The organism is Mesorhizobium muleiense, from assembly GCF_900099905.1.
Lineage (GTDB): Bacteria > Pseudomonadota > Alphaproteobacteria > Rhizobiales > Rhizobiaceae > Mesorhizobium > Mesorhizobium muleiense.
This window is the reverse complement of sequence record NZ_FNEE01000002.1, coordinates 225853-281735: the sequence shown is the minus strand read 5'-3', so window position 1 is coordinate 281735 and position 55883 is coordinate 225853. Positions and strand designations below refer to the sequence as shown.

Genomic DNA, 55883 nt, shown 5'->3' with positions numbered 1-55883 from the left:
GAAGGCAAGGCGATCCAGCTTCACCCGCTGGTCTGCACGGCCTTCAACGCCGACTTCGACGGCGACCAGATGGCGGTTCACGTGCCGCTGTCGCTGGAAGCACAGCTTGAAGCCCGCGTGCTGATGATGTCGACCAACAACATCCTGCACCCGGCTTCCGGCGCGCCGATCATCGTGCCGTCGCAGGACATGGTCCTGGGTCTCTACTATCTCTCGATCGTCAACCAGAACGAGCCGGGCGAGGGCATGGTGTTTGCCGACATGGGCGAACTCCAGCACGCGCTCGAGACCAAGGCGGTGACGCTGCACTCCAAGATCAAGGGCCGCTTCCGCTCGGTCGATGCGGACGGCAAGGTCGTGTCGAAGATCTACGACACCACGCCCGGCCGCATGATCATCGGCGAGCTTCTGCCGAAGAACGTCAATGTGCCGTACGAGACCGCCAACCAGGAGATGACCAAGAAGAACATCTCCAAGATGATCGACACCGTCTACCGCCATTGCGGTCAGAAGGAGACGGTCATTTTCTGCGATCGCATCATGGCCCTCGGCTTCAGCCACGCCTGCCGCGCCGGCATTTCGTTCGGCAAGGACGACATGCTGATCCCGGATGCCAAGATCAAGCTGGTTTCCGACACCGAGGCCTTGGCCAAGGAATACGAGCAGCAGTACAATGACGGCCTGATCACCCAGGGCGAGAAGTACAACAAGGTCGTCGACGCCTGGGCCAAGTGCTCGGAAAAGGTCGCCGACGAGATGATGGCCCGCATCAAGGCGGTCGAATTCGAGGACAATGGCCGTCAAAAGCCGATGAACTCGATCTACATGATGTCGCACTCCGGTGCGCGCGGCTCGCCCACCCAGATGCGCCAGCTTGCCGGTATGCGCGGCCTGATGGCCAAGCCTAGCGGTGAAATCATCGAGACGCCGATCATCTCCAACTTCAAGGAAGGCCTGACCGTGCTCGAGTATTTCAACTCGACCCACGGCGCCCGCAAGGGTCTGGCCGACACCGCCTTGAAGACGGCGAACTCGGGTTATCTCACCCGTCGTCTGGTCGACGTGGCGCAGGACTGCATCGTCAACTCCGTCGACTGCGGCACCGACAAGGGCCTCACCATGCAGCCGATCGTCGATGCCGGCCAGGTCGTCGCTTCCGTCGGCCAGCGGGTTCTCGGCCGCACCGCGCTCGACGACATCACGCATCCGGTCACCGGTGAGGTTCTGGTCAAGGCCGGAACCCTGATGGACGAACGCGACGTCGAGCAGATCGAAAAGGCCGGCGTCCAGTCGGTCCGCATCCGCTCGGCGCTGACCTGCGACGTCAGGGTCGGTGTCTGCGCGGTCTGCTACGGACGCGATCTGGCCCGCGGCACCCCGGTCAACCAGGGCGAGGCTGTCGGCGTCATCGCGGCGCAGTCGATCGGCGAGCCGGGCACCCAGCTCACCATGCGTACCTTCCACATGGGCGGCACGGCGCAGGTGGTGGACTCGTCGTTCCTTGAAGCCTCGTATGAGGGCAAGGTCGAGATCCGCAACCGCAACGTGGTGCGCAACTCCGACGGCCAGCAGATGGTCATGGGCCGCAACATGGCGGTGCTGATCCTCGACGAGGCCGGCAAGGAGCGCGCCACGCACCGCCTCACCTATGGTTCGCGCATCTTCGTGGACGATGGCGACAAGGTGAAGCGCGGCCAGCGCATCGCCGAGTGGGATCCCTATACCCGCCCGGTCCTCACCGAAATCGAGGGCAAGGTGGCGTTCGAGGATCTGGTCGACGGCATTTCCGTCCAGGAAACGGCCGACGAATCGACCGGCATCACCAAGCGCGAGGTCATCGACTGGCGTTCGACGCCGCGCGGCAACGACCTCAAGCCGGCGATCGTAGTCCAGGACGCCAAGGGCAAGGTCGGCAAACTGTCGAAGGGCGGCGACGCTCGCTTCCTGCTCTCGGTCGAGGCCATTCTTTCGGTCGAGCCGGGTGCACAGGTTCGCCCCGGCGACGTGCTGGCGCGTATCCCGATGGAAAGCGCCAAGACCAAGGACATCACCGGCGGTCTGCCGCGTGTTGCCGAACTGTTCGAGGCACGCCGTCCGAAGGATCACGCCATCATCGCCGAGATCGATGGCACGATCCGCTTCGGCCGCGACTACAAGAACAAGCGTCGCATCATCATCGAGCCACATGACTCGACGCTTGAGCCGGTCGAATACCTGATCCCGAAGGGCAAGCCGTTCCATCTCCAGGACGGCGACGTCATCGAGAAGGGCGACTACATCCTCGACGGCAATCCGGCGCCGCACGACATCCTGGCGATCAAGGGCGTGGAGGCGCTTGCGTCCTACCTCGTCAACGAGATCCAGGAGGTCTACCGTCTGCAGGGCGTGTCGATCAACGACAAGCACATCGAGGTGATCGTTCGCCAGATGCTGCAGAAGGTCGAGATCACTGCGCAGGGCGACTCGACCTACATTCCGGGCGACCACGTCGACGTGATCGAGCTGGAAGAGGTCAACGAGCGCCTGGTCGAAGACGGCAAGAAGCCGGCCGAAGGCCAGCCGGTGCTGTTGGGCATCACCAAGGCCTCGCTGCAGACGCCGTCCTTCATCTCGGCCGCCTCCTTCCAGGAGACGACCCGGGTGCTGACCGAAGCGGCGGTTGCCGGCAAGACCGACATGCTGCAGGGGCTGAAGGAAAACGTCATCGTCGGCCGTCTGATCCCGGCCGGCACCGGCGGCACGATGAGCCAGATCCGGCGCATCGCCACCTCGCGCGACGAGCTGATCATCGACGAGCGCCGCAAGGCGTCGGGCGTCGAGGTCGCCGACCCGATGCTGACCGACATGGCTTCCGCCGCGCAGTAAGCGCGGCGGGTAAGATCTCAGGCAACGAAGCCGTCGGGGCAACCCGGCGGCTTTTTTATATGGTGAAGTTGGGGGATTCTTGCGAAGAGGACCCCCACCCTAACCCTCCCCACAAGGGGGAGGGAACGCTGCCGCGCGCATTTCTCCCCTTTGGCGCCGAAGGCAGGCAAGTTGCCAAGGTCAGCGCCAGCGGAAGTCTCCCTCCCCCTTGTGGGGAGGGGTTAGGGGTGGGGGTACATCGTAGAGCGAAAGCCTCGGCTTGCGACAGCCCTGCCTTAAGGGATCCCAAGGGGAGATTGTATGGCGCTTCCGCTTTCGCCAACTACCAACGCTGGGCAGGCGGGTCGTTCATAGCCGCATTGTAAGCGTCAATCGAAAAACGCTTCCACCACATTGCGCTTGCCGAGCATAAAAGCGTCGGCGACATGCTGCAACGGAGCGAGATCGACATCGGAAACGCCGGCGCGCACGATCTCGGCGAAGCGCTTGTAGAGCATCGGATATTCGGCTTCCGGCTCGTCGTGAACGACGCGGCCGTCGACCGCGAGTTTTGCGCCGCCGCCAGAAAGCACCATCGCGCCCTTGTCCGTCTCGGCCAGGATGTCCCAGCTTTGCGGGCCGGTCTGGCGCCAGTCGAGTTCCATCGCCACCGGCAAGCCGTTCGAGGTGCGGAAGGCGATGTGCGCGGCGATCGGGGCGGCGCGGTTTTCGGGAAAATCGAGGATTGCCGAGGTGATGAACATCGCCGGCAATATGTGGGTCGCGATCGACAGCGCGTTGATGCCGGGATCGAACACGCCGAAGCCGCCTGGCGCCCAGATCCAGTCCTGGTTGGGGTGCCAGCGGCGCACGTCCTCCTTCCAGTTGATGGCAGCCGACCTGATCTGGGTCGAGCCTAAAAATGCACGTGCGGCTTCCACCGCCGGCGCATAGCGCGAATGCCAGCTGGCGAACAGCGAGACGCCATTTGCCGCCGCCAGCGCTTTCAGGTCTTCGACCTCGCTGACCGTGGCGCCGGGTGGCTTTTCCAGAAAAACATGCTTCTTCGCCGCCAGCGCCGTCCGCGCGGCGTCGTAGCGGAACTGCGGCGGCATGCAGAGCGATACGGCCTCGAGTTCCGGCACCGCGTCGAGCATCGTCTCGATATCAGGAAAATTCGCGATGCCGTCCACCTTGCCGTGCCGGCTGGCGGCGGCGGTGAGCAGGTAGTCGCGATCCTTGGCCAGGGCCGGCAGGTGCTGGTCGCGAACAATCTTTCCCACGCCGACGATGCCGAGCTTGATGGGACCGCTATTCAGGGACATGGGAACTCCGCAGGTTGATATTGCGCTTGGTTCTTAGCAGAGAACCGATGCCGGGCAAGCAGTGCCAGACCGCGACGGCCCCAAACCGCGACGGCCAGGGACATGGCTGGTCACAGCGGCACGTCGAAGGTGACGATCGACACTTCGCCTTCGAGCGCGCCCTGATAGGCCGACAAATGCGGCTCTTCGTCGGGCACGCCGTCGAGGTCGCCGATCTGGTCGAGCTCAGCCTCGGCGTAGCCTTCGGCCGCGAGTGATTCGAGCGCCCGGCGCACCGCCGAATCGTCGTCGGGCGCGACCAGCATGAGGTGGACGCCTTCCGGCTTGCCGCCCTTTCTTTTCCACGCCCGGCCGGTGATGATGGTGACCGGGCGCTCATCATTGTCGTTCACGGGCCGATTCCTCCGGGCGAGGGGATTTGCGCTGTTCATGTCGCTTTTTCGCATGAAGCGTGGCTATGCAACAGCCGACGGCCGGTCACTTTCTTCCTTGCTCTTGCAAAATGGCGAAAGAAAATTACATGCGCTTTTCGCATGGCTGCCAAGCCTCGGTTTCAGCGTAATATTTGGTGCTCCGGGGTTGACGGGCAACAGGCTTGCGAGTAGAAGCCGCCCAGTCAGAACCGATGTGAGGCTCTCCCTTCCGAAGCGACACGCTTTGGAGTTTGCCTCAAACAGGGTTCGTTTTACGAGCGAAAAGACATTTCCGGCGTGCATGAAGCGGTTTCCGCTTCCTCTGCCATTTGTTCGGGCAAGACCGCGAGGCGCGGTTTGTGGCCCGACTTTGCGTATGGAAATGACGCTTTGAGCGGCCCTGACCGGGCGAGACACGGAATTGAGAGACAAGAGGGTTTAATGCCTACCGTCAACCAGCTGATCCGCAAGCCGCGCATTGCGCCGGTGAAGCGCAACAAGGTCCCGGCCATGCAGCAGAACCCGCAGAAGCGGGGCGTCTGCACGCGCGTCTACACAACGACGCCGAAGAAGCCGAACTCGGCGCTGCGCAAGGTGGCCAAGATCCGCCTTACCAATGGTTTTGAAGTGATCGGCTACATCCCCGGCGAAGGCCACAACCTTCAGGAACACTCGGTGGTGATGATCCGCGGCGGCCGCGTCAAGGATCTTCCGGGCGTCCGCTACCATATCATCCGCGGCGTGCTCGACACGCAGGGTGTGAAGAACCGCAAGCAGCGCCGTTCGAAATACGGCGCCAAGCGTCCGAAGTGACCGAAGCGTAGCCAAGGTCATCCCGGACGGCGCCAGGCGACGATCCGGGATCCAGGCCACCACGCAGAATTGAGGCAGAGAAAAAATGTCCCGTCGTCACAGTGCAGAAAAGCGTGAGATCAACCCGGACCCGAAGTTCGGCGATCTGATCGTCACCAAATTCATGAACGCCGTCATGTATGACGGCAAGAAGTCGGTTGCCGAGACCATCGTCTACGGCGCGCTCGACCAGGTCCAGTCCAAGACCAAGCAGGAGCCGGTCACCGTCTTCCATCAGGCGCTCGACAATGTCGCGCCGCATGTGGAAGTGCGTTCGCGCCGCGTCGGCGGCGCCACCTACCAGGTTCCGGTCGACGTGCGCCCCGAGCGCCGTCAGGCGCTGGCCATCCGCTGGTTGATCGCCGCCGCCCGCAACCGCAACGAGACCACGATGGTCGACCGCCTCTCCGGCGAGCTGATGGACGCGGCCAACAACCGCGGCACCGCCGTCAAGAAGCGTGAAGACACCCACAAGATGGCAGAAGCCAACCGCGCCTTCGCGCACTACCGCTGGTAAAGCGCGAACGAGACTGAAGAGGCACCTCCCATGGCCCGTGAATATAAAATCGAAGACTACCGCAATTTCGGTATCATGGCGCATATCGACGCCGGCAAGACGACGACCACCGAGCGCGTCCTCTACTACACGGGCAAGTCGCACAAGATCGGCGAAGTCCATGACGGCGCTGCGACCATGGACTGGATGGAGCAGGAGCAGGAACGCGGCATCACCATCACGTCCGCCGCGACCACGACCTTCTGGAAGGCTCGTGACGGCAAGATGCACCGCTTCAACATCATCGACACTCCCGGCCACGTCGATTTCACCATCGAGGTCGAGCGTTCGCTGCGCGTACTCGACGGCGCCATTGCGCTGCTCGACGCCAACGCCGGTGTCGAGCCGCAGACGGAGACCGTCTGGCGCCAGGCCGACAAGTACCGCGTGCCGCGCATGATCTTCTGCAACAAGATGGACAAGATCGGCGCGGATTTCTATCGCTCGGTCGAAATGATCGGCTCGCGCCTCGGTGCGCAGGCTGTCGTCATGCAGCTGCCGATCGGCGCCGAGACCGAGTTCAAGGGTGTCGTCGATCTCGTCGAGATGAACGCGCTGGTCTGGCGCGACGAGACGCTGGGCGCCGCCTGGGACGTCGTCGAGATCCCGGACGACCTCAAGGCTCGCGCCGAAGAATATCGCGAGAAGATGATCGAGGCCGCCGTCGAAATGGACGAGACGGCGCTCGAGAATTACCTCGAAGGCAAGATGCCCAGCAATGACGAGATTCGCGCTCTGATCCGCAAGGGCACCATCGCGGTGAAGTTCTACCCGATGTTCTGCGGCTCGGCCTTCAAGAACAAGGGCGTGCAGCCGCTGCTCGACGCAGTCGTCGAATATCTGCCGTCGCCGGCCGACGTTCCGGCCATCAAGGGCGTCGATGCCAAGACCGACGCCGAGATCGAGCGTCACGCCGACGACAGCGAGCCGCTGTCGATGCTCGCCTTCAAGATCATGAACGACCCGTTCGTCGGCTCGCTCACCTTTGCCCGCATCTATTCGGGCAAGCTCACCAAGGGCATCTCGGTCGACAATACGGTGAAGGGCAAGAAGGAGCGCATCGGCCGCATGCTGCAGATGCATGCGAATTCGCGCGCTGACGTCGAAGAGGCTTTCGCCGGCGACATCGTCGCTTTGGCCGGCCTCAAGGACACGACGACTGGCGACACGCTCTGCGATCCGCTGCATCCGGTCATCCTCGAGCGCATGGAATTCCCCGATCCGGTCATCCAGATCGCGATTGAGCCGAAGACCAAGAACGACCAGGAAAAGATGGGCCTTGCGCTGCATCGCCTGGCCGCCGAGGACCCGTCCTTCCGCGTCAAGACCGACGAGGAAAGCGGCCAGACGATCATCTCCGGCATGGGCGAACTCCACCTCGACATCATCGTCGATCGCATGCGTCGCGAGTTCAAGGTCGAGGCCAATGTCGGCGCGCCGCAGGTGGCCTATCGCGAGACGATCACCCGCAGGCACGAGCAGGACTACACCCACAAGAAGCAGACCGGCGGCACCGGCCAGTTCGCCCGTGTCAAGATCCTGTTCGAGCCGAATCCGGAAAGCAGCGAATTCCTGTTCGAATCCAAGATCGTCGGCGGCGCTGTGCCGAAGGAATACATCCCCGGTGTCGAAAAGGGCATCAACAGCGTCATGACCTCCGGCCCGTTCGCCGGCTTCCCGATGATCGGCGTCAAGGCGACGTTGATCGACGGCGCCTACCATGATGTCGACTCCTCGGTGCTCGCCTTCGAAATCGCCGGCCGTGCCTGCTTCCGTGAAGCGGCGCCCAAGCTTGGCGTGCAGCTGCTCGAGCCGATCATGAAGGTCGAAGTGGTGACGCCGGAAGATTATGTCGGCAGCGTCATCGGTGATCTGAACGGCCGTCGCGGCCAGATTCAGGGCCAGGAATCGCGCGGCGTGGCGGTTGTTGTCAACGCCATGGTGCCGCTCGCCAACATGTTCAAATACGTCGACAATTTGCGCTCGATGAGCCAGGGCCGCGCGGCCTACACGATGCAGTTCGATCACTACGAGCCGGTCCCCACCGCGGTCGCTCAGGAAGTCCAGAAGAAATACGCGTAACCCCAACGGGTTGCAGCGCTAACTTAATTCAAAGCCCGCACGGGCGAGCAGGAATGGAGAGATCACATGGCAAAAGGTAAATTCGAGCGTACAAAGCCTCATGTGAACATCGGCACGATTGGCCATGTCGATCATGGCAAGACGTCGCTGACGGCGGCGATCACCAAGTATTTTGGCGAATACAAGCGCTACGACCAGATCGATGCGGCGCCCGAGGAGAAGGCGCGCGGCATCACCATCTCGACGGCGCATGTCGAATACGAGACGGCCAACCGCCACTACGCCCATGTCGACTGCCCCGGCCACGCCGACTACGTCAAGAACATGATCACCGGTGCTGCGCAGATGGACGGCGCGATCCTGGTCGTGTCGGCCGCCGACGGCCCGATGCCGCAGACCCGCGAGCACATCCTGCTGGCCCGTCAGGTCGGCGTGCCGTCGATCGTGGTGTTCTTGAACAAGGTCGACCAGGTCGACGACGCCGAGCTTCTCGAGCTGGTCGAGCTCGAGGTGCGCGAGCTGTTGACCAAGAACGAGTTCCCCGGCGACGACATTCCGATCGTCAAGGGTTCGGCGCTTGCGGCTTTGGAAGATTCCGACAAGAAGATCGGCGAGGATTCGATCCGCGAATTGATGGCTGCGGTCGACGACTACATCCCGACGCCGGTTCGCCCGCTCGACAAGCCGTTCCTGATGCCGATCGAGGACGTGTTCTCGATCTCTGGCCGCGGCACGGTTGTGACCGGCCGCGTCGAGCGCGGCGTGGTCAAGGTCGGCGAGGAGCTTGAGATCGTCGGCATCCGTCCGACCACCAAGACGACCTGCACCGGCGTCGAGATGTTCCGCAAGCTGCTCGACCAGGGCCAGGCCGGCGACAACATCGGCGCGCTGCTGCGCGGTGTCGACCGTGAAGGTGTCGAGCGCGGCCAGGTTCTGGCCAAGCCGGGCACGGTCAAGCCGCACAAGAAGTTCGTCGCTGAAGCCTACATCCTGACCAAGGACGAGGGCGGCCGTCACACGCCGTTCTTCACCAACTACCGGCCGCAGTTCTACTTCCGCACGACCGACGTGACCGGCATCGTGTCGCTGCCGGAAGGCACCGAGATGGTGATGCCGGGCGACAACATCACCGTCGATGTCGAGCTGATCGTGCCGATCGCCATGGAAGAGAAGCTGCGCTTCGCCATCCGTGAAGGCGGCCGCACCGTCGGTGCCGGCATCGTCGTCACCATCAAAGAGTAATTTGGACTTAAACCGATCTGTCGCGGGCGCTGCCCGCGCCGCGCCAGAACAAGGAAGTGACGCATGAACGGACAGAATATCCGCATCCGCCTGAAGGCGTTTGATCACCGGGTGCTTGACGCCTCGACGCGGGAAATCGTGTCGACGGCCAAGCGTACCGGCGCCAACGTCCGCGGCCCCATTCCGCTGCCGACGCGGATCGAAAAGTTCACGGTCAACCGGTCGCCTCACGTCGACAAGAAGAGCCGCGAGCAGTTCGAGATGCGCACGCACAAGCGTCTGCTCGACATCGTCGATCCGACCCCGCAGACGGTCGACGCTTTGATGAAGCTCGATCTTGCCGCCGGTGTCGACGTCGAGATCAAACTCTAAGGAACCAGAGCGGCGGGGCGACCCGGAACTCTGAAGGAACAAGAGGCGTGGAGGGGCGACAAGCCCCGACAGGGAACTCTGAAGGAACAAGAGGCGTGGAGGGGCGACAGCCCCGACAGGGAACTCTGAAGGAACAAGAGGCGTGGAGGGGCGACAGCCCCGACAGGGAACTCTAAAGGAATGAACCGATGCGTTCAGGTGTGATTGCAAAGAAGGTGGGAATGACCCGCATCTACAACGATGCCGGGGAACATGTTCCCGTCACCGTTCTCCAGATGGAGAACTGCCAGGTCGTGGCGCAGCGCACGCAGGAGAAGAACGGCTATACCGCCGTCCAGCTCGGCGTTGGCCTTGCCAAGGTGAAGAACACGTCGAAGGCGATGCGCGGCCATTTCGCGACCGCTTCCGTCGAGCCGAAGGCCAAGGTTGCCGAGTTCCGCGTCTCCGCCGACAACATGATCGATGTCGGCGCCGAGATCACCGTCGATCATTTCGTCGTCGGCCAGAAGGTCGATGTGACGGGAACCACGATCGGCAAGGGTTTCCAGGGCGTCATCAAGCGGCACCACATGGGCGGCGGCCGCGCGACCCACGGCAACTCGGTCTCGCACCGTACGCACGGCTCGACCGGCCAGCGCCAGGACCCGGGCAAGGTGTTCAAGGGCAAGCATATGGCCGGCCACATGGGTGACACCCGCGTCACCACGCAGAATGTCGAGGTCGTCTCGACCGATGCCGATCGCGGTCTGATCCTGATCCGCGGCGCGGTTCCCGGTTCGAAGGGCGCCTGGATCCTGGTCCGTGACGCAGCCAAGGTTGCGCTGCCGGCCAATGCGCCGAAGCCCGCCGCAATCCGCGCCATTGCAACCAATGATGGCGCCAAGAACGATGCCCCGGCCACAGTAGATGCCCCGGCCACAGAGGGAGCGGAATAATGGACCTCAAGATCACAACGCTTGGCGGCAAGGACGCCGGCAAGGTGAAACTCTCCGAGGAGATTTTCGGCCTTGATCCGCGCGAGGACATCCTGCAGCGCGTCGTGCGCTGGCAGCTTGCCAAGAAGCAGCAGGGCACGCACAAGACCAAGGGTCGCGCCGAGATCGCCCGCACCGGCGCCAAGATGTACAAGCAGAAGGGTACGGGCCGCGCCCGTCACCATTCGGCACGCGCTCCGCAGTTCCGCGGCGGCGGCAAGGCCCACGGCCCGGTCGTCCGCAGCCACGAGCACGATTTGCCGAAGAAGGTGCGTGCGCTGGGCCTCAAGCATGCTCTCTCGGCCAAGGCCAAGAGCGCCTCGCTCATCATCATCGATGAGCTGATGCTGACCGAGGCCAAGACCAAGGCGCTGATCGCGAATTTCGCGACGCTGGGCCTGTCCAACGCCCTGCTGATCGGCGGTGCCGAGCTCGACAAGAATTTCAAGCTGGCGGCGACGAACATCCCGAACATCGACGTGCTGCCCATCCAGGGCATCAACGTCTACGACATTCTGCGCCGCGGCACGCTGGTCCTTTCGAAGGCCGCCGTCGAGGCTCTCGAGGAGCGCTTCAAATGACCGACCTTCGTCACTACGACGTGATCGTCTCGCCGGCGATCACCGAAAAGTCGACCATGGCTTCCGAGCAGAACCAGGTCGTCTTCAACGTCGCCAAGAAGGCGTCGAAGCCGGAAATCAAGGCTGCCGTCGAAGCGCTGTTCGGCGTCAAGGTGATGGCCGTGAACACGCTTGTCCGCAAGGGCAAGATCAAGCGCTTCCGCGGCACGATCGGCCGCCAGAGCGACGTCAAGAAGGCGATTGTGACGCTGGCCGACGGCCAGTCGATCGACGTCGCGACGGGTCTCTGAGCAAGACCGCGAGGACAACAGACATGGCACTGAAAAAATTCAACCCGATAACGCCGAGCACCCGCCAGCTGGTCATCGTCGACCGCTCGGGCCTCTACAAGGGCAAGCCCGTCAAGGGCCTGACCCAGGGCCTGACCAAATCGGGCGGCCGCAACAATTACGGCCGCATCACGGCCCGCTTCATCGGCGGCGGTCACAAGCGTACGTACCGCATCATCGACTTCAAGCGCCGCAAGTTCGACATTGTCGGCACGGTCGAGCGTGTCGAATACGATCCGAACCGCAGCGCCTTCATCGCGCTGATCAAGTATGACGATGGCGAGCTGTCCTACATCATCGCTCCGCAGCGCCTTGCTGCCGGCGACAAGATCGTGGCCGGCGAAGCGGTCGACGTGAAGCCGGGCAATGCGATGCCGCTGGCCTCGATGCCGGTCGGCACGATCGTCCACAACATCGAGCTGAAGCCGGGCAAGGGCGCCCAGGTTGCCCGTTCGGCTGGCGGTTATGCCCAGCTCGTCGGCCGTGACCAGGGCATGGCGATCCTGCGCCTCAACTCCGGCGAGCAGCGTGTCGTCCACGGCTCGTGCATGGCCACTGTCGGCGCCGTGTCCAACCCGGACCACGGCAACATCAATGACGGCAAGGCAGGCCGCACGGTGTGGCGGGGAAAACGTCCGCACAACCGCGGCGTGACCATGAACCCGGTCGACCATCCGCACGGCGGCGGCGAAGGCCGCACCTCGGGTGGCCGCCATCCGGTTTCGCCTTGGGGCAAGCCGACCAAGGGCAAGAAGACGCGGTCCAATAAGGCGACCGACAAGTTCATCCTGCGCTCGCGCCATCAGCGCAAGAGCTAAGAAGAGGTAACGCCAAGTGACTCGTTCGATTTGGAAAGGCCCCTTCATCGACGGCTACCTTCTCAAGAAGGTGGACAAGGTTCGTGAAGGTGGTCGCAATGAGGTGATCAAGATGTGGAGCCGTCGCTCCACCATCCTGCCGCAGTTCGTCGGCTTCACCTTCGGTGTTTACAACGGCCAGAAGCACGTTCCCGTTTCGGTGAACGAGGACATGGTCGGCCACAAGTTCGGTGAATTCGCTCCGACCCGGACCTATTACGGTCACGGCGCGGATAAGAAGGCGAAGAGGAAATAATCATGGGCAAGGCCAAAGCTCCGCGCAGGCTTGCTGACAACGAAGCGCGCGCCGTGTTGCGCACGATCCGTATCAGCCCGCAGAAGCTGAACCTGGTTGCCGCGCTGATCCGCGGCAAGAAGGTCGCGACAGCGCTTTCCGATCTCGAATTCTCGGCCAAGCGGATTTCCGGCACGGTCAAGAAGACGCTGGAATCGGCGATCGCCAACGCGGAAAACAACCACGACCTCGACGTCGATGCGCTGATCGTGGCGGAAGCCTATGTCGGCAAGTCGATCGTCATGAAGCGGTTCCATGCCCGTGGCCGTGGCCGCGCCAGCCGTATCGAGAAGCCGTTCTCGCACCTCACGATCGTCGTTCGTGAAGTCGAAGAAAAAGTGGAGGCCGCATAATGGGCCAGAAAATCAATCCGATCGGTCTGCGTCTCGGCATCAACCGCACCTGGGATTCGCGCTGGTTCGCCAACACCGGCGAGTACGGCAAGCTGCTGCACGAGGACATCAAGATCCGCAACTATCTTGAGAAGGAACTCAAGCAGGCTGCGATCTCGAAGGTCGTGATCGAGCGTCCGCACAAGAAGTGCCGCGTCACCATCCATGCGGCGCGTCCGGGCCTGATCATCGGCAAGAAGGGCGCCGACATCGAGAAGCTTCGCAGGAAGCTGATGGAGATGACGAAGTCCGAGACGCATTTGAACATCGTCGAAGTGCGTAAGCCCGAGATCGACGCGACGTTGGTCGCCCAGTCGATCGCCCAGCAGCTCGAGCGCCGTATCGCATTCCGCCGCGCCATGAAGCGCGCCGTGCAGTCGGCGATGCGCCTCGGTGCCGAAGGCATCCGCATCAACTGCGCCGGCCGTCTCGGCGGCGCCGAGATCGCGCGCATGGAATGGTATCGCGAAGGTCGCGTGCCGCTGCATACGCTGCGCGCCGATGTCGACTACGGCACGGCCGAAGCACACACCGCCTACGGCATCTGCGGTGTCAAGGTCTGGGTGTTCAAGGGCGAAATCCTCGAGCACGACCCGATGGCTTCGGAGCGCCGCGCCACCGAGGGCGATCATGCGCATGGCGGTGGTGGTGAGCGCGAACGCGGTCGCCGTCGCGAAAACGCCTGAGACAGTTGAGAATTTGGAGTTAGAACGATGCTGCAGCCAAAGCGCACAAAGTTCCGCAAGCAGTTCAAGGGTCGTATCCATGGTGCCGCCAAGGGTGGCACCAATCTGGATTTCGGCGGTTTCGGGCTGAAGGCGCTTGAGCCGAACCGCGTCACCGCGCGTGAGATCGAGGCGGCCCGCCGCGCGATCACCCGCGAGATGAAGCGCGCCGGCCGCGTCTGGATCCGTATCTTCCCGGACGTGCCGGTGACGTCGAAGCCGACCGAAGTCCGCATGGGCAAGGGCAAGGGCGCGGTCGATTACTGGGCGGCGCGCGTCAAGCCTGGCCGCATCATGTTCGAGATCGACGGCGTCAATGAGGAAACCGCCCGTGAGGCGCTGCGTCTCGGCGCGGCCAAGCTCTCGGTCAGGACGCGCTTCGTACAGCGCATCGCAGAATAAGGACGGGCTGATCATGAAAGCCGAAGACATCCGGACCAAAACCCAGGACCAGCTGACCGACGAATTGGCCAGCCTGAAGAAGGAGCAGTTCAACCTGCGCTTCCAGAAGGCCACCGGCCAGCTCGAGAAGACCGCGCGCGTGAGGCAGGTCCGCAAGGACATTGCGCGTATCAAGACCATCGCTGCGGAAAAGTCCGCGGCTAAGAAGGCTTAAGGACGAAAACCATGCCAAAGCGCATTCTGCAGGGCACCGTCGTCAGCGACAAAAACGAGAAGACGGTTGTCGTCAAGGTCGAACGGCGCTTCACGCATCCCGTGATGAAGAAGACCGTGCGCATGACCAAGAAGTACAAGGCGCACGACGAGAACAACGCCCACAAGGTCGGCGATCAGGTGTTCATCCAGGAATCGAAGCCGATTTCCAAGGACAAGCGCTGGACCGTCGTGTCTTCGGACCAGGCGTAAACAACGAATTTTGGACAGACCGGGGAGGGGCTTTGCGCCCGTCCCGTTAGAAGAGAAGAAGGCGGCCAGTCATGATTCAGATGCAAACAAACCTCGACGTCGCGGATAATTCCGGCGCCCGTCGTGTCATGTGCATCAAGGTGCTGGGCGGCTCGAAGCGGAAATACGCTTCCGTGGGCGACATCATCGTGGTGTCGATCAAGGAAGCCATCCCGCGCGGCCGCGTCAAGAAGGGCGATGTGATGAAGGCGGTCGTGGTTCGCACGGCCAAGGACATCCGCCGCCCGGACGGCAGCGTGATCCGTTTCGACAAGAACGCGGCCGTTCTCGTCGACAACAAGAAAGAGCCGATCGGCACGCGTATCTTCGGACCGGTTCCGCGCGAACTCCGCGCCAAGAACCACATGAAGATCATCTCGCTCGCGCCTGAAGTGCTGTAAGGAGCCGGACCAATGCAGAAGATTAGAAAAGGCGACAAGGTCATCGTGCTGGCCGGCAAGGACAAGGGCCGTTCGGGCGAAGTCCTCTCGGTACAGCCGAAGGAAGACACCGCGCTGGTGCGGGGCGTCAACATGATCCGTCGTCACCAGAAGCAGTCCCAGTCCCAAGAGGGCGGGATCATCACCAAGGAAGCGCCGATCCAGCTGTCGAACATCGCGCTGGCCGACCCCAAGGATGGCAAGCCGACCCGTGTCGGCTTCATCTTCCAGAAGGACGGCAAGAAGGTGCGCGTCGCCAAGCGCTCGGGAGAAGTCATCAATGGCTAAGGCTCAAACCAAGCAGGCGACTGCCCAGAACACGCCGCGCCTCAAGCAGGTCTACAACGAGACCATCCGCAAGGCGCTGCAGGAGCAGTTCGGCTACGAGAACGAGATGCAGGTTCCGCGCATCGACAAGATCGTGCTGAACATGGGCGTCGGCGAGGCGACCGGCGATTCGAAGAAGCCTTCGATCGCGGCGGAAGATCTTGCGCTGATCGCCGGCCAGAAGGCCGTCGTCACCCATGCGCGCAACTCGATCGCCGGCTTCAAGGTCCGCGAAAAGATGCCGATCGGCGCCAAGGTCACGCTGCGCAAGGAACGCATGTACGAGTTCCTTGACCGCCTCGTTAACATCGCGCTGCCGCGCGTCCGCGACTTCCGCGGACTCAATCCGAAGAGCTTCGATGGCCGTGGCAACTATGCCATGGGCATCAAGGAACACATCGTGTTCCCGGAGATCAACTACGACAAGGTTGATCAGATCTGGGGCATGGACGTCATCGTTTGTACGACTGCGAAGACGGACGACGAAGCCAGGGCATTGCTCAAGGCCTTCAACTTCCCCTTCCGCCAGTAACGGCAGCGAGAAAAGGAAAAATCTGAAATGGCAAAGACCAGCTCAGTCGAGAAGAACAACAGGCGCCGCAAGCTTGTGGACCAGTACGCTGCCAAGCGTAAGGTCCTCAAGGCGATCATCATGGATCAGTCCAAGCCGATGGAAGAGCGCTTCCGCGCTCAGCTGAAGCTTGCGGCACTGCCGCGCAACTCGGCCAAGATCCGCATCCGCAACCGCTGCGAAGTCACCGGACGTCCGCGTGCCTATTATCGCAAGCTCAAAGTATCGCGCATCGCGCTTCGTGATCTCGGCAATAACGGCCAGATCCCGGGCCTGGTCAAGTCGAGCTGGTAAGGAGGACATAACATGTCATTGAGCGATCCTCTCGGCGATATGCTGACCCGCATCCGCAACGCCTATGGCCGCAAGAAGTCGAGCGTTTCGACGCCGGCCTCGCGCCTGCGCACCCGCGTCCTCGACGTGCTGAAGGCGGAAGGCTATATCCGCGACTACAGCCAGACCGACTTCGACAACGGCAAGTCCGAAATCGAGATCGAGCTGAAGTATTTCGACGGTGCGCCGGTGGTGCGCGAAATCGCCCGCGTCTCGAAGCCGGGCCGTCGCGTTTACGTTTCGGCGAAGTCGATCCCGCACGTCGCCAACGGCCTCGGCATCGCCATCCTTTCGACGCCGAAGGGCGTGATGGCCGACCACGAAGCGCGTGAACAGAATGTCGGCGGGGAAATCCTCTGCCAGATCTTCTGATCTGGAGCGCGATCCCGAACCGAACCACGCAGTGAAAAGTGGAACCCGGATTCGGACAAGATCACGCTCGAAACAGAGACCTGAAACAAGAGAAGTGACGAGGACAACAAAATGTCTCGTATTGGAAAGAAACCCGTTTCGCTGCCGCAGGGCGTGACCGCGACCGTCGACGGCCAGACCGTCACGGCGAAGGGCCCCAAGGGTGAGCTGAAGTTCGTGGTCAACGACGAAGTGCTGGTCAAGATGGAAGGCAGCGAGATCGCTGTCCAGCCACGCGACCAGACCAAGACCGCCCGTTCCAAATGGGGCATGTCGCGCACGCAGATCGTCAACATCCTGCAGGGCGTCAAGGACGGTTTCGAAAAGAAGCTCGAGATCACCGGCGTCGGCTATCGCGCCGCCATGCAGGGCAAGAACCTGCAGCTGGCGCTCGGCTTCAGCCATGACGTCGTCTACGAAACGCCGCAGGACATCACCATCACGGTGCCGAAGCCGACGGAAATCACCGTGACCGGCATCGACAAGCAGAAGGTCGGTCAGGTCGCTGCCGAGATCCGCGAATATCGCGGTCCTGAGCCGTACAAGGGCAAGGGCGTTCGTTACGCTGGCGAGAAGATCGTCCGCAAGGAAGGCAAGAAGAAGTAATTTCGTCAATGGTGAATGGTGAATGGTAAAATGGCAGTAGGATGGGCAGGAGCCGGGCGGCACCTGGTTTCTACCTTTCACCATTTTTCCATTCACCATTCACTGCAAATCAACGCCGCGGGGAGCGGTCGCGGGAGGCTTGTCCTACCGCACAGGGTTGCCCCCGTTTTTTGAAGGCAAGGAACTGATATCATGGGCTCGAAAGACTCCACCCAACGCCGCGCTCAGCGCGTCCGCCGCCAGATCAAGAAGGTCGCTGGCGAGCGTCCGCGTCTGTCGGTCCACCGCACGTCGAAGAACATCTACGTCCAGGTCATCGACGACGCCAAGGGCCACACCATCGCTGCCGCCTCGACGCTGGAGAAGGACCTCAAGGGTTCGCTCAAGACCGGTGCCGACACTGCCGCCGCTGTGGCAATCGGCAAGCTGATTGCCGAGCGCGCTTCGAAGGCCGGCGTCAAGGAAGTCGTCTTCGACCGCGGACCGTACATCTATCACGGCCGCGTCAAGGCGCTGGCCGAGGCCGCCCGTGAAGGTGGCTTGAGCTTCTAAAGCATGATCCTGAACCGGAGGTCAGCGCAGCAATAAGTTGCAGACTTTTCGGACAAGATCATGCGAAGGGAAAAATGAGTTTCGCTCCCGGCAACCCACAGAGGGAACCGGATATCATCATCAACCGTGCTTCCGGAAAAAAACAAGGAACAGGATATGGCACAGGAACGTAGGGATGGCGGCCGCGGCCGTGATCGCGAAGAGCGCGACGACGGCATGGTGGACAAGCTCGTCCACATCAACCGCGTCGCCAAGGTCGTCAAGGGCGGCCGGCGCTTCGGCTTTGCAGCACTCGTCGTCGTCGGTGACCAGAAGGGCCGTGTCGGCTTCGGTCACGGCAAGGCGCGCGAAGTGCCAGAGGCGATCCGCAAGGCGACCGAATCGGCCAAGCGCGACATGATCTTCGTGCCGCTGCGCTCGGGCCGTACGCTGCATCACGACGTCGAAGGACGCTGGGGCGCCGGACGCGTTCTGCTGCGCGCTGCCAAGCAGGGTACCGGCATCATCGCCGGCGGCCCGATGCGCGCCGTCTTCGAGACGCTCGGCATGCATGACGTGGTCGCCAAGTCGATGGGTTCGTCGAACCCCTACAACATGGTTCGCGCCACCTTCGACGCGCTGAAGAGCCAGATGCATCCCAAGGATGTGGCTGCCGCGCGCGGCATCAAGTATTCGACCCTTCAGGCCCGCCGCGGCACCGCCGTTGCGGCCGAAGAATAGTCGACGCTGACCAGGGATATTGACCATGGCCAAGAAAGCAACCAAGACCATCACCGTCGAGCAGATCGGTTCGCCGATCCGCCGGCCGAAGGAGCAGCGCGCGACGCTGGTCGGCCTCGGCCTCAACAAGATGCACAAGCAGCGCACGCTGGAGGACACCCCCTCCGTGCGCGGCATGATCGCTGCCGTCCAGCATCTCGTCCGCGTCGTGGACGAGGGCTGAACCAGAGCGCAGGAGAACCCAGATGAAACTCAACGATCTGCGTGACAAGGACGGCGCGACGCATTCCAGGAAGCGTCTCGGCCGCGGCATCGGCTCCGGCTCGGGCAAGACCGCCGGTCGCGGCGTCAAGGGCCAGAAGGCGCGCTCCGGCGTCGCCGTCAACGGCTTCGAGGGTGGCCAGATGCCGCTCTACCGGCGTCTGCCGAAGCGCGGCTTCAACAACATCTTCGCCAAGAGCTTTACCGTCGTGTCGCTGGCCCGCATCCAGGCCGCGCTCGATGCCAAGAAGCTCGACGCCAAGACGACCGTGACCGCCGAAGCGCTGGTCGCGGCCGGCGTCATCCGCCGCGTCAAGGACGGCGTGCGCATCCTCTCCGACGGCGAGATCAAGTCGAAGCTTGCCTTCGACGTGGCCGGCGCCTCCAAGGCTGCCATCGAGAAGATCGAAAAGGCCGGCGGTTCGGTGAAGCTGCCGGAAAAGGCAGCAGCCGAGTAACGGCGATTTGAAGCGCGATCGGCAGAGCGGGACACGTTTCGCTTTTGATTGCGCTTTGATCTGCTCAATATGGCGGCCGCGTCAACGCGGCCGCTTGCATGTTTGCAGTCCGGAGCTTATCTCGTGAGCTTCGGTGACACGCGCCGCCTGAGTTGCGGGCCATCGAGCGTGACCAAGCGGAGAATCAGGCATGGCTTCGGCTGCTGAACAACTAGCCTCGAATCTGAATTTCTCGGCCTTCGCCAAGGCGGAGGATCTGAAGAAGCGCATCTGGTTCACCGTTGGTGCGTTGCTGGTCTACCGCCTCGGCACCTATATCCCGCTGCCCGGCATCAATCCCGACGCTTTCGCCCAGGCCTTCTCGTCGCAGAGCAAGGGCGTGCTTGGCATGTTCAACATGTTCGCCGGTGGCGCCGTCGAACGCATGGCGATCTTTGCCCTCGGCATCATGCCCTATATTTCCGCTTCCATCATCATGCAGCTGATGACCTCCGTCATCCCATCACTGGAGGCGCTGAAGAAGGAAGGCGAGCAGGGCCGCAAGGTCATCAACCAGTATACCCGCTACGGCACCGTGCTCTTGGCGCTGGTCCAGGCCTACGGCATTGCGGTCGGACTGGAAGGCGGCAGCGGCATCGTCAGCGATCCCGGCATGTTCTTCCGCATCTCGACCGTCATCACGCTGGTCGGCGGCACCATGTTCCTGATGTGGCTCGGCGAGCAGATCACCGCCCGCGGCATCGGCAACGGCATTTCGCTGATCATCTTTGCCGGCATCGTCGCCGGCCTGCCGCAAGCCATCTCCGGTACGCTGGAACTTGGCCGCACCGGCGCGCTGTCGACCGGCCTGATCCTGGCGATCATCGTTCTGGCCGTCGTCGTCATCGCGCTGATCGTGTTCTTCGAGCGCGCCCAGCGGCGCTTGCTGATCCAGTATCCCAAGCGCCAGGTCGGCAACCGCATGTTCCAGGGCGACACCTCGCACCTGCCGCTCAAGCTCAACACGGCCGGCGTCATTCCGCCGATCTTCGCCTCTTCGCTGCTGTTGCTGCCGGCGACGGTCGCCGGCTTCTCGCAGACGACCAACATGCCAGCCTGGGCCAGCACCGTCCTGGCGGCACTCGGTCATGGCCAGCCGCTCTACATGGCGTTCTATGCGGCGATGATCGTGTTTTTCGCCTTCTTCTATACGGCGATCGTCTTCAACCCGAAGGACACCGCCGACCAGCTCAAGAAGCATTCGGGTTTCATTCCGGGCTACCGTCCGGGCGAGCGCACCGCGGATTACATCGACTATGTCCTTACCCGCATAACTGTCGTCGGCGCCATTTATCTGGTGCTGGTGTGTCTGCTGCCCGAGTTCCTGATTTCAGCGACTGGCGTACCATTCTACCTCGGTGGCACATCGCTTCTGATCGTGGTCAGTGTAACGCTCGACACGGTGGCGCAAATTCAGGGTCACCTGATCGCGCACCAGTATGAGGGCCTGATCAAGAAGTCGAAGCTGCGCGGGGGGAAGAAAGCCAGATGAGGTTGATATTGCTTGGGCCGCCAGGGGCGGGCAAGGGGACGCAAGCACAAAGACTGGTAGAAAAATACGGCATTCCCCAACTCTCGACGGGCGATATGCTGCGCGCTGCTGTCCAGGCCGGCACCGAAGTCGGCAAACGGGCCAAGGCGGTGATGGACGCTGGCGAACTGGTTTCCGACGCCATCGTCAACGCTATCGTCGCCGAGCGTATCGATCAGGCCGATTGCGCAAGGGGGTTCATCCTTGACGGATATCCGCGAACCCTGGTGCAGGCGGACGCGGTTGAATCGATGCTCTCGGCTCGCCGCCTCACTCTCGACGCCGTCATCGAACTTGTCGTCGACGACAAGGCGCTGGTTGGCCGAATCGGCAAGCGCGCCGAAGAGGCCAAGGCCACGGGTCTGCCGGTGCGCAAGGACGACAATCCGGCGGTGTTCGAAGAGCGCCTGAAGGAGTACTACAAGAAGACGTCGCCGCTGATCGGCTACTACTATGCCAAGGGCAAGCTGAGAGGTGTCGACGGCATGGCCGACATCGATGCGGTGACGCGGCAGATCGAAGCGGTGCTCACGGCTGCGACCCCAGCGGCGGCGCAACGGTCTGCGAACGGAAAATAAACGATTGCGCTTGACTGGAGCGGTTCGCTGGGGTATGGCGGCCCGTCTTCCTATCAGGCATGAGGCTTGCTTGCCCGCAAGGGCAAGGCAGCCGCTTTGAACTGGAAACTCCCGCATGGGCCGGCCTCCACCGGACGCGGGGCAACTTTGACAGCGCCGGCTTGTCCGGCCCACATGGAGAAGAGAAGAACATGGCTCGTATAGCCGGCGTCAACATTCCGACCAACAAGCGCGTCGTCATTGCGCTTCAGTACATTCACGGCATTGGCAAGAGCTTCGCCCAGGAGATCGTCGACAAGGTCGGCATCCCGGCCGAGCGTCGCGTCAACCAGCTGACCGACGCGGAAGTGCTGCAGATCCGCGAGACGATCGACCGTGACTACCAGGTCGAGGGCGATCTGCGCCGCGAAGTGTCGATGAACATCAAGCGGCTCATGGACCTCGGCTGCTATCGCGGCCTGCGTCATCGCCGATCGCTACCGGTTCGCGGTCAGCGCACGCATACCAATGCGCGCACCCGCAAGGGTCCGGCCAAGTCGATCGCTGGCAAGAAGAAGTAATTTAGGGGAATAAGGGAGTAGGGCAGTAGGGCAGTATGTTTGGTCGCGGACGACCGCGCCGTACTAACATACTCCCTTACTGCCCTATTCCCCTACTCCCTTACGAAGGTGGAGCCGCTGGCATTACGGCGGTGTAGAGATCAACTGAAAGGACCATCATGGCCAAGGAAGCCACACGTGTTCGCCGTCGCGAACGCAAGAATATCTCGTCGGGCGTTGCCCACGTCAACTCGACCTTCAACAACACGATGATCACCATCACCGACGCGCAGGGCAATTCGATTGCCTGGTCGTCGGCGGGAGCCCAGGGCTTCAAGGGATCTCGCAAGTCGACCCCGTTCGCTGCCCAGATGGCTGCCGAGGACGTTGCCAAGAAGGCCCAGGAACACGGCATGCGCATGCTTGAGGTCGAGGTCTGCGGACCGGGCTCCGGTCGTGAATCGGCGCTGCGCGCATTGCAGGCAGCCGGCTTCACCATCACCTCGATCCGTGACGTGACGCCGATCCCGCACAATGGCTGCCGCCCGCGCAAGAAGCGCCGCGTCTAATGCCTGTTGCCCAAAACGCGCAGCGGTTTGGGGCAACGACAGGCATAAGAACAGAGACCTGAAGGGCTACGCGCTTTAGGGAAAAAATTACCGAACGCCGCGCGAACGCCATTAGCGTTCCTCCACGGCATTCCAGGTCGCCCGCCACGATTGGATGGTGGCGGGTCAACGGAAGGAAAGCATCATGATCCAGAAAAATTGGCAGGAACTGATCAAGCCGAACAAGATCGAGTTCTCTTCGAAGAAGAAGACGCTGACCACGCTGGTCGCCGAGCCGCTCGAGCGCGGCTTTGGCCTGACCCTCGGCAACGCGCTGCGTCGCGTGCTTCTGTCTTCGCTGCGTGGCGCGGCTGTGACCGCCGTGCAGATCGATGGCGTTCTGCATGAATTCTCGTCGATCGCCGGCGTGCGCGAGGACGTGACCGACATCGTCTTGAATATCAAGGAAATCGCCATCCGCATGGAAGGCGACGGCCCCAAGCGCATGGTCGTGCGCAAGCAGGGACCGGGCGCTGTTCTGGCCGGCGACATCCAGACGGTCGGCGACGTCGAGATCCTCAATCCCGACCACGTCATCTGCACGCTGGACGAGGGCGCAGAAATCCGCATGGAGTTCACCGTCGATACCGGCAAGGGCTACGTTCCGGCCGACCGCAATCGCGCCGAAGACGCGCCGATCGGCCTCATCCCGGTCGACAGCCTCTACTCGCCGGTCAAGAAGGTCTCCTACAAGGTCGAGAACACCCGCGAGGGCCAGGTTCTCGACTACGACAAGCTGACCATGACGATCGACACCGACGGTTCGATCTCGGGCGAGGACGCGGTGGCTTTCGCCGCCCGCATCCTGCAGGACCAGCTTGGCCTGTTCGTCAATTTCGACGAGCCGCAGAAGGAGGTCGCCGCCGAGCAGGTGACCGAGCTTGCCTTCAACCCGGCGCTGCTCAAGAAGGTCGACGAACTCGAGCTTTCGGTGCGTTCGGCCAACTGCCTGAAGAACGACAACATCGTCTATATCGGCGACTTGATCCAGAAGACCGAAGCCGAGATGCTGCGCACCCCGAACTTCGGCCGCAAGTCGCTGAACGAGATCAAGGAAGTCCTGGCGGCGATGGGCCTGCACCTCGGCATGGAAGTGCCGGATTGGCCGCCGGAAAACATCGAAGACCTCGCCAAGCGTTACGAAGATCAATACTGACCGGTGAATTGAGAATGGTGAAATGGTGAATGGTCGTCGGTCGGCGACTTCGGAGAGGTAGAGCCCTTCCATTCACCATTCACTATTGACCATTCACAAAACGAAACAGCCGGGCCAACCGCCCACAACACCAGGAGAAGAGCCATGCGCCACGGATTTAAAGGCCGCCGGTTCGCCCGCAGCATAAGCCACCGCAAGTCGATGTTTGCCAATCTTGCCGTGTCGCTCATCGAGCATGAGCAGATCCTCACCACCTTGCCGAAGGCGAAGGATCTGCGTCCGATCGTCGAGAAGCTGGTGACGCTCGGCAAGCGCGGCGACCTGCATGCCCGCCGCCAGGTGATTGCCCAGATCGGCAATGAAGGCGTCGTCAAGCGCCTGTTCGACACGATCGCGCCGCGCTACGCCACCCGCAACGGCGGCTATCTGCGCATCATGAAGGCGGGCTTCCGCCACGGCGACAATGCCGCCATGGCGGTCATCGAGTTCGTCGATCGCGACACCTCGGCCAAGGGCGCCGGCGACCGTGCCCGCATCGAGGCAGAAGGCACCGACGAGGAAGCCGCAGCCGCATAAGCTTCGGTTTTCCCTCAAGGAGTTCAAAAGGGCCTGCGGGCCCTTTTGTGCATTCTGGCAGCGGTAGGGAGCATTGCGGGGACTGTCTTGACTTAAGCCCATGTCTTTTCCTCGAGAATAATTCGATTACATCGACTTAGCCTTTCATTTTGCACAATCGTCGGGACAATGGCGCCCGACCCCGGAGGATTCGGAATGCGCGTAAAACGGCTGTCCCTTGTTCTACTCTGCGCCTTGATGGCGGCGGCGCTCGTGCCGGCCGCCAGGCAGGCGCTGGCTCAGGACACCAAGGCCGATCCCGGTCTGTCCGACGTGCTGACCGACATGTTGCGCGGCGCCGAAGGCGATAATGCCACCTCCGGTCCAGACAAGCGCGTGCCGTTCGGCCGCGACGAAATGCAACTGTCGTTTGCGCCGCTGGTCAAGCAGACGGCGCCGGCCGTGGTCAATGTCTATGCCTCGCAAACGGCCAGGCTGAGGTCGCCCTTCGACGGCGATCCGTTCTTCGAAGAGTTCTTCGGTCGTTCGCAGCCGCGTGCGCAGTCTTCGCTCGGCTCCGGCGTGCTGGTCGACCCGACAGGCATAGTGGTCACCAATTTCCACGTCATCAAGGACGCCGATCAGGTCAAGGTCGCCACCGCGGACGGGCGTGAATTCGACAGCAAGGTGCTGCTCAAGGACGAGACGCTTGACCTCGCCGTGCTCAAGATCTCCGCCGACAAGCCATTTCCGGTCGTCGCCGTCGGCGATTCCGACGCGCTCGAGGTCGGCGACCTGTTGTTGGCCATCGGCAACCCCTTCGGCGTCGGCCAGACCACCACCAGCGGCATCGTTTCGGCACTTGCCCGCAGCCACATCGGCGTTTCCGATTCCAGTTTCTTCATCCAGACCGACGCTGCGATCAATCCCGGCAATTCCGGCGGTGCGCTGATCAACATGGGTGGCCAACTGGTCGGCATCAACACGGCGATCTACAGCCGCAGCGGCGGCTCGATCGGCATCGGCTTTGCTATTCCCTCCAATATGGTTCGCGCTTTTGCCGATGCGGCCAAGGCCGGGCGCGACTTCTTCGAGCGGCCGTATATCGGCGCCGAATTCGAGCGCGTGACGCCGCAAATCGCCGAATCGCTCGGTCTCGAGACGCCGACCGGGGCACTGGTTTCGTCCATCGACGAAGCCGGGCCGGCGGCCAAGGCGGGGCTCAAGGCAGGTGACGTCGTGCTGTCGCTCAATGGCACGCCGGTCGAGAGCATCGAGGCGCTGGATTACCGGATGGCCACGCTGTCGATCGGCACCAATGCCAGCTTCGCCGTTCTGAGCAAAGGCCAGCAAGCGGCGATGGACATCGCGCTGGAGCGTGCGCCGGAAGGTGCGAAACTCGCGGAGGTGACGCTGCGCGGTCGCAGCCCGTTCTCCGGTGCCAAGGTTGCGGAACTGTCGCCGCGGCTCGCCCAGCGGCTCGGCATTCGCACGGACGTCAAGGGTGTTACGGTGATCGACATCAATCGCGGTTCGCCCGCAGCCGGTTTCGGCTTCCAGCCGGGCGACATCGTTCGCGAGGTCAACGGCTTGACCATCGATACCGCGGCGACCCTGGAGCAGGCAGCCATGCAGGAGACGCGCTGGTGGCGCTTTACCGTCGAGCGCGGCGGGCAGATACTGCGCCAGGTGTTGCGTTACTGAGCCCGAGCGTCGATCCTTCGGACGAGATCGCGCTCCAACGAAAAGACGTGCATGGCCGATCTGTTCAGTGTCGATGAACCGGAAAAGGCGCCGCCCGGCAGGCCGCTGGCCGACCGGCTGCGCCCGCAGAACCTCAGCGAGGTCGTCGGCCAGGAGCATCTGACCGGACCCGACGGCGCGCTGACGCGGCTGATCGGCTCCGGCTCGCTCGGCTCGATGATCTTCTGGGGGCCGCCCGGGACGGGCAAGACCACAGTCGCGCGGCTGCTTGCCGGCGAAACCAGCCTTGCGTTCCAACAGATATCGGCGGTGTTTTCCGGAGTCGCCGACCTGAAGAAAGTGTTCGAGGCGGCGAAGCTGCGCCGCACCAACGGCCGTCAGACGCTGCTCTTCGTCGACGAGATCCATCGCTTCAACCGCGCCCAGCAGGACAGTTTTTTGCCTGTGATGGAAGACGGCACCGTGGTGCTGGTTGGCGCCACCACCGAAAACCCCTCCTTCGAGCTGAATGCGGCGCTACTGTCCCGCGCGCGCGTGCTGGTCTTTCATTCGCTCGGTGAGGACAGCATCGCAAAACTGCTGGCGCGTGCCGAGGAGACCGAGGGCAGGGCGCTGCCGCTCGACGACGAGGCGAGGGCGATGCTCGTGCGCATGAGCGATGGCGATGGTCGTGCGGCGCTGACGCTGGCAGAAGAGGTCTGGCGCGCCGCCAAGTCAGGCGAGGTGTTCGGCGCCGAGGGCCTGCAGCGCATCGTCCAGCGCCGCGCGCCGATCTACGACAAGGGCCAGGACGGCCATTACAATCTGATCTCGGCGCTGCATAAATCGGTGCGCGGCTCCGACCCCGACGCCGCCCTCTATTATCTCGCCCGCATGTTCGATGCCGGCGAGGACCCGCTCTATCTCGGCCGCCGCCTGGTGCGCATGGCGATGGAGGATATCGGGCTGGCAGACCCGCAGGCGCTGGTCGTCGCCAATGCCGCCAAGGATGCCTACGACTATCTGGGCTCGCCAGAGGGCGAACTCGCCTTCGCCGAGGCCACGGTCTATCTCGCCAGCGCGCCTAAATCCAACGCCGTCTACACCGCCTTCAAGGCTGCCACACAGGCGGCTAAGGAGTTCGGCTCATTGCTGCCGCCCAAACACATCCTCAACGCGCCGACCAAGCTGATGAAGGAAGAAGATTACGGCGCCGGCTACCGTTACGACCACGACGAGCCGGACGCTTTTTCCGGACAGGATTATTTTCCGGAAAAGATGGGCCGCCGTAAATTCTATGATCCGCCCGAGCGCGGTTTCGAGCGTGATATCAGGAAGCGGCTCGACTATTGGGCGAAGCTGCGCGGCGAGCGGAAAAAGTAGGCTCGCGCTACTTTCCCGCTCAGGGGCAGGGATTGACCGAGCCACCCTGTAAGGGCAGTAAACGGCGATGATCAATCTCCTCCTCGTTGCTGCGGGCGGCGCTATTGGTGCCGGGCTCCGGCACGTCGTCAATTTCGTTGCGCTGCGTCTTGTCGGCCCGAGTTTTCCCTGGGGCACGATGGCGATCAACATTGTCGGCTCCTTTGCCATGGGCCTGTTCATCACGACCCTGGCGCGGCGCTACGGCGGATCGAACGAGCTTCGGCTGTTCGTCGCCACCGGCATCCTCGGCGGCTTCACCACGTTCTCCGCCTTTTCGCTCGATTTCGCGACGCTGTGGGAGCGCGGCGCGACGCTGCCGGCGTTCGGATACGCCCTTGTCAGCCTCATTGGCGCGATCATTGCCCTGTTTCTGGGTCTTTGGCTCGCAAGAAGCCTGCCTTAATGCTATTGCCCCCGCTTGCAGCGCCGCGTGCCCCCTCAGGGCGCGCCAAGGACGCTGCAGCTTTTTTGATTTTGCGCATGACCCTTTCCGAAGATCGATTTCAGGTCATGCGCTGGAAACGGGTAAAAACGAGACAATGGCAGGCGTAGAACAGATCACGGTGGAGGCCGGCGAGGCGGGCATGCGGCTCGATCGCTGGTTCAAGACCCATTTTCCGGGCCTTGGCTTCGGCCATCTGCAAAAACTGCTGCGCTCCGGCCAGATCCGTGTCGATGGCGGCAGGGTGAAGGCCGATACCCGCGTCGAGCCGGGCCAGACGGTTCGCATCCCACCGCTCGAAGTGGATAAGAAGGGCGAGAGCCCGCTCACCGGTCACTCGATCCGCAACCAGGGCGACGCCGACGTTCTGGCCAAGATGCTGATCCATGAAGATCCGAAAGTGTTCGTCTTCAACAAGCCGGCCGGCCTCGCCGTCCAGGGTGGCTCAGGTGTCACCCGCAATGTCGACGACATGCTGGAAGCCTGGCGCAGCCAGAAGGGCGAGAAACCGCGTCTGGTGCACCGGCTCGACCGCGACACGTCAGGCGTGCTGGTCGTCGCCCGCACCAGGCTCGCCGCCATGAAGCTTGCCGAGGCGTTCCGGGCGCGTGAGACCAAGAAGACGTATTGGGCGCTGGTCAAGGGCGTGCCGCCGAAGCGCGAGGACAAGATCTCGACCTGGTTGATCAAGGAACCGACGCCCGACGGCGACCGCGTGCGCGTCGCCAAGCATGGCGAAAAGGGCGCCGACCACGCGGTGTCTTATTACCGGATCGTCGAGCAGGCGGCGCAGACCCTGTCCTGGCTGGAGATGGAGCCTTATACCGGCCGCACCCACCAGCTTCGCGTCCATGCCGCTCACATCGGCTGCCCGATCATCGGCGATCCCAAATATTTCGAGGCCGACACCAATTGGGATTTTCCCGGCGGCATGCAGAACCGCTTGCATCTGCACGCGCGCCGCATCGTCATCCCGCATCCCGACAAGGGTTTTATCGACGTCACCGCACCGATGCCGCCGCATATGCGCCAGAGCTGGAACCTGATCGGCTTCGACGACGCCAGCGCGGAGGACTAGGTCCAGTGGGCATGGCCACCGATACGCTCGACCGTCGCGACAGGGTCGACATGGCCGCCGCCGCCATCATGGTCGGGCTGACCTTTTCCTGGGGGCTGAACTACGTCGCCGCCAAGATCTCCTATGCCGGCTACGATCCCGTTTTCCTGTCGATCGCGCGGTCGGTCATCGGCGGGCTGTGCGTTCTCGTCTGGTGCCGCTGGCGCGGCATTGCGCTTTTCAGCCGCGACGGAACCCTTGTCGCCGGCATTCTGGCAGGCGCGCTCTTTGGTCTCGAGTTCCTGTTTCTCTATGTCGGGCTCGAACAGACGACCGTCGCGCGCAACACCTTGCTGGTCAACACCATGCCGTTCTGGGTGCTGGTCGGCGGGCATTTCCTGCTCAACGAACGCATCACCGCGCGCCGGCTCGTCGGCCTTCTGCTCGCTTTCGCCGGCCTGGTCGCGGTGTTCTCCGACCAGTTGAGCGCCGATAACGGTGCGACCCTGATTGGTGATCTGCTCAGTCTCGGCGCCGGCATTTTGTGGGCCTTGACCTACATCGTCATCAAGCGCACGAAACTGGCGGAAACGAGCGCCGAGAAGTTGCTGCTCTACCAACTGGCCGGCGCTGCGATGGTTGGCGCCTTGGTGCTGCCTTTCGCCGGGCCGCCCGTCCGCGACTTCGCCGCTTTGCCGACCTTGGCCTTGCTTTTCCAGGCGGTCTACATCGTCGCCTTCACCTATGTGCTCTGGTTCTGGTTGCTGCGGCGCTATCCGGCATCGGGCCTGTCGAGCTTCACCTTTCTTTCGCCGGTGTTCGGCGTTCTGTGCGGCGCCATCTTCTTGAACGAGCCGCTGACCATCCGTATTTTCCTGGCACTCGGCCTCATCGCAGCCGGTCTGATCATTGTGAATCGGCCGGCCCGAAAACAGATCCCCGGATGAAAGGCTCCGGCATGCGCGATATTCTCAACGACCTCGAAGCGGGAAAGCAGCTTTCCGATCCGGATCCGGTACGCCGTGCCCAGATCCAGATGAAGACGCACCTGCCGAAACGCTTCTACAAAACCGTCTCGGTCGCACCGGCCGAAGCTGGTTTTGCCGTTCATCTCGATGGCAAGCCGGTCCGCACGCCGGGCAAAGCGCTTCTGATCCTGCCGACCGAAAAAGCCGCCGCTCTGGTCGCCGGCGAGTTCGCCGCGCAAGGCGAGACGATCGACCCGATGACGATGCCGGTCATGCGTCTGGTCAACACGGCCATCGACGGCGTCGCCAGCGACCCGCAGGCGGTTTTGGAAGACATCCTGCGCTTTGCCTCGTCCGACCTGCTCTGCTATCGCGCCGACGCCCCCCAAGGGCTCGTCGATCGGCAGAACGAATATTGGGACCCCGTCATCGATTGGGCGCGGAGTGCGCTCGGCGCCCGGTTTCAACTCGCCGAAGGGGTGATCCATATCGAGCAGCCGCGCGAGAGCATCGCGGTGCTCGGCGTTCATCTTGCCCAGCGTGCCGACCCGCTCCGGCTTGCCGCCATCCACGTCATGACCTCGTTGACCGGATCGGCACTGCTGGCGCTGGCCGTCGATTTCGGCGAGATCGACGGCGAGGCAGCCTGGGCCGCCGGCCATGTCGACGAGGACTGGCAGGCCGAGCACTGGGGCCATGACGCGGAAGCCGTCGCCCGCCGTGCCCACCGCAAGCGCGACATGATGGCCGCCGTCGGTCTCCTCGAGGCGCTCAAGGGCTGACGGCAATCGCCGCCCTCATTCGTTTCGCCTTGCCTTATTAGAGCGACGTGCGTTCCAGTTGGACGTGCAAAATACGCTCTAACACTTTGAATCTATGCATCGTGCTTTCCGAACATCGATTCCGATGTTCGGGCCGATGCATTGGACCAAAGTCATAATCCCAAAGACGGGCTGCCTCTGGGCGGCGCTTTCTGTCACTTCTCGCGGCGATAGCTGCCCGAGTTCGAGCCCAGAGGCGACACCGCGCAGCATCAAGCACAGCGAGATGTCACGGGAGGACGAATTCATGGCAATGGCAGTGACCGCCGGCAGAGCAAGCCGCGGAATGACGCGGGAAGAGAAGAAAGTCATCTTCGCTTCCTCGCTCGGCACCGTTTTCGAATGGTACGATTTCTATCTCTACGGCGCATTGGCTGCCGCGATCGGCTCGACATTCTTCAACTCGTATCCGGAAGCGACGCGCAACATTTTTACGCTGCTGGTTTTCGCCGCTGGCTTCCTCGTGCGCCCGTTCGGCGCGCTGGTGTTCGGCCGCATCGGCGATCTCGTTGGTCGCAAATACACCTTTCTCGTCACCATCATGATCATGGGCCTGTCGACGTTCCTGGTCGGCCTGCTGCCTGGTTCGGCAAGCTGGGGCATTGCAGCGCCTATTATCCTGATTGCGCTGCGCATGCTGCAGGGCCTGGCGCTCGGTGGTGAGTATGGCGGTGCGGCGACCTATGTGGCCGAGCATGCGCCCGACGACCGCCGCGGCTTCTACACATCGTGGATCCAGACGACGGCGACACTTGGCCTGTTCCTGTCGCTGGTCGTCATCCTTATCGTGCAAAATTCGCTGAGCAAGGAGGATTTCGAGGCCTGGGGCTGGCGCGTTCCATTCCTGCTCTCAGCCATTCTGCTCGGCATATCGGTCTGGATTCGCCTGTCGCTTGCCGAATCGCCGACCTTCCAGCGCATGAAGGACGAGGGCAAGGGCTCCAAGGCGCCGCTGACGGAAGCCTTCGGACAGTGGACGAATGCCAAGATCGCCATTTTGGCGCTTTTCGGCCTTACTGCCGGCCAGGCCGTGGTTTGGTACAACGGCCAATTCTACGCGCTGTTTTTCCTGCAGAACGTGCTCAAGGTCGACGGCCAGTCGGTCAACATCATGATCGCCATCGCGCTGGCGCTCGGCACTATCTTCTTCGTCGTGTTCGGCTGGCTCTCCGACAAGATCGGCCGCAAGCCGATCATCATGGCGGGCCTGGCGCTGGCGATCGTCACCACCTTCCCGCTGTTCAAGGCGCTGACCTGGGCAGCCAATCCGGCGCTCGCCACCGCACAGCAAAACACCCGTGCCACGATCACCGCTGCACCTGGCGACTGCAAGTTCCAGTTCAATCCGACCGGAACGCGCAAGCCTCTGACGTCGTGCGATATTGCGACGGACTTCCTTGCCAAGAGCTCGGTGCCCTATGACATTGTCACGACAGCGGCACCGGGGACCGCGGCCAGTGTCAAGATCGGCACCGCAACGGTGGCGTCCTATGATGCCGTGGCAGCCGCAGACAAGGCAACTTCAAGCGACGCCGCGTTCAAGAAGGCAATCAACATTGCATTGCGGGACGGCGGCTATCCGCTGAAGCGTGCTGCGGCCAAGGTCGCCGACCAGAAGCTTGACGCCTTCGTTGCGGCCAATCCGGAACTGAAGCTCGACGCCGCCGCAATCCGCGCCGGCGACAAAGCGACGGTTGCGACCGACAAGGCGATCAAGGACAAGCTGCTGGCGGCCGATGAGGCAGCGGCGGGAGCGCCCGAGATCACCGTCTACAGCGTCCCGGGGGCAGGCGCCTTTGCGATGTTTGCCGACCCTGAACAGGTCAACTGGGCAAAGGTCATCGGCATCCTGTTCATCCTGGTCCTTTACGTGACCATGGTCTACGGACCGATCGCCGCGATCCTGGTAGAAATGTTCCCGACCCGCATCCGCTATACCGGCATGTCGTTGCCCTATCACATCGGCAATGGCTGGTTCGGCGGCCTGCTGCCGGCGACGGTGTTCGCGCTCAGCGCCTACAGCGGCGATATCTATTACGGCCTCTGGTATCCGGTGGTGATCGCGGCGATGTCGCTGGTCATCGGTACGATCTTTGTCAGGGATACGCTGGGAACGGACTTGCACGCCAAGACCTGATCCTTGCCTGACGGCAAAATGAAAAGCCCGGCGCGAGCGATCGCGCCGGGCTTTGCAATTCGTCAAAAGCGATGCGGAGGAAAGGTTAGCTCTTCCGGTCCTGTTTTTCTTCCTCGATGGCCGCTTCGTGATACCAGCCGCTTCCGAAATCCGTACGGTTACGCAATGAAGCAAGTTCTGCCGCGAACTTAGCCTTTCCGCTTAAATTTAAGGCAGAAGCGCGCGCTGCCACCGGGAACATCAGGATTTTGGCCGACTGACGGGTAGGAGTGATTTCCATTGTCGGTCTCCCTTCTTCTGCAGAGCCTTGCCGATCCAATCTTTCCCCAAGATAAGTTCTGCAATCCAGTTAGGCAATATGATTATAAAAAGATCAGTATCTGCCTGTTATTTATGCAGAGCATGCTTGTGATTGATCCGGACGCATTGCGATTACGCGGCAGCGGATTTGTCGGGATGCGGCGTCAGTTTTGTCGCATCCTTGGCCGGCGAGAATGGCACACGAATTGCTTTTTAATAATCCGGCAGGTCGGCTGCAGGGTGGCTGGCATGCCGGCGCCGTCCAAGGTTCGGTGATCAAAACAACGAGAGGCTAGAATGACGAAATACAAGCTCGAGTACATTTGGCTCGATGGATACACCCCGGTTCCCAACCTTCGCGGAAAGACGCAGATCAAGGACTATGCCGAGTTCCCGACGCTCGACCAGCTTCCGCTGTGGGGCTTCGACGGCTCCTCGACCATGCAGGCCGAAGGCCACTCGTCCGACTGCGTGCTGAAGCCGGTCGCCATCTATCCCGATCCCGCGCGCAGCAATGGCGTGCTCGTCATGTGCGAAGTCATAATGCCGGACGGCGTGACGCCGCATGCATCCAACAAGCGCGCCACCATCCTCGACGACGAGGGCGCCTGGTTCGGCTTCGAGCAGGAGTATTTCTTCTACAAGGATGGCCGCCCGCTCGGCTTCCCCGAGAGCGGCTACCCCGCGCCGCAAGGCCCCTACTACACCGGCGTCGGCTACAGCAACGTCGGCAGCGTCGCCAGGCAGATCGTCGAGGAGCATCTCGACCTCTGCCTTGCCGCCGGCATCAGCCATGAAGGGATCAACGCCGAGGTGGCCAAGGGCCAGTGGGAATTCCAGATTTTTGGCAAGGGCTCCAAGAAGGCCGCCGACCAAATGTGGATGGCCCGCTACCTAATGCAGCGCCTCACCGAGAAATACGGCATCGATATCGAATACCACTGCAAGCCGCTCGGCGACACAGACTGGAATGGTTCCGGCATGCACGCCAACTTCTCGACCGCTTATATGCGCGAAGTCGGCGGCAAGGACTATTTCGAGGCGCTGATGGCAGCCTTCGACAAGAACCTAATGGATCACATCGCCGTCTACGGCCCGGACAACGACAAGCGTCTGACCGGCAAGCATGAGACCGCGCCATGGAACAGGTTCAGCTATGGCATCGCCGACCGCGGCGCCTCGATCCGCGTGCCGCATTCCTTCATCAACAATGGCTACAAGGGCTATCTCGAGGATCGCCGCCCGAACTCGCAGGGCGACCCCTACCAGATCGCTTCTCAGATCCTGAAGACGATCGCCTCCGTCCCGACCAGCGCCGAGGTTTCGGCCGCCGCTTGAGCACGCGTCACGGCTTGGACCTGAGAGGTTCTGCAGTGACTGGATCTATCAAAAACCCGGCGGTTTCGCCGGGTTTTTTGTGACATCGACGATCCCGGCGAGGACGACGCCGCGCCTGGGTCAGCCTGGTTATTCTGGCTGTCTCGCTAGCCGCGTGCCCGCAAGGCGGCGGTCAGCGGCAACCGCGTCGCGGCAATAGCCGGGAACGCGCCGCCGAGGGCGCCTATAGCGAGGCCAAGCATGCCCGCGGTAAGCATGACATCGCCGTTGACCGTGAGTTGGAAGCCCGTACTGGCATTGTTGACGCCAATGGTGCTGGCCTGCCAGCCGTTGAAGACAAGCCAGGAGGCAAGGATGCCCAAAGCCGCGCCGACGGCCGCGATCGCGAAAGCCTCGAACCATGTCGCGAGAAAGGTCGAAAACCGACTGAAGCCGAGCGCGCGGACGGTGGCGATCTCGACGGTGCGGTCGGAGACGGAACTCATCATCGTGTTCAATGCACCGGCGGTCGCGCCGATGGCCATAAGCAGCGTCACCGGCCAGCCGAAGAAAAGGATGAGGCTGGATATCCGTTCCGATTGCGCGATGTAGAGATCGGCTTCCGAAACAGCGACCAGAGGGCTAGTGCTTGCGGCTGTCAGCCTGGCGTTCAGCGTTGCCAGGGATGATGGACCGGTGAGGCGCAGACGCAGGCTTTGCACCTGTCCCTGCCGGTCGAAGGCAGCACGAACTGCGTCGAGATCGCCCCAGATTTCGGATTCAAACGCACTGCCATTGGCTGCGAAATGCCCTGTCACCGTCCAGTCCACGGCCCCCAGCCGGACGGCATCGCCAATGCCGAATCCCGGAAATTCGCTGGCGATTCGCGAGCCGACCACGATCTCGCGGGCGCCGGGGGCAAACAAGCGTCCCGCCGATAGCGCGACGCCATTGCGGATCGATGGACCACCAACATCCATGCCGCGAAGCGCAAGCGTCGTCGAGGCTTCGTCCTGCGCCCGGGCGACATCCACTGGAACCACAAGTTCGCGGGATGCCAGCAGGCCTCCCGCGCCATTGCGAACGACTCCGATATCGCCGGTCATCGATTGAATGCTGCGAATCGCATCGGCCGGGATATCCGAACCGGTCTCCTGGTTCGTACCGCCTCCGAGGACAACGGCGACAGAGGGTGAGCCGGCGCCAGCCAGGGCTTTCTCGAAACCCTTGGCCATGGCGAGGAAGCCGGCGAGGACCGCGACGACCAGCGCTACCGACAGCGCCATGGATAGCGAGATCGCGAGGCGGCGTGGCAGGCTGGAAAAATTGGCTCTCGTCATAACGAGCGTCTGTCTAAGCTGGATGGACATGGCGACTACCTCGTTCTGAAGGCGATGATGATCGGGATTCGCATGGCGTTGATGGCAGGCAACAGGCCGGTCGCGAGGCCAAGAGCAAGGACGATGGCCGCCGCCTTGACCAGCACGAGCGGCGAGAAGACGAGCCCGAGGGTCGGTCCGGCAAGCACGGTCCCCAGTTTAGCCAGGGCGAGGCCCACGCTTCCGCCGATGATGAAGACGAGCAGCGTCTCGCTAAGGACCAGCGCCATGATCCTGAGACGGGAGATGCCCAGCGTCTTCAGCACGCCGATTTCGAAGGGGCGCTCGCGCACGGCGAAAACCATGGTATTTACGACGATCAGCAGCAGGGTGATGAAAGCCGCACCCGTGACGAGATCGACGATCAGACCGATATCGGCATATTGGCGCAGGAACGCTTCGAGGAACTGCTTTTCCGATTGGCTGCGGGTGGGCGCGGCAGAATTGGCGAACAGCGCATCGATGCGGGTGGCGAGTGCACCGGCCTTAACGCCATCGCGCGGGCGAACGATGAATGCATCCACCGTATCCTTGCCCCTCGCGCGGGCCGCATTGACATAATCATAGCGTGCAATGGTGAAATATGTGTCGGTGCTGGCGCTTTCACCTTCGAAAATCCCGGCGATCTCAAAACGCCAGTCTTGGCCGCCGTCCTGCCTGGCAATCTGGAACGCGGTCACGGCGATACGCTGGCCGACGCGCCAGCCTTGCGCTTCGGCCAGCGCGCGGCCGACTAGTACCCGGTCGCGCCCCTTGCCGAGCGCCTCGACCAGCGCCGGCGTCAGACCGAGCTCCTTGCCGTTGACGGCCATGAGTGCCTGCGGCTCGACGGCGCTGACCGCGATCACGTTCTTCTCGACATCCACAAAACCGCGCACGCGCGCCATGTAGCCGACTGCGGCGACACCGGGTTCGGCGGCGATGCGGGAGAGATGCGCCCTTGGCAGGGCTTGCGTGCGTCCCGCCGCGCTCATTACGCCGATGATGTCTTCGCTGGCGGCCGAAGCCCCCTGCGAACCGGCGAGGAAGCTCGCCGTCAGGCCGTAGATGAGAAAGGCGACAGCGACGCAGACCATGAGAAGGACGGTGCGCAGCGGCTTCCGCCAGGCGTTCTTCCAGGCAAGATCGAGGAAGGTCATGAGGCGGCCCTCTCGACGAACTGACCCTTGTCGAGGTGCAAGGTCCGCTTGGCCGAACGCGCTGCCTGCGGGTCGTGCGTTACCATGACGATCGTCTTTTCCAGCTGACGGTTGAGGAATGAGAGCATCTCCAACACCTCGTCGGCGGATTTCCGGTCGAGATCGCCAGTCGGCTCGTCGCAGAGAAGCAGGCCGGGATCGGATACGATGGCGCGGGCGATACCGACGCGTTGCTGCTGCCCGCCAGACATCATGGAGGGATACTGCTTCTCGCGACCGGAAAGCCCGACGAGATCGAGCATTTTTCCAACCCGGACGCGGCGTTCCCTAGCCGATAGAGGCTTCAGGAGCAGCGGCAGTTCGACGTTCTCCGCGGCGTTCAGCATCGGCAGGAGATTGTAGAACTGAAAGACGATGCCCATGTTGTGCGCCCGCCAGGTCGAGCGCGCGGCCTCGCCCATCCGGTCGAGGCGATGATTGCCTATGCTGAGGCTCCCCGCATCCGGCACATCTATCCCGGCAAGCATGTTGAGCAGCGTCGACTTGCCCGATCCTGACGGACCCATGACCGCGACGAAATCGCCGCGCGGGATGGCTAGATCGAGCGCGGAGAAGATCGGGATCGCCTCGCCGCCTATGCGGTAGCCTTTCCGCACGCCCGCGAGGGCAATGTAAGGGTCTTGTGTCATTGCTTGGTGTCTCCAGTGTTGCTGAGAGTGTCGATGAGCGGGATGCGGATGCGCGCAGCCATGTTCGGCCGAATCCCTTCCGGCGGATTGCTGAGCGAGAGGCGCAGAGTGATCGTGCCCTTCTCGATGGAGGCGATGGGTGCGAGCCGAAGGACTTCGACGGCGAAGGGCCGATCCGGAAAACCGTCGAGAACTGCCTCGCCGCGCAGTCCAGGCCGGAGTGATGCGATGCTGGTTTCCGCCACATCGGCGTCGATCACCATGTTCGTCGTGTCGGCGATCGTCAGCAGGCTTTGGCTCTCGCGCACACTGTCGACGCGGGCGAGCACGGTGTCGCCTATATGAGCGTCGAGCCGGGTCACGGTCCCGGCGAAGGGCGCACGCACCGTCAGTTCCCGAACGGGCTCCTCGGCGATGCGGATGGCAAGCTCCGCGGTTGCGAGTTCCTGCCGTGCCTGGGCAACGGCGTTTTCGACGCTCTCGGCCGCCCTGCGCGCCTCCTCCAGCTGCTGTTTGGAGACAGCATCACGGGTAGCAAGCGTTGCGGTGCGGCCGAGGGCGGAACGCGCCTGGTCGAGATCGATGGTTCGGGCGGTGAGCAAAAGATCCGCCGCGACCTTGGCGGCCCTGGCCCGTTCGAGCGCGAACCGGGCTCCCGCATCGTCGAGTATCACCAGAGCTTGCCCGGCATCCACGAAATCTCCCAGTTCGATCGCGATGTTGGTGATCCTGCCTTCATATTTGGAGAAGACCATCGTGGCACGCGGTGCGATGACCGTGCCGGAGCCGGTGATCTCGCCAGCGGCGGGAACTGGTGGGCGGACAGCAGATTGCCCTGCTTGCTTCTCGACCTGTGGAAGGCTCGCCTGTTCGACGGGCGCGATAACAGCGTTGTCGGCCGCGCTGCCTGTCAGGCCTGTCGTCGTCAGCACCCTGTCTTCAAAACGGCGATATGCCTCTGGCGAGTAGAAAGCGACGGTGGCGACGACTAGTGCAGCCAGCGCCGACAGGCAGACGGGAAGGATGAGAAGCCGGAGGTCTTTCTTCTGTGTCTCGACGGTGTCCGGGGCAGATCCGAGAGATAGAGACGTGAGCGCTGCGGCCAGTTTGCGGTCGTGTTCGGTGATCGTGTTCATGCCCGCCAGTGTGATCAACCGGCGGGAAAAGAGACCTGAAACGCGTTCCAGGCCGTGCTCGATCGCGATTTAGGCCGTGAGACTCTCAGATGGAGCCTTCTTCCGCCTCCATTCGAGCGGCGTCATTTCGGTGACGCGCCGGAACTCACGATTGAAGTTGGACTTGGCCAGGAATCCAACGTCGAACATGATCTCGGTTACGGGCTTCTCCGTGTCCGTCAGTAGGTCGCACGCTTCTGCGATCCGGTGATCGTTGACATATTGCGAGACGTTCTTGCCCGTCGCACGGTTGATCGCCGCGGAAATCCGCCGAGCTGGAATTCCTGTCTTGCGGGCCAGCCGATCGAGATTGAGATCGACATCGCGATAGACGCGCTTCGTCTCCATCAGAACCTGAACTGCGGCGATGGTTTCCCTGTCCTCCGCTATCTCCAATCTGGGAGTAATTCCGAGAGTCTGAGCGGGCCTGCCGCGGCGGCTGGCGGTCGCGACGGCAATTGACAGCAGAGCCAGCACTGCAAGGTTTGCAATGGTGACCAGCAGTGGGGTGTGGGCTCCCCGCGTCCATGCAAAATCGAAAAGACGAAGATGTCCATCGCCGCCGACAGAAGCAGGGCAGATGCCGCGAAGAGGATTGCACGATAGGTAGATCCAGCATTCTCGAAGGGCGCGAGGCGCAGCGCATCCGCGCCCGACCGCATCAGTAGCAGTATCGCCATCGCGTAACCGACGAAGATCAATGCAATGCCGATGTCGATGGCGTCCCCCCATAGCGCGATAAGCAGCACCACGCCGGCAGCTGGAAGAAGATGCAGACCGACGCGCAGGAGGGTTGAAAGGTCACTCTTCCGGACCAGCCCGGACACGCCGCCATAGACCAGCGGCGGTACAGTTGCCGCGACGACAGGAAGGATGCGGCCAACGCCATCCACGCCGTAACCCCAACGCAGACCCAACAGCGTCGATTGAAAGGCGGCCACCAGAATCAAAGCGAGAAACGGCACATTTGGCTGCCCATCGTCGTCACGCCGGGCGACGGTGACGAAGAGAATGAGGAGCAGGATGGCGACGACGAAAGGAAGCGGGATGAAAAGCATTGAGTCTGCACAGGCCGGATGGCGAAAGACAATCGATCGGCGCCATCATGGTCCGCAGCAGAATTTTTTGCGACCTCGATCGTGTTCCAGGTCGAAAATTGCGGCAACGGCTTCGTCGACGGCCGCTGTTCACAAAAAGTCAAAGACCCAGGAAATGGGGATGGATTTTCGGACGGATCGTGCACAAAAATTCAGAAATGCAGCGTCTTTTGCGCATCGAATGGGACGCGGCGCCGTAGTCTCTCCGGCGGTCTGCCCGAGCAAGAACCCCGGCTTTCGCCGGGGCTCTTTTTGCAACGATTTCGGTGAGTTAGACCGAGTAATACATGTCATACTCGACCGGATGCGGGGTCATTTCGAAGCGCATCACTTCGGCCATCTTGAGCTCGATGTAGCTGTCGATCTGGTCGTCGTCGAAGACGCCGCCGGCCTTCAGGAAGCCGCGGTCCTTGTCGAGGCTCTGCAGCGCTTCGCGCAGCGAACCACAGACGGTCGGGATTTTCTTCAGTTCCTTAGGCGGCAGGTCGTAGAGATCCTTGTCCATCGGCTGTCCCGGATGGATCTTGTTCTTGATGCCGTCGAGCCCGGCCATCAGCATGGCGGCAAAGGCGAGGTAGGGGTTGGCGCCCGGATCGGGGAAGCGGACCTCGACACGCTTGGACTTCGGCGACGAGCCGAATGGAATGCGGCAGGAGGCAGAGCGGTTGCGGGCCGAATAGGCGAGCAGCACCGGCGCTTCATAGCCCGGCACCAGGCGCTTGTAGGAGTTGGTCAGCGGATTGGTGAAGGCGTTGATAGCCTTGGCATGCTTGATGATGCCGCCGATGTAGAACAGGCAGCTCTCCGAGAGGCCGGCATATTCATTGCCGGCGAAGGTCGGCTTGCCGCCCTTCCAGATCGACTGGTGGACGTGCATGCCCGAGCCGTTGTCGCCGAAGACCGGCTTCGGCATGAAGGTGGCCGTCTTGCCGTAGGCGTTGGCGACCTGGTGCACGACATACTTGTAGATCAGCATCTTGTCGGCGTTGCGGACCAGCGTGTCGAACTTGATGCCGAGCTCGTGCTGGGCAGCGGCGACTTCGTGGTGGTGCTTTTCGACACGCACGCCCATTTCAGCGAGCACGGTCAGCATTTCGGAGCGCATGTCCTGCGCCGAGTCGATCGGCGGCACCGGGAAATAGCCGCCCTTGATGCGCGGGCGGTGGCCGAGATTGCCGGTCTCGTAGTCGGTGTCGTCGTTGGACGGCAATTCGGTGGAGTCGAGCTTGAAGCCGGTGTTGTACGGATCGGCCTTGTACTTGACGTCGTCGAACACGAAGAACTCGGCTTCCGGGCCGACGAAGATCTGATCGCCGATGCCTTCCGCCTTCATATAGGCTTCAGCCTTCTTGGCGGTGCCGCGCGGGTCGCGGTTGTAGGATTCTCCGGAGATCGGATCGAGGATATCGCACAGGATGACCATGGTCGACTGCGCGAAGAACGGGTCCATATGCACCGTCTCGGTGTCGGGCATCAGCACCATGTCGGACTCGTTGATCGCCTTCCAGCCGGCGATGGAGGACCCGTCGAACATGACGCCGTCGGCAAACATGTCTTCCTCGACCTCAACGACATCCATCGTCACGTGCTGCAGCTTGCCCTTCGGATCTGTGAAGCGCAGGTCAACGAATTTCACGTCGTTGTCCTTGATCTGCTTCATGATGTCTTTGGCTGTCGTCATGTCATGTTTCCCTGTCTGATGACGTTTCGAGGAGATGATCTGAAATCAGAATCCTCAGACCGCGTCCATCCCTGTTTCGCCGGTACGGATGCGCACGACTTCCTCGATGTTGGAGACGAAGATCTTGCCGTCGCCGATGCGGCCGGTCTGGGCCGCCTTGCGAATGGCTTCGATCGCGCCTTCGACCGCGTCGTCGCCGAGCACGACCTCGATCTTCACCTTGGGCAGAAAATCCACGACATATTCGGCGCCGCGATAGAGTTCGGTATGGCCCTTCTGACGGCCAAAACCCTTGGCCTCGGTAACGGTGATGCCTTGCAGCCCGGCCTCCTGAAGCGCTTCCTTCACTTCGTCTAGCTTGAACGGCTTGATGATCGCCTCGATCTTTTTCATGTAAAAGTGGCCTCCACTGTCAAAAAAGACGGGTTGTGAGCCCCGCTTGCGCCTCTTTCAAGCACGAACTGTGCCAATTTGAGGGGATTCGAAGCGGTATCACGCGATTTCGATACCATGCCGCGTTGAGGGCTAAATTCGCGTCATTCGCTGCATTGGCTGCGCCATGGATACTGGGAACCTACACATTGTCGGCGCTACCGTCCGCACAATAATTGAGCAGATAGAGCATTTCGCGGGCATTTGTGCTTCGAGGACGCCATTGTCCCTAACGATGTGCTTACAGATCGTGCCATTTCATCGCCGTTTGCTTCGAACCGAAAACTGGACAATGTTTGACCACAAGGATCGGGGTTTGACCACAGGATCGGCTTGAGCCAATGCGGATCGGCATCCATGAGCAATGAAATTCTGTCTCCGGCCGAAATGGCTGAGGCCGACCGGCTGACGATTTCGGCCGGACCATTCGACGGCATTGGCCTGATGCGCAATGCAGGTGGCGCAGTCGCTGCGGTGGTGCTCGCCCATTTTCCGGCTGCCAGGCGCGTCCACGTGCTGTGCGGGCCTGGCAACAATGGCGGCGATGGCTATGTCGTCGCCCGCATTCTTGGGGACAGCGCCGTCGACGTGTTGCTGTGGGCATCCGGCTCGCCCAAAGCCGGCAGCGACGCGGCGCTCGCCGCGTCGGAATGCCGGGTCAGTCCACGGCCGTTGTCGGAATTTGCTGCCGATAAAGGTTCGATCCTGGTCGATGCGCTTTATGGGGCGGGGCTGTCCAAGCCGCTGTCCGGCGACGCCGCCAGGGCGGTCGAGGTTGCGACAGAACTGAACCTGCCTGTCGTCGCGATCGATCTGCCCTCAGGCGTGTCCGGCGACAGCGGCCAGATTCTCGGCCAGGCATTCCGCGCCCAATTTACGGTAACATTCGCGCGAAAAAAGCCCGGCCATATGCTGTTGCCTGGGCGCGAAATGTGCGGCGAACTGGTGCTTGCCGATATCGGCATTAGCGACGATATCGTTGCGCAGCTTGAACCGCTCACCTTCGAGAACATGCCGCCGATTTGGCTCGAAAATTTCCCGGTCCCAGCCGTCGACGCGCACAAATACAGGCGCGGCCATGTCGGCGTCTTTTCCGGCAGGCCATCGGCGACGGGTGCCGCACGGCTGTCGGCGCTTGCCGCAGCCAGAAGCGGGGCAGGGGCGGTGACCGTGCTGTCGCCGGCGAACGCCATGCAGGTGAACGCCGCGCATCTGACTTCGATCATGCTGAAAAAGGCCGACAGCATCGCGGACGTGCAGGAATTCATCGACGGCCGCCGGCCATCGGCGTTTGTCCTCGGACCCGGATTTGGCGTCGGCGAAAAGACCCGCGATTTTGCCCTCGGCGTGCTGGCCGCCGGAGACCGGCAGGACGGCAGGGTCGACGGGCTGGTGCTCGATGCCGATGGTATCAGCTCGTTTCGCGATACGCCGAACGTTCTGTTCGAAGCCGCCCGTCGCCCGAACGCACCGGCGCTGGTGCTGACGCCGCATGAGGGCGAATTCGCCAGGCTGTTTGCGGACATCGCCGGAGCCAGGAACCTGTCCAAGCTGGCCAAGGCGCGCTCTGCCGCCGCGCGCGCCGGCGCCATCGTCGTCTACAAGGGCGCGGACACGGTGATCGCGGCGCCCGATGGCAGGGCGGCGATCAACGGCAACGGCGCGCCATGGCTGGCCACCGCCGGTTCGGGCGACGTGCTGTCGGGCATCATCGCCGGCCTCCTGGCGCAAGGCATGCCGGCTTTCGAAGCCGCCTGCGCGGCGGTCTGGATACACGCTGGGGCCGGCAGCCGTTTCGGACCTGGGCTGATCGCTGAAGACTTGCCGCTGGCGCTGGTGCCGGTGCTGCGCGAGCTTGCCGAAAATCGCAACGGGATGACCGCTGAATGAACCGTCGGCTCGCCTTGATCGCTGTGATTTTCGCCAATTTTTTCTTGGCCAGCCTGGCGCGCGCCGAAGGTCCGGTGATGATCGTCGACGATCCGGCCGTGCTGGCCGGTCTCGACGCCAGGGGTTTTGATTTCGCCGGCATTTTCGATGTCGAAGGCAAGGGCGACCTGAAGACGCTCTATGACAAGGCGCCGGCCTATCATCAGATCGTCGAAACGATTGCCAGCGATGTCGCCGCGCTGCGCGCCGAGATGAAGGCTGGCGGGCGGTCGCTCTACGAAGTCACCGACGGCAATGTCGGCCGCATCATCGACCTGCGCTGGCTGAAGACCGACGCCGCGCGCTTTCGGCTGGTCGGTGTCGTCAACCGGCTCGATCGGCGTGATTTCGCCGAAATACGAGGCGACGGGGGCTGCGGCGAGGTCCGTTTCATCTACCGTCTTGCCTACAGCTTCAAGAAAAACGGCAAGGTTCTGGCCTCGCGCTTGCCGTTCAATTTCAATGCCATCTATAGCGTCGCGCCGGACGCCGATGGCGGCTGCGTCGGCGTTGCCGGACGCTGGACGCCGCAGCTCGATGAGACCGTCGACATCGGCTGGCTCATCGGCGGGCCGCTTGAAAAGGCCGGACTGAGCTTCAAGCAGCTCGAACTCAACGCCCAGATAGTGCGCTTTCCCTCCGGCCAGGAGACCGAATTTGGCGGCCAGGCTGCCTACCTCCTGCGGATTTTTGGCATCGATGGAGAGACGGTCAGCGAAAAGCCGCTGGAAAACACGCCGGATGTGGCGCTGCTCTCGGAAGACGCCGCGCTGAAAGCAAAACTCGCCGATTATCTCAGCGCCAATCTCGCGGCGGTCGATCTCGGCGTCTACGAAATCCCCAATGAATTTCTGGCGAAGAAAGTCGTCTCATGGTCGACTTTCGGCAGCGCGAGGCAGGCCAATCACCCGTTCACGCCGCTGTTCCAGCCCGCGGATTTTTCCGGGCTGGACTATTCCGCGCTGAAGCTGCTGCGCACGCCGGAAGCGCTGGTCGAGCGGCTCGACAATGGCGCCTGCCAGGGTTGCCATCAGGCTGGTTCGACCGCCGGTTTCCATTTCATCGGCCTCGACGACAAGACGACATCGCCGCTGAACCGCATCGAGGTCGGCATCTCGCCGCATCTCCATGCCGAGATGCCGCGGCGCGAAGCCTGGCTGCGTGCGACCGCCGACGGCAAGGAGCCGAACCGCCTCCGCCCGCTGTCCTTCGCGCCGCCGGCCGCATGGAAAGACGCCGGCGAGGTCGCTTACGCACCGGCCGAGTTGGCGATGCCGTGTTTGATGCCGGCGGATGCGGCCCGCTTCGGCACGATCTGGCAATGCGGCGGCGGCACCGTCTGCACGGCGCTGGCGACGGCATCGGGGGTGCGGACGAAACTGGCGCAATGCCTGCTGCCCAAAGACAGCGAAAAGATGTTCTCCGGCCATCCATGCCTGACCGGCTCGATCGCCAGCAACGGCACGCAGCCTTTCAATGACCGCTACAGCATTACCGGCCAGTTCGCGGCCTTCGCCACCGACATTTCGCGCACCGCCTACACCTGCCGGCCGCCGAAGATCGGTGTGCCGGCCGGCATCGCCTATCGCGGATGCAATGACAAGGACCGTGCCTTTGCCGGCTTCAAGCCGGGCAAGCCGATGCCGAACGAGATCTGCGGGCTGGTCGGCGGCAAAAAATTCGACATCTGCGTGGCGACCAATAATTTCGACCAGTGCCTGGGCGGCGCCGTCAATCGCGGCAACCGGCCGGCTTGCTCGGCCGATCATTTCTGTCGCGAAGATTACATGTGCCAATCGCTGCCGCCCGACACGCCTGGTGTCGGCAAGGTGAAAGGTGTCGGCTTCTGCTCGCCGACCTATTTTATCTTCCAGATGCGCATCGACAATCATGCCACGCCGTGGTCGGGCGCCGTCCGCGCGACGATGGGGGCAGGGTTCGGCGCCGCGGAAGCGGAGTGAGCTTTTGCTGTGGTCGCTTTCGCGACATCAGCGCCTCACAACGGAACGTTGTCGTGCTTCTTCCAGGGGTTTTGCATGTCCTTGTTGCGCAGCATGCGCAGCGCACGCGCAATGCGGCGGCGGGTCGAATGCGGCATGATCACCTCGTCGACATAGCCGCGCTCGGCGGCGACGAAGGGCGACAGGAAGCGATCCTCGTAAGCCTTTGTATGTGCCGCGATCTTCTCCGCATCGCCGATGTCCTTGCGATAGATGATCTCGACCGCGCCCCTGGCGCCCATCACTGCGATCTGCGCCGTCGGCCAGGCATAGTTCATGTCGCCGCGCAGATGCTTCGACGCCATCACGTCATAAGCGCCGCCATAGGCTTTTCGGGTGATGACGGTGATCTTCGGGACGGTCGCTTCGGCATAGGCGAACAAGAGCTTGGCGCCGTGCTTGATCAGCCCGCCATATTCCTGCGCGGTGCCGGGCAAAAAGCCTGGAACGTCGACGAAGGTGACGATCGGAATCGAAAAACAGTCGCAGAAGCGTACGAACCGCGCCGCCTTGCGGCTGGCGTCCGAATCGAGCACGCCGGCCAGCACCATCGGCTGGTTGGCGACGAAGCCAACCGTGCGCCCTTCGACGCGCCCGAAACCGGTGACGATGTTTTTCGCAAAATCCTGCTGGATCTCGAAGAAGTCACCCTCATCGGCAATTTTAAGGATCAACTCCTTGATGTCGTAAGGTTTGTTGGCATTGTCGGGGATCAGTCGGTCGAGCGACAGATCATGATCGTTGACCGACTGATAACATTCGATCTCGGGGATTTCAGCCGTGTTGGAGGCAGGCAGCAGATCGACCAGCCGGCGCATCTGCAGCAGCGCCTCGACGTCATTGTCGTAAGCGCCATCGGCGATCGACGACTTCGTCGTGTGGACGAAGGCGCCGCCGAGGCTCTCGGCGGTTACCGTCTCGTTGGTGACGGTCTTCACCACGTCCGGGCCGGTGACGAACATGTAGGAGGTGCCGCGCACCATGAAGATGAAGTCGGTCATTGCCGGCGAATAGACGTCGCCGCCGGCGCAAGGGCCCATGATCACTGAAATCTGCGGGATGACGCCGGAGGCGAGCACATTGCGCTGGAAGATCTCGGCATAGCCGCCAAGTGCTGCCACGCCTTCCTGGATGCGGGCGCCGCCGGCGTCGTAGAGGCCGATGATCGGCGCGCGGTTGCGCAGCGCCATCTCCTGCACCTTGACCACCTTTTCGGCGTGGGCCTCGGACAGCGAGCCGCCGAACACGGTAAAGTCCTTGGCAAAGACATAGACCGGCCGGCCGTTGACGGTACCCCAGCCGGTGACGACGCCGTCGCCGGCGATCTTGGTCTTTTCCATGCCGAAATCGGTCGAGCGATGCTCGACATACATGTCGAACTCCTCGAACGAGCCTTCGTCGAGAAAGACGTCGATGCGTTCGCGCGCGGTGAGTTTGCCCTTCTTGTGCTGAGCGTCGATACGGGCCTTGCCGCCGCCCATGCGCGCCATGGCGCGGCGGCGCTCGAGTTCCTTCAGCACGTCCTTCATCGCTCGGTCCCCAAATAGAAGCTGATTTGTGGTAATCGTGGCGGTAAGCGAGCGCAAGCGCCGCTTTTCGGCCTGCTTTGTTTTCGCAACGCTGGCGTGCTTTCGCCGCCGATCTCGATAGGCTGGCGGGCATAGCTTGGCCGTCTGTTAGGTGCGGCTTACCAACCGCTCTCGCTTCGCTTGCTGGGGCAGCGTCCGCCGCAAATGGGCCGATGTCAGTGGAAACGTTTGAGATTAGCCGAAGCATTCCCCACTTCGTCATCCTAGGGTCTGCGCCGCGTCGCTTCGCTCCTTGCTTCGCCCTAGGATGACGAAGGTGTAGTAGAGTGGCCGGGAGAAGTTTGAGCAGACCTTCACGGCTGCTCGTCGTGGCTGTTTTTGCTGCACTGCAACATGACGGCCCTTGCATTTCGCGGCGAACTGGGCCATATGCGGCGGCATAGGCGCTTGGGCCGGGACCTATCCGGCCTTCTCGACGAATGAGACTGGTTGCGTCTGTTTTCCCTCTTTCCGGCACATCGGCAAGGCGGCGAAAAAGCCCCGTGGCATGATGCCTGCGGGCACGACAGCGCAGCCGTGCGGACGATAACGTCCGCCCGCCTTGTCGTTTCATGACAGTTTTTCGACGGCAGGTTGCGCCCTGCCGCCATTGATGTTTGCGGCCAGGAGCCGCGTGAAAGAAGAATATTTTGAACAACGAAAACACTTTGACCGGTAACGACAATCTGACCGGTAAGAACACTGGCGAGCTTTCGGGGTTCGCAGCACTTGGAATTACGGGCGCGCTGCTCAAGGCCACCCATGGCGCAGGCTTCACCGATCCGAAGCCGATCCAGGCCCAGGCGATCCCGCCGCAGCTGGAAGGCCGTGACATTTTCGGCATCGCCCAGACTGGTTCGGGCAAGACCGCGGCGTTCGCGCTGCCGATCCTTTCGAAGATCATCGCTCTCGGCACCAAGCGCCGGCCGAAGACCGCTCGTGCGCTGATCCTGGCGCCGACGCGTGAACTCGCCGTGCAGATCGAAGAGATGATCAAGCTGCTCGCCAAGGGCGCGCATGTCTCGACAGCACTCGTGCTTGGCGGCGTCTCGCGCTTCAGCCAGGTGAAGAAGATCGCTCCCGGTGTCGACATTTTGATTGCCACGCCCGGCAGGCTGACCGATCTGGTGCGTGAGGGCGACCTCGTGCTTGCCGACACCAAATGGCTGGTGCTCGACGAAGGCGACCGCATGCTCGACATGGGCTTCATCAACGACGTCAAGCGCATCGCCAGGGCGACCGCGCCGGACCGTCAGACGGTGCTGTTCTCGGCGACCATGCCGGCCGAAATCGCCGAGCTGGCGAAAGGCCTGCTGAAGAACCCGATCCGCGTCGAAGTGGCGCCGCACAGCACTGCGGCGGCCGAGATCGTGCAGGGCGTCGTCTTTGCCCGTACCAAGCAGAAGCGCCAGGTTCTGGCGACGATGCTCGCCGACGAGGCGATGAAGTCCGTCATCATCTTTTCGCGCACCAAGCATGGCGCCGACAGGGTGACCAAGGATCTCGAGCGCGATGGCTTCAAGGCCGCCGTCATCCACGGCAACAAGTCGCAGAACGCCCGCCAGAAGGCGCTGAACGATTTTCGCGAGGGTTCGGTGCGCATTCTTGTGGCGACCGATATCGCGGCGCGCGGCATCGACGTGCCCGGCATCAGCCATGTGGTGAATTTCGACCTGCCGGACGAGGCGGAGAGCTATGTCCACCGTATCGGCCGCACCGGCCGTAACGGCATGGACGGCATCGCCATCACGCTTTGCGACCCGTCCGAGAACAGCAAGCTGCGTCAGGTCGAGCGCATCATCCGCACCAAGCTGCCAATCGTTGCCGACCATCTCGGCAGTCCCGACCCGCAGCGCAATCCTGCCGAAAAGAACGAGCGCAGCTTCGAGCCGGCCAACGACCGTAATGGTCGTCGCGACGGCAGGCGGCCGGGCGGCCACAACAACGGCAACAAGCGCTTCGGCGACAAGCCGGCCTTTGCCGGCGAACGCAAGCCGGAGGGCGCCAAGGCGTTCAAGGGCAACAACAAGCGTCGTTTCGGCGGCAAGCGGCCAGCAGCGCGGGCTGCGTAGTCAGATAGCGCATCCGGCCCGCGCCTGTCGGATCGGCTGCTCACAATGAAAAGGCGATCGGAGCGATGCTTCGGTCGCCTTTTTCGCCTGAGACCTACTTCACCACCGCCTGTACCCACACGACAATGCGCTGGGCGAGGAAAGCTGTGGTTGCTGGCGACAACGCGTCTCCGGCGATGACATGATTGTCCCGATCGCCGGTATCGTCGACCGGCACCAGTTCGTGCGCCGCGCCCCAGCGCCCGGCGATGTCACGGGTGCGGTCCGGCCGCACGATCCTGTCCGAATCGGAAAAGATGAAGAGGGCAGGGATGGTCGCCTTCTCCACCGGCGCGCCATAGGCCAGCTCGGTCAGCGCCACCATCGGCAGGGCCGCCGCGATCGGATAGCGCCAGGTCCAGAATTTCTCGTGCAGAGCATTGCGCGGCACGAAGCTGCGCTCCTTGCCGGCAACCAGCTCGGCGATCTCTCTGCCCCACGGCATGGTCAGGAGTTCGGCGCCGGAAGCCTTGACGCCGAAATTCGGCGAGATGAACGCTATGGCCGCCACCCCGTCCGATGCGCCCGGCTGCGTCGCAGCCCAAGCTGCCAGCGAGCCGCCGGTCGAGGTGGCGATGACGATCACCTTGTCGCCGATCGCTCGGCCGATGGCGAGCGCTTCCTCATAGTCGTTGATCCAGGCGTTGACGCTGCCGTCCGCCATTGCGGCGCCGCCCTGTCCGTGGCCGGTGAGACGGGTGTAGTAAAGATTGGCGTCGAGCTGGTCGGCCACCTCGTCGGGAAGCGGCCGAACCTCGCCCTTCGACGCCGAAAAGCCGTGGATATAGACGATCGACAGCGGCGTCCTGGTGTGAACCATCGGATTGGCCCAGATGATTTCCTTTTCCAGCCCGTCGTGGATATCAGGTACGGCCGCCTCCTTGCGTGTCAGATAGGCCTGCGGGTCATCGCCGAGCACGGAAGGATCGAAGCGGATCGTGGTATCGGCTTGGACGCGCGGGCCGAAGACGTAGGCAAGGACGAGAATGACGGCGAGACCCGATACCGCAAGCACGATCCGTCGCCCCATCGCAGACTCCATGCAATAAATCTCAACCTATGGCCACGATGGCAAACAGGCAACGACGTCCCGCCGGCGGCGGGATCGCCAGCTTTGATGACCGGTCTATTCGCTCGGCGGCTTGCGGTCGAAATTAAGCGGACGCGCCTTCCAGCGGGTCGCGGTGCTGATGACCCATCGGCAGAACGGTCTCGGCAGGATTCTGAGCAGCTTCAGGCCCCAGCTCAAGCGCCGCGGGAAGGTGACCTCGAAGCCGCCGGACTTGATGCCGCGCGCCATGCGGCGCGAGGCGCGATTGACGGGCATCAGCCCGGGCATCGGCAGCAAATTCTTCTCGGTCAGCGGGGTGTCGACGAAGCCCGGGTTTATCACCTGGATGCGGACGTTCATCTTGTCGAAATCGTACTTCAGCGATTCGGCGAGGATATTGATCGCCGCCTTGGTGCCGCCATAGGCGGCCGTGGTCGGCCAGCCGAAATAGGCAGTGACCGAACCGACCAGGACGATATGGCCGCGCGCGGACGCGCATGCGCTCGATGACCGGCACCAGGCCATTGATGATGCCGAAATAATTGACATCGAAGGACTGGCGAAATCCACGGACAGTGAGGTCTTCGCCGACGGTCGCAATTAGCTCCCGGCATTGAACACGGCCAAGACGATCGGGCCGAGATCCTTCTCGATCGCCGCGACCGTCCTTGCCATGCGTTCTTCGTCGGTGACGTCGCAAGGATAGGCCGTGACGTGGCCCGGCATCTGCGCCGTCTCGACAACAAGCGTGTCGATCGGATCGTCGTCGAGTGCCGTCACCGCGACGACATAGCCTTGCGCCGCAAGGTCCTGGCCAGTGAACGGCCGATGCCGCTGCTGCCGCCGGTAATCCAGGCGACGCCGTGCTTCGGGTCGGCCCGATAGAGTGTCATGCTATGCCCTGCGACTTTTTCTTAGCCTGTGCTCTAGCGGTGAAGAAATCGGATGAAAAGAGCGCTTTTCAATGGTGAGCTTCAATGATTGGTGTAACGCAACGTCTGTATTAGGAAATTGCAGCCCGGAAATGCTGCTGGACCAGGCAAATTCTTGCCTTGAAACCCAAGCTTCGGGTTTCTAGGGTTCGGCCGCAAGCATAAAGGAATCTCCATGCTCCGTTCTGTGATCGAAGCGATCGGCAATACGCCTCTGATCCGCCTCAACAAAGCCTCGGAAGAAACCGGCTGCGAGATCCTGGGCAAGGCCGAATTCATGAATCCGGGCCAGTCGGTCAAGGACCGTGCCGCGCTGTTCATCATCCGCGACGCCGAGCAGCGCGGACTTTTGAGGCCGGGCGGGGTGATTGTCGAGGGGACGGCCGGCAACACCGGCATCGGATTGACGCTGGTCGCCAAGGCGCTTGGCTACCGCACCGTAATCGTCATCCCGGAGACGCAAAGCCAGGAGAAGAAGGACACGATCAGATTGCTCGGCGCCGAGCTGATCGAGGTGCCTGCCGTTCCCTACAAGAACCCCAACAATTATGTGAAGCTGTCGGGCCGTCTGGCCGAGCAGATGGCCCGGTCCGAGCCGAACGGCGCGATCTGGGCCAATCAGTTCGACAACGTCGCCAACCGTGATGGCCATACCCGCACCACGGCGGAAGAAATCTGGGCCCAGACCGGCGGCAAGGTCGACGGTTTCGTCTCGGCGGTCGGCTCCGGCGGAACACTGGCCGGCGTCGCCTTCGGGCTCAAGGCCAGGAGCAAGGACGTCAAGATCGCGCTCGCCGATCCGCTCGGTGCGGCGCTCTATAGCTTCTACACCAGCGGTGAGCTGAAATCCGAAGGCAGTTCGATCACCGAAGGCATCGGGCAGGGGCGGGTCACCGCCAATCTGGAAGGGTTCACGCCGGATTTCTCCTTCCAGATCCCGGATGAGGACGCGCTGCCTATCGTCTTCGACCTGATCCAGGAGGAAGGCCTGTGCGTCGGCGGCTCGACCGGCATCAACATTGCCGGCGCGATCCGGCTGGCACGTGAGATGGGTCCCGGCCACACCATCGTGACTGTGCTTTGCGACTACGGCACGCGCTATCAGTCGAAATTGTTCAACCCGGAATTCCTGCGTCAGAAGCAGCTGCCAGTGCCGGGCTGGATGGAACAGTGGAGCACAATCTCGGTGCCGTTCGAAAAGGTTGCGTGATGGCTTACAGGACGGATGCCCTGTTTCGCGACGACGCCTATCTCAGGACGGCTGATGCCGTGGTTGTCGCTGTCAACGACCGTGGCGGCATCATTCTGGACCGGACGATCTTCTATGCCACGTCGGGCGGGCAGCCCGGCGATACGGGCACCCTCGAACGCGCCGACGGCAGCCTGATCGCTGTTGCCGCCACCATCACAGGTGAGACCAAGGATGACATCATCCATGTGCCGCCGCCTGAGCAGGCGGTGCCTGAGGTCGGCGAACCGGTAAAGCTTGCCCTCAATTGGCAGAGGCGGCATCTGCTGATGCGCATGCACACAGCCTGCCACTTGCTTACCGTCGTCTGCCCGTTCCCGATCACCGGTGCCTCGGTTTCCGAGGACGACAGCCGTATCGATTTCGATATTCCGGATGCCGGCTTCACCAGGGAAGACGTGACGGCCCGGCTGATGGAATTGGTGCGGGCCGACCACCCGGTCTTTGTCAGGCCGATCACCGACGAGGAGTTGGCGGCCAATCCGGGACTGGTGAAATCGAAGAATGTTCGGCCGCCGGTCGGCACGGGCAAGATCCGCTTGGTCTGCATTGGCGAGAACGCCTCGATCGACAGCCAGCCTTGCGGCGGCACTCATGTGAAGAGCACTGGAGAAGTCGGCGAGATCCATATCGGCAAGATCGAGAAGAAGGGTCGCGAGAACCGGCGCTTCCGAATACGCTTTGGACCAATGCCGCCGGCCTGATAAACAGCCGGCCTGATAAACAGCCGGCCTGATAAACAGATTATCGAAGGCGGGCAGGAGAAGAACAATGGCCGAAGACAGCCCTTTCACCATCGATGCGGACTGGTTGCAGAAGCGCCTCGGCGAGCCTGGCCTGACCATCGTCGACGCGTCCTGGTATTTGCCGGCGCAGAAACGCGACGCGCGCGCCGAATATGACGCAGCGCACATTCCGGGCGCCCGTTTCCTGGATCACGATGCGATCTCGGATCCTGATTCCCCACTGCCGCACACACTGCCGTCGCCGCAGCATTTCGCCCAATATGTCGGCGCCATGGGCATTTCGGCCGACGACACCATCGTTGTCTATGACGGCCCGGGCTTCTTCTCGGCGCCGCGCGCCTGGTGGATGTTCCGTGTCATGGGGGTGTTCCAGGTCTACATATTGGACGGCGGCTTCGATCGCTGGAAAGCGGCTGGACGGCCGGTGACGGCGGAGCCGACGAAGATCGCGCCTTGCGTGTTCCATGCCGACTTCGATGCCGCTCGCGTCGCCAGCCTGGCCGACATGCGCCGGATCGTCGAGACCGGAGAAAGCCAGATCGCCGACGCGCGTTCGCCTGGCCGGTTTGCCGGTACCGAGCCGGAGCCTCGCGCCGGCGTCCGCTCGGGTCATATGCCCGGCGCGCGCAATGCGCCGTTTTCGGCGCTTGCCGAGGATGGCGAGTTGCTGTCGAAAGACCGGTTGCGCAAGGTGATCGAGGACGCCGGCATCGACCTGTCAAAGCCGGTCGTCACCTCTTGCGGCTCAGGCGTTACGGCGGCGGCGATCACGCTGGCGCTCGAGACGCTAGGCCACACCGACAACAGGCTCTACGACGGTTCATGGACCGAATGGGGTGGGCTTGGCGATACGCCCGTCGAGACGGGCAAGGACTGACTGCGATGGAAAACGGCGCGCTTGAAGACATCGAGGTCACGGTGACGTTTCTCGAAATGCATGCGCCGCCGGCCTATTCGCCGCCGCTGCCGTATAACCGCCAGATCGCATTGCTGAAAACCAAGGACATTCCGCTGCATTTCTACCGCTATTTGATGGATCGGGTGGGCCGCAAATGGCACTGGGTCAACGTGCTGAGGCTGAGCGACGAGGAGCTTTCTGCCGGGATCCACCGCGAGGACCGGGACATCAGGGTGCTGTATCTCGACGGGTCGCCGGCCGGCTTTTTCGACCTGAAGCCGCATCTGCCGGGAGAAGTGGAACTGGCCTATTTCGGCATGATGGAGCACGCCACCGGCCAAGGCATCGGCCGCTGGTTCCTGGGTGCGGCGATCGACGCCGCCTGGTCGCACGGGCCAAGGCGGGTGACGGTGCAGACCTGCACGCTCGACCATCCAGCGGCATTGCCGCTCTATCAGAAGCTCGGCTTTGAACCGGTCGCGCAAAAGAAGGAGATGGTGCATCCAATGACCTTCGCCGAACGTGCGGCCAGCGTCATGCGGCCATGATTTTCTCCGCAGACTGAATTTCATCGATGCTTCAGCTCGGAGGCAAACTGTTGGAGCGTTCGCCACGCATCCAAGGGAACGCGTGGCGCTCGAAATGGCGATGGGAGGATCAATGATGATTCGGGTGGTGATGGCCGGTGCGACCGGCTGGGTCGGCAAGGCACTGGTTCCGGCGATCGGGGCGCAAGGCGACATGGCGCTGGCCGCGGCCGTGTCACGCAGCGGCGCTGGGCAGGATTCCGGCCTGCTGGTCGGCCTGCCGGCAAACGGCATCATCGTTGCCGCCTCGCTGGCCGAGGCAATGGAGGTGCCGTCGGACGTGCTGGTCGACTACACCAAACCGCATGTCGTGAAGGACCATGCGCTGCTGGCCATCGAAAACGGACGGCACGTGGTGATCGGCACCTCGGGGCTGGGTGCGGCCGATTTCGGCGAGATCGATGCTGCAGCCCGCGCCAACCATGTCGGCGTCGTTGCCGCCGGTAATTTTTCGATCACCGCCACGCTGATGAAGCGGTTTGCCCTAATGGCGGCGAAATACGTGCCGGATGTCGAGGTCATCGACTATGCCAGCGCCAGGAAACCCGACGCGCCGTCCGGCACGGCGCGCGAGCTTGCCGAAGCGCTGGCCGATGTCCGCAAGGCTTCGACCGCGCGGCCGGTCTCGGAGGTCTCCGGT

59 protein-coding genes and 2 pseudogenes (2 of these 61 only partly in view) are annotated in these 55883 nt (G+C 62.4%); 48 read left to right on the top strand and 13 right to left on the bottom strand.

Translation table 11 applies throughout. The annotated features are described in order from the left end of the window. On the top strand, positions 1–2865 hold the 3' portion of the coding sequence (gene rpoC / locus BLT09_RS05290) for a DNA-directed RNA polymerase subunit beta' (RefSeq protein WP_091591775.1). It extends 1332 nt beyond the left edge of the window; the window shows 2865 of its 4197 coding nt (coding positions 1333–4197); its start codon lies beyond the left edge, outside the window; the stop codon is at positions 2863–2865. Positions 2866–3233: 368 nt separating this feature from the next. Here the strand turns inward: rpoC and BLT09_RS05280 are convergent, their stop codons facing one another. Next, on the bottom strand, positions 3234–4169 hold the full coding sequence (locus tag BLT09_RS05280; RefSeq protein WP_091591203.1) for a Gfo/Idh/MocA family protein: 936 nt from the start codon (positions 4167–4169) through the stop codon (positions 3234–3236). Positions 4170–4279: 110 nt separating this feature from the next. After that, positions 4280–4561, bottom strand: a complete 282-nt coding sequence (locus BLT09_RS05275; RefSeq protein ID WP_023798115.1) for a hypothetical protein — start codon at positions 4559–4561, stop codon at positions 4280–4282. A gap of 462 nt (positions 4562–5023) precedes the next feature. On the opposite strand from BLT09_RS05275, the gene rpsL reads away from it, so the two are divergent. The 38 genes from rpsL to BLT09_RS05085 all read left to right on the top strand — a co-directional run bounded on the left by rpsL (position 5024) and on the right by BLT09_RS05085 (position 32963). Continuing rightward, on the top strand, positions 5024–5395 hold the full coding sequence (gene rpsL, locus BLT09_RS05270; protein WP_006333356.1) for a 30S ribosomal protein S12: 372 nt from the start codon (positions 5024–5026) through the stop codon (positions 5393–5395). A gap of 85 nt (positions 5396–5480) precedes the next feature. Then, positions 5481–5951, top strand: a complete 471-nt coding sequence (gene rpsG / locus BLT09_RS05265; RefSeq protein ID WP_008875664.1) for a 30S ribosomal protein S7 — start codon at positions 5481–5483, stop codon at positions 5949–5951. A gap of 30 nt (positions 5952–5981) precedes the next feature. Then, a complete protein-coding gene (fusA, locus tag BLT09_RS05260; RefSeq protein WP_023798114.1) occupies positions 5982–8072 on the top strand; it encodes an elongation factor G in 2091 nt (696 codons plus the stop codon). Positions 8073–8138: 66 nt separating this feature from the next. Further along, entirely contained in the window at positions 8139–9314 is a 1176-nt protein-coding gene (tuf, locus tag BLT09_RS05255) for an elongation factor Tu (protein WP_091591201.1), read from the top strand. A gap of 63 nt (positions 9315–9377) precedes the next feature. After that, the gene (gene rpsJ, locus BLT09_RS05250) at positions 9378–9686 is read left to right on the top strand and encodes a 30S ribosomal protein S10 (protein WP_006205468.1); all 309 of its coding nucleotides are present in this window, start codon (positions 9378–9380) and stop codon (positions 9684–9686) included. Between the two features lie 188 nt (positions 9687–9874). Next, positions 9875–10621: a 50S ribosomal protein L3 gene (gene rplC, locus BLT09_RS05245; RefSeq protein ID WP_091591200.1), complete on the top strand. Its 747-nt coding sequence runs from the start codon at positions 9875–9877 to the stop codon at positions 10619–10621. Beyond that, on the top strand, positions 10621–11241 hold the full coding sequence (gene rplD / locus BLT09_RS05240; protein WP_027154042.1) for a 50S ribosomal protein L4: 621 nt from the start codon (positions 10621–10623) through the stop codon (positions 11239–11241). Before rplC ends, rplD begins: the two co-directional genes overlap by 1 nt. Further along, entirely contained in the window at positions 11238–11531 is a 294-nt protein-coding gene (locus BLT09_RS05235; protein ID WP_010909275.1) for a 50S ribosomal protein L23, read from the top strand. The genes rplD and BLT09_RS05235 overlap by 4 nt, the downstream gene beginning before the upstream one ends. Before the next feature lie 23 nt (positions 11532–11554). Continuing rightward, positions 11555–12388 carry a 50S ribosomal protein L2 gene (gene rplB / locus BLT09_RS05230; RefSeq protein WP_091591198.1) on the top strand — a complete coding sequence of 278 codons (834 nt, stop codon included), beginning with the start codon at positions 11555–11557 and terminating at the stop codon, positions 12386–12388. 16 nt (positions 12389–12404) lie between these two features. After that, on the top strand, positions 12405–12683 hold the full coding sequence (gene rpsS, locus BLT09_RS05225) for a 30S ribosomal protein S19 (RefSeq protein WP_006205463.1): 279 nt from the start codon (positions 12405–12407) through the stop codon (positions 12681–12683). Between the two features lie 2 nt (positions 12684–12685). Then, positions 12686–13075, top strand: a complete 390-nt coding sequence (gene rplV / locus BLT09_RS05220) for a 50S ribosomal protein L22 (RefSeq protein ID WP_023799292.1) — start codon at positions 12686–12688, stop codon at positions 13073–13075. Next, complete coding sequence (gene rpsC / locus BLT09_RS05215) at positions 13075–13800, top strand: 30S ribosomal protein S3 (protein WP_091591196.1); 726 nt, start codon at positions 13075–13077, stop codon at positions 13798–13800. Before rplV ends, rpsC begins: the two co-directional genes overlap by 1 nt. A gap of 27 nt (positions 13801–13827) precedes the next feature. Further along, the gene (gene rplP, locus BLT09_RS05210; protein ID WP_023799290.1) at positions 13828–14241 is read left to right on the top strand and encodes a 50S ribosomal protein L16; all 414 of its coding nucleotides are present in this window, start codon (positions 13828–13830) and stop codon (positions 14239–14241) included. A gap of 13 nt (positions 14242–14254) precedes the next feature. Beyond that, positions 14255–14455, top strand: coding sequence for a 50S ribosomal protein L29 (gene rpmC, locus BLT09_RS05205; protein WP_023799289.1), 201 nt, complete (start codon positions 14255–14257; stop codon positions 14453–14455). 11 nt (positions 14456–14466) lie between these two features. Continuing rightward, entirely contained in the window at positions 14467–14706 is a 240-nt protein-coding gene (gene rpsQ / locus BLT09_RS05200; RefSeq protein ID WP_023799288.1) for a 30S ribosomal protein S17, read from the top strand. Positions 14707–14777: 71 nt separating this feature from the next. Then, positions 14778–15146, top strand: a complete 369-nt coding sequence (rplN, locus tag BLT09_RS05195) for a 50S ribosomal protein L14 (RefSeq protein ID WP_006205457.1) — start codon at positions 14778–14780, stop codon at positions 15144–15146. A 12-nt stretch (positions 15147–15158) separates the two neighbouring features. Continuing rightward, on the top strand, positions 15159–15473 hold the full coding sequence (gene rplX, locus BLT09_RS05190) for a 50S ribosomal protein L24 (protein ID WP_091591195.1): 315 nt from the start codon (positions 15159–15161) through the stop codon (positions 15471–15473). Further along, on the top strand, positions 15466–16044 hold the full coding sequence (gene rplE / locus BLT09_RS05185) for a 50S ribosomal protein L5 (protein ID WP_023799287.1): 579 nt from the start codon (positions 15466–15468) through the stop codon (positions 16042–16044). Before rplX ends, rplE begins: the two co-directional genes overlap by 8 nt. Before the next feature lie 27 nt (positions 16045–16071). Continuing rightward, complete coding sequence (rpsN, locus tag BLT09_RS05180; RefSeq protein ID WP_023799286.1) at positions 16072–16377, top strand: 30S ribosomal protein S14; 306 nt, start codon at positions 16072–16074, stop codon at positions 16375–16377. Positions 16378–16389: 12 nt separating this feature from the next. Further along, positions 16390–16788 carry a 30S ribosomal protein S8 gene (gene rpsH / locus BLT09_RS05175; protein WP_006205453.1) on the top strand — a complete coding sequence of 133 codons (399 nt, stop codon included), beginning with the start codon at positions 16390–16392 and terminating at the stop codon, positions 16786–16788. Positions 16789–16899: 111 nt separating this feature from the next. Continuing rightward, on the top strand, positions 16900–17433 hold the full coding sequence (rplF, locus tag BLT09_RS05170) for a 50S ribosomal protein L6 (RefSeq protein ID WP_023799285.1): 534 nt from the start codon (positions 16900–16902) through the stop codon (positions 17431–17433). Positions 17434–17625: 192 nt separating this feature from the next. Next, positions 17626–17985 carry a 50S ribosomal protein L18 gene (rplR, locus tag BLT09_RS05165; RefSeq protein ID WP_023799284.1) on the top strand — a complete coding sequence of 120 codons (360 nt, stop codon included), beginning with the start codon at positions 17626–17628 and terminating at the stop codon, positions 17983–17985. A 156-nt stretch (positions 17986–18141) separates the two neighbouring features. Then, positions 18142–18705 (top strand): 30S ribosomal protein S5, encoded by a 564-nt coding sequence (gene rpsE, locus BLT09_RS05160; RefSeq protein ID WP_006333394.1) that lies wholly within the window; start codon positions 18142–18144, stop codon positions 18703–18705. A gap of 25 nt (positions 18706–18730) precedes the next feature. Further along, entirely contained in the window at positions 18731–18928 is a 198-nt protein-coding gene (gene rpmD / locus BLT09_RS05155) for a 50S ribosomal protein L30 (protein ID WP_006205449.1), read from the top strand. 22 nt (positions 18929–18950) lie between these two features. Then, complete coding sequence (gene rplO / locus BLT09_RS05150; RefSeq protein WP_091591193.1) at positions 18951–19424, top strand: 50S ribosomal protein L15; 474 nt, start codon at positions 18951–18953, stop codon at positions 19422–19424. 190 nt (positions 19425–19614) lie between these two features. Further along, positions 19615–20955, top strand: coding sequence for a preprotein translocase subunit SecY (gene secY, locus BLT09_RS05145; RefSeq protein WP_091591192.1), 1341 nt, complete (start codon positions 19615–19617; stop codon positions 20953–20955). Then, positions 20952–21572 carry an adenylate kinase gene (locus BLT09_RS05140; RefSeq protein WP_091591190.1) on the top strand — a complete coding sequence of 207 codons (621 nt, stop codon included), beginning with the start codon at positions 20952–20954 and terminating at the stop codon, positions 21570–21572. The genes secY and BLT09_RS05140 overlap by 4 nt, the downstream gene beginning before the upstream one ends. A 191-nt stretch (positions 21573–21763) precedes the next feature. Next, positions 21764–22132 carry a 30S ribosomal protein S13 gene (rpsM, locus tag BLT09_RS05135; RefSeq protein ID WP_023799280.1) on the top strand — a complete coding sequence of 123 codons (369 nt, stop codon included), beginning with the start codon at positions 21764–21766 and terminating at the stop codon, positions 22130–22132. A gap of 158 nt (positions 22133–22290) precedes the next feature. After that, positions 22291–22680 carry a 30S ribosomal protein S11 gene (gene rpsK, locus BLT09_RS05130; RefSeq protein WP_023799279.1) on the top strand — a complete coding sequence of 130 codons (390 nt, stop codon included), beginning with the start codon at positions 22291–22293 and terminating at the stop codon, positions 22678–22680. Positions 22681–22864: 184 nt separating this feature from the next. Further along, a complete protein-coding gene (locus tag BLT09_RS05125) occupies positions 22865–23875 on the top strand; it encodes a DNA-directed RNA polymerase subunit alpha (RefSeq protein ID WP_023799278.1) in 1011 nt (336 codons plus the stop codon). 144 nt (positions 23876–24019) lie between these two features. Further along, the gene (gene rplQ / locus BLT09_RS05120) at positions 24020–24451 is read left to right on the top strand and encodes a 50S ribosomal protein L17 (protein WP_023799277.1); all 432 of its coding nucleotides are present in this window, start codon (positions 24020–24022) and stop codon (positions 24449–24451) included. 195 nt (positions 24452–24646) lie between these two features. Continuing rightward, complete coding sequence (locus BLT09_RS05115) at positions 24647–26134, top strand: DegQ family serine endoprotease (RefSeq protein ID WP_091591774.1); 1488 nt, start codon at positions 24647–24649, stop codon at positions 26132–26134. Between the two features lie 51 nt (positions 26135–26185). Next, positions 26186–27496, top strand: a complete 1311-nt coding sequence (locus tag BLT09_RS05110; protein ID WP_091591189.1) for a replication-associated recombination protein A — start codon at positions 26186–26188, stop codon at positions 27494–27496. Between the two features lie 67 nt (positions 27497–27563). Next, positions 27564–27941 (top strand): fluoride efflux transporter CrcB, encoded by a 378-nt coding sequence (crcB, locus tag BLT09_RS05105; RefSeq protein WP_091591187.1) that lies wholly within the window; start codon positions 27564–27566, stop codon positions 27939–27941. Positions 27942–28077: 136 nt separating this feature from the next. Beyond that, positions 28078–29058, top strand: a complete 981-nt coding sequence (locus BLT09_RS05100; protein WP_091591186.1) for an RluA family pseudouridine synthase — start codon at positions 28078–28080, stop codon at positions 29056–29058. A gap of 11 nt (positions 29059–29069) precedes the next feature. Then, the gene (locus tag BLT09_RS05095; RefSeq protein WP_167366359.1) at positions 29070–29984 is read left to right on the top strand and encodes a DMT family transporter; all 915 of its coding nucleotides are present in this window, start codon (positions 29070–29072) and stop codon (positions 29982–29984) included. Between the two features lie 11 nt (positions 29985–29995). Further along, complete coding sequence (locus BLT09_RS05090; protein ID WP_091591772.1) at positions 29996–30787, top strand: ATP12 family chaperone protein; 792 nt, start codon at positions 29996–29998, stop codon at positions 30785–30787. Between the two features lie 286 nt (positions 30788–31073). Next, positions 31074–32963, top strand: coding sequence for an MFS transporter (locus tag BLT09_RS05085; protein ID WP_091591770.1), 1890 nt, complete (start codon positions 31074–31076; stop codon positions 32961–32963). An 85-nt stretch (positions 32964–33048) separates the two neighbouring features. Here BLT09_RS05085 and BLT09_RS05080 read toward each other — a convergent pair whose 3' ends face one another. Then, positions 33049–33243: a DUF2735 domain-containing protein gene (locus BLT09_RS05080; protein WP_091591182.1), complete on the bottom strand. Its 195-nt coding sequence runs from the start codon at positions 33241–33243 to the stop codon at positions 33049–33051. Positions 33244–33560: 317 nt separating this feature from the next. On the opposite strand from BLT09_RS05080, the gene BLT09_RS05070 reads away from it, so the two are divergent. After that, positions 33561–34601: a glutamine synthetase beta-grasp domain-containing protein gene (locus BLT09_RS05070; RefSeq protein WP_091591179.1), complete on the top strand. Its 1041-nt coding sequence runs from the start codon at positions 33561–33563 to the stop codon at positions 34599–34601. Positions 34602–34747: 146 nt separating this feature from the next. Here the strand turns inward: BLT09_RS05070 and BLT09_RS05065 are convergent, their stop codons facing one another. The 7 genes and pseudogenes from BLT09_RS05065 to BLT09_RS05035 all read right to left on the bottom strand — a co-directional run bounded on the left by BLT09_RS05065 (position 34748) and on the right by BLT09_RS05035 (position 42133). After that, the gene (locus BLT09_RS05065) at positions 34748–35950 is read right to left on the bottom strand and encodes an ABC transporter permease (RefSeq protein ID WP_091591177.1); all 1203 of its coding nucleotides are present in this window, start codon (positions 35948–35950) and stop codon (positions 34748–34750) included. Positions 35951–35955: 5 nt separating this feature from the next. Continuing rightward, a complete protein-coding gene (locus BLT09_RS05060) occupies positions 35956–37098 on the bottom strand; it encodes an ABC transporter permease (RefSeq protein ID WP_091591176.1) in 1143 nt (380 codons plus the stop codon). Beyond that, complete coding sequence (locus BLT09_RS05055; RefSeq protein ID WP_091591173.1) at positions 37095–37787, bottom strand: ABC transporter ATP-binding protein; 693 nt, start codon at positions 37785–37787, stop codon at positions 37095–37097. Before BLT09_RS05055 ends, BLT09_RS05060 begins: the two co-directional genes overlap by 4 nt. Beyond that, positions 37784–38923: an efflux RND transporter periplasmic adaptor subunit gene (locus BLT09_RS05050; RefSeq protein ID WP_091591171.1), complete on the bottom strand. Its 1140-nt coding sequence runs from the start codon at positions 38921–38923 to the stop codon at positions 37784–37786. The genes BLT09_RS05055 and BLT09_RS05050 overlap by 4 nt, the downstream gene beginning before the upstream one ends. Positions 38924–38992: 69 nt before the next feature. Further along, a pseudogene (locus BLT09_RS05045) lies at positions 38993–40020 on the bottom strand (helix-turn-helix domain-containing protein). A 310-nt stretch (positions 40021–40330) separates the two neighbouring features. Continuing rightward, positions 40331–41740, bottom strand: coding sequence for a type I glutamate--ammonia ligase (glnA, locus tag BLT09_RS05040; protein WP_023799265.1), 1410 nt, complete (start codon positions 41738–41740; stop codon positions 40331–40333). Positions 41741–41794: 54 nt separating this feature from the next. Continuing rightward, positions 41795–42133 (bottom strand): P-II family nitrogen regulator, encoded by a 339-nt coding sequence (locus BLT09_RS05035; RefSeq protein ID WP_006205430.1) that lies wholly within the window; start codon positions 42131–42133, stop codon positions 41795–41797. Positions 42134–42529: 396 nt separating this feature from the next. Here BLT09_RS05035 and BLT09_RS05030 point away from each other — a divergent pair, with 396 nt between their 5' ends. Beyond that, the gene (locus BLT09_RS05030) at positions 42530–44062 is read left to right on the top strand and encodes an NAD(P)H-hydrate dehydratase (RefSeq protein ID WP_091591169.1); all 1533 of its coding nucleotides are present in this window, start codon (positions 42530–42532) and stop codon (positions 44060–44062) included. After that, positions 44059–46062 (top strand): hypothetical protein, encoded by a 2004-nt coding sequence (locus tag BLT09_RS05025; RefSeq protein WP_091591168.1) that lies wholly within the window; start codon positions 44059–44061, stop codon positions 46060–46062. The genes BLT09_RS05030 and BLT09_RS05025 overlap by 4 nt, the downstream gene beginning before the upstream one ends. 35 nt (positions 46063–46097) lie before the next feature. On the opposite strand, the gene BLT09_RS05020 is transcribed toward BLT09_RS05025, so the two are convergent. Continuing rightward, entirely contained in the window at positions 46098–47630 is a 1533-nt protein-coding gene (locus BLT09_RS05020; protein ID WP_091591166.1) for an acyl-CoA carboxylase subunit beta, read from the bottom strand. Between the two features lie 689 nt (positions 47631–48319). Here BLT09_RS05020 and BLT09_RS05015 point away from each other — a divergent pair. Beyond that, complete coding sequence (locus BLT09_RS05015) at positions 48320–49741, top strand: DEAD/DEAH box helicase (protein ID WP_091591164.1); 1422 nt, start codon at positions 48320–48322, stop codon at positions 49739–49741. A 94-nt stretch (positions 49742–49835) separates the two neighbouring features. Here BLT09_RS05015 and BLT09_RS05010 read toward each other — a convergent pair whose 3' ends face one another. Further along, entirely contained in the window at positions 49836–50810 is a 975-nt protein-coding gene (locus tag BLT09_RS05010) for an alpha/beta hydrolase (protein ID WP_091591163.1), read from the bottom strand. Positions 50811–50906: 96 nt separating this feature from the next. After that, a pseudogene (locus BLT09_RS05005) lies at positions 50907–51611 on the bottom strand (SDR family NAD(P)-dependent oxidoreductase). Positions 51612–51938: 327 nt separating this feature from the next. Between BLT09_RS05005 and BLT09_RS05000 the strand changes: the two are divergent. From BLT09_RS05000 to dapB, 5 genes are all read left to right on the top strand, one after another. Further along, a complete protein-coding gene (locus tag BLT09_RS05000) occupies positions 51939–52973 on the top strand; it encodes a cysteine synthase A (RefSeq protein WP_091591161.1) in 1035 nt (344 codons plus the stop codon). Further along, positions 52973–53716 (top strand): alanyl-tRNA editing protein, encoded by a 744-nt coding sequence (locus BLT09_RS04995; RefSeq protein ID WP_091591160.1) that lies wholly within the window; start codon positions 52973–52975, stop codon positions 53714–53716. The genes BLT09_RS05000 and BLT09_RS04995 overlap by 1 nt, the downstream gene beginning before the upstream one ends. Before the next feature lie 67 nt (positions 53717–53783). Beyond that, the gene (sseA, locus tag BLT09_RS04990; RefSeq protein WP_091591158.1) at positions 53784–54635 is read left to right on the top strand and encodes a 3-mercaptopyruvate sulfurtransferase; all 852 of its coding nucleotides are present in this window, start codon (positions 53784–53786) and stop codon (positions 54633–54635) included. Positions 54636–54640: 5 nt separating this feature from the next. Further along, a complete protein-coding gene (locus BLT09_RS04985; protein ID WP_027154015.1) occupies positions 54641–55204 on the top strand; it encodes a GNAT family N-acetyltransferase in 564 nt (187 codons plus the stop codon). Positions 55205–55316: 112 nt separating this feature from the next. Beyond that, positions 55317–55883, top strand: the 5' portion of a protein-coding gene (gene dapB, locus BLT09_RS04980; RefSeq protein WP_091591156.1) for a 4-hydroxy-tetrahydrodipicolinate reductase. It continues 240 nt past the right edge of the window; the window shows 567 of its 807 coding nt (coding positions 1–567); it begins with the start codon at positions 55317–55319; its stop codon lies beyond the right edge, outside the window.

Excerpts from the sequence above, each read along its gene's own strand:
- rpmC (WP_023799289.1), top strand. The coding sequence starts at position 14,255 with ATGAAAGCCGAAGACATCCGGACCAAAACCCAGGACCAGCTGACCGAC.
- BLT09_RS05140 (WP_091591190.1), top strand. The coding sequence starts at position 20,952 with ATGAGGTTGATATTGCTTGGGCCGCCAGGGGCGGGCAAGGGGACGCAA.
- BLT09_RS05030 (WP_091591169.1), top strand. The coding sequence starts at position 42,530 with ATGAGCAATGAAATTCTGTCTCCGGCCGAAATGGCTGAGGCCGACCGG.
- BLT09_RS05070 (WP_091591179.1), top strand. The coding sequence starts at position 33,561 with ATGACGAAATACAAGCTCGAGTACATTTGGCTCGATGGATACACCCCG.
- BLT09_RS05115 (WP_091591774.1), top strand. The coding sequence starts at position 24,647 with ATGCGCGTAAAACGGCTGTCCCTTGTTCTACTCTGCGCCTTGATGGCG.
- fusA (WP_023798114.1), top strand. The coding sequence starts at position 5,982 with ATGGCCCGTGAATATAAAATCGAAGACTACCGCAATTTCGGTATCATG.
- rplC (WP_091591200.1), top strand. The coding sequence starts at position 9,875 with ATGCGTTCAGGTGTGATTGCAAAGAAGGTGGGAATGACCCGCATCTAC.
- BLT09_RS05000 (WP_091591161.1), top strand. The coding sequence starts at position 51,939 with ATGCTCCGTTCTGTGATCGAAGCGATCGGCAATACGCCTCTGATCCGC.
- BLT09_RS05055 (WP_091591173.1), bottom strand. The coding sequence starts at position 37,787 with ATGACACAAGACCCTTACATTGCCCTCGCGGGCGTGCGGAAAGGCTAC.
- rpsN (WP_023799286.1), top strand. The coding sequence starts at position 16,072 with ATGGCAAAGACCAGCTCAGTCGAGAAGAACAACAGGCGCCGCAAGCTT.
- BLT09_RS05280 (WP_091591203.1), bottom strand. The coding sequence starts at position 4,169 with ATGTCCCTGAATAGCGGTCCCATCAAGCTCGGCATCGTCGGCGTGGGA.
- rpsM (WP_023799280.1), top strand. The coding sequence starts at position 21,764 with ATGGCTCGTATAGCCGGCGTCAACATTCCGACCAACAAGCGCGTCGTC.
- rplB (WP_091591198.1), top strand. The coding sequence starts at position 11,555 with ATGGCACTGAAAAAATTCAACCCGATAACGCCGAGCACCCGCCAGCTG.
- BLT09_RS05050 (WP_091591171.1), bottom strand. The coding sequence starts at position 38,923 with ATGAACACGATCACCGAACACGACCGCAAACTGGCCGCAGCGCTCACG.
- BLT09_RS05095 (WP_167366359.1), top strand. The coding sequence starts at position 29,070 with ATGGCCACCGATACGCTCGACCGTCGCGACAGGGTCGACATGGCCGCC.
- BLT09_RS04995 (WP_091591160.1), top strand. The coding sequence starts at position 52,973 with ATGGCTTACAGGACGGATGCCCTGTTTCGCGACGACGCCTATCTCAGG.
- rpsQ (WP_023799288.1), top strand. The coding sequence starts at position 14,467 with ATGCCAAAGCGCATTCTGCAGGGCACCGTCGTCAGCGACAAAAACGAG.
- BLT09_RS05235 (WP_010909275.1), top strand. The coding sequence starts at position 11,238 with ATGACCGACCTTCGTCACTACGACGTGATCGTCTCGCCGGCGATCACC.
- crcB (WP_091591187.1), top strand. The coding sequence starts at position 27,564 with ATGATCAATCTCCTCCTCGTTGCTGCGGGCGGCGCTATTGGTGCCGGG.
- rplD (WP_027154042.1), top strand. The coding sequence starts at position 10,621 with ATGGACCTCAAGATCACAACGCTTGGCGGCAAGGACGCCGGCAAGGTG.
- BLT09_RS05100 (WP_091591186.1), top strand. The coding sequence starts at position 28,078 with ATGGCAGGCGTAGAACAGATCACGGTGGAGGCCGGCGAGGCGGGCATG.
- BLT09_RS05110 (WP_091591189.1), top strand. The coding sequence starts at position 26,186 with ATGGCCGATCTGTTCAGTGTCGATGAACCGGAAAAGGCGCCGCCCGGC.
- rplX (WP_091591195.1), top strand. The coding sequence starts at position 15,159 with ATGCAGAAGATTAGAAAAGGCGACAAGGTCATCGTGCTGGCCGGCAAG.
- BLT09_RS05125 (WP_023799278.1), top strand. The coding sequence starts at position 22,865 with ATGATCCAGAAAAATTGGCAGGAACTGATCAAGCCGAACAAGATCGAG.
- rplE (WP_023799287.1), top strand. The coding sequence starts at position 15,466 with ATGGCTAAGGCTCAAACCAAGCAGGCGACTGCCCAGAACACGCCGCGC.
- BLT09_RS05065 (WP_091591177.1), bottom strand. The coding sequence starts at position 35,950 with ATGTCCATCCAGCTTAGACAGACGCTCGTTATGACGAGAGCCAATTTT.
- rplR (WP_023799284.1), top strand. The coding sequence starts at position 17,626 with ATGGGCTCGAAAGACTCCACCCAACGCCGCGCTCAGCGCGTCCGCCGC.
- BLT09_RS05020 (WP_091591166.1), bottom strand. The coding sequence starts at position 47,630 with ATGAAGGACGTGCTGAAGGAACTCGAGCGCCGCCGCGCCATGGCGCGC.
- rplO (WP_091591193.1), top strand. The coding sequence starts at position 18,951 with ATGAAACTCAACGATCTGCGTGACAAGGACGGCGCGACGCATTCCAGG.
- tuf (WP_091591201.1), top strand. The coding sequence starts at position 8,139 with ATGGCAAAAGGTAAATTCGAGCGTACAAAGCCTCATGTGAACATCGGC.
- secY (WP_091591192.1), top strand. The coding sequence starts at position 19,615 with ATGGCTTCGGCTGCTGAACAACTAGCCTCGAATCTGAATTTCTCGGCC.
- rpsH (WP_006205453.1), top strand. The coding sequence starts at position 16,390 with ATGTCATTGAGCGATCCTCTCGGCGATATGCTGACCCGCATCCGCAAC.
- rplV (WP_023799292.1), top strand. The coding sequence starts at position 12,686 with ATGGGCAAGGCCAAAGCTCCGCGCAGGCTTGCTGACAACGAAGCGCGC.
- rplQ (WP_023799277.1), top strand. The coding sequence starts at position 24,020 with ATGCGCCACGGATTTAAAGGCCGCCGGTTCGCCCGCAGCATAAGCCAC.
- rplP (WP_023799290.1), top strand. The coding sequence starts at position 13,828 with ATGCTGCAGCCAAAGCGCACAAAGTTCCGCAAGCAGTTCAAGGGTCGT.
- sseA (WP_091591158.1), top strand. The coding sequence starts at position 53,784 with ATGGCCGAAGACAGCCCTTTCACCATCGATGCGGACTGGTTGCAGAAG.
- rplF (WP_023799285.1), top strand. The coding sequence starts at position 16,900 with ATGTCTCGTATTGGAAAGAAACCCGTTTCGCTGCCGCAGGGCGTGACC.
- BLT09_RS04985 (WP_027154015.1), top strand. The coding sequence starts at position 54,641 with ATGGAAAACGGCGCGCTTGAAGACATCGAGGTCACGGTGACGTTTCTC.
- glnA (WP_023799265.1), bottom strand. The coding sequence starts at position 41,740 with ATGACGACAGCCAAAGACATCATGAAGCAGATCAAGGACAACGACGTG.
- rpsG (WP_008875664.1), top strand. The coding sequence starts at position 5,481 with ATGTCCCGTCGTCACAGTGCAGAAAAGCGTGAGATCAACCCGGACCCG.
- BLT09_RS05090 (WP_091591772.1), top strand. The coding sequence starts at position 29,996 with ATGCGCGATATTCTCAACGACCTCGAAGCGGGAAAGCAGCTTTCCGAT.
- BLT09_RS05085 (WP_091591770.1), top strand. The coding sequence starts at position 31,074 with ATGGCAATGGCAGTGACCGCCGGCAGAGCAAGCCGCGGAATGACGCGG.
- rpmD (WP_006205449.1), top strand. The coding sequence starts at position 18,731 with ATGGCCAAGAAAGCAACCAAGACCATCACCGTCGAGCAGATCGGTTCG.
- BLT09_RS05025 (WP_091591168.1), top strand. The coding sequence starts at position 44,059 with ATGAACCGTCGGCTCGCCTTGATCGCTGTGATTTTCGCCAATTTTTTC.
- rpsC (WP_091591196.1), top strand. The coding sequence starts at position 13,075 with ATGGGCCAGAAAATCAATCCGATCGGTCTGCGTCTCGGCATCAACCGC.
- BLT09_RS05010 (WP_091591163.1), bottom strand. The coding sequence starts at position 50,810 with ATGGGGCGACGGATCGTGCTTGCGGTATCGGGTCTCGCCGTCATTCTC.
- rpsK (WP_023799279.1), top strand. The coding sequence starts at position 22,291 with ATGGCCAAGGAAGCCACACGTGTTCGCCGTCGCGAACGCAAGAATATC.
- rpsL (WP_006333356.1), top strand. The coding sequence starts at position 5,024 with ATGCCTACCGTCAACCAGCTGATCCGCAAGCCGCGCATTGCGCCGGTG.
- rpsJ (WP_006205468.1), top strand. The coding sequence starts at position 9,378 with ATGAACGGACAGAATATCCGCATCCGCCTGAAGGCGTTTGATCACCGG.
- BLT09_RS05060 (WP_091591176.1), bottom strand. The coding sequence starts at position 37,098 with ATGACCTTCCTCGATCTTGCCTGGAAGAACGCCTGGCGGAAGCCGCTG.
- BLT09_RS05080 (WP_091591182.1), bottom strand. The coding sequence starts at position 33,243 with ATGGAAATCACTCCTACCCGTCAGTCGGCCAAAATCCTGATGTTCCCG.
- rpsE (WP_006333394.1), top strand. The coding sequence starts at position 18,142 with ATGGCACAGGAACGTAGGGATGGCGGCCGCGGCCGTGATCGCGAAGAG.
- rplN (WP_006205457.1), top strand. The coding sequence starts at position 14,778 with ATGATTCAGATGCAAACAAACCTCGACGTCGCGGATAATTCCGGCGCC.
- BLT09_RS05035 (WP_006205430.1), bottom strand. The coding sequence starts at position 42,133 with ATGAAAAAGATCGAGGCGATCATCAAGCCGTTCAAGCTAGACGAAGTG.